The sequence below is a fragment of the Caulobacter sp. Root1472 genome, from assembly GCF_001426985.1.
In the GTDB taxonomy this organism is placed as follows: Bacteria; Pseudomonadota; Alphaproteobacteria; order Caulobacterales; family Caulobacteraceae; genus Caulobacter; species Caulobacter rhizosphaerae.
This window is the reverse complement of the sequence record NZ_LMFX01000018.1, coordinates 1-55,239: the sequence shown is the minus strand read 5'-3', so window position 1 is coordinate 55,239 and position 55,239 is coordinate 1. Positions and strand designations below refer to the sequence as shown.

Here is a 55,239-nt window from a genome sequence, read left to right as displayed (position 1 = left end):
AGGGCGCCAGCGGCGTCGGCCCGTAACGGGCCATCAGGTATTCCATGATCGCGATCGACTCGACCATGACGACGTCCCCGTCCTGGATCGCCGGGATGTAGTCGGCGGGGTTGACCGCCAGGAACGCGGGGTCCTGCTCGGCGGCCAGCATGTCCACCTGTCGCACGCGATAGGGAAGGCCCATCTCCTCCAGCACCCATACGACCCGGATCGAGCGCGAGGTCTGTCCGCCCCAAACGGTGATCATGCGCCGGGCCTTTCCGGGTGTGACTGAGGATCGGCCGTAGCGGACCTCATATGGCCGTCGCGTTCAAGGCCTACGCGAAGCCCGGCTTCAGCGAGGTCTCTTCACTTTTCGGATTCTCGGAACGTCCGCCTTGCTCAAGCCCCATCCGCCCCGGATGGGGCCGCGCCCGACGGCGCGGTCCGGCCGGGCAAGGGGGCGGTTGACGATCGCGGCGGTCTATGCTCGGCGCTCAGCGGGCAAAGCTTCAGGATTTCAAAGTCTTGAACTTTCTCGACCCGATTTGGTCCCCACCCCTTCAGACCGCCCGTATCCTGACCTCACCTGAAGGCATGGGGAGGGCGCACGTACGGCGACCGAAGCGGTCCGTAGGGGGCAAGGGCTCGCCGCCGAAAATCCTCCGGAAATCCTTCCCCGGCCGTCGCCGAACCGGGCCAAGCTCAGCCCGCCGCCAAGGCCTCGCTTGACGGCCCCCCGCCCAGGACGCAGAAGCCCCTCGTGACCGACATCGCGCCCCCCGAAAAGCCCGCCCAGACACCCGACCAGCCCAAGAAGGCCGGCGGCCTGCTGAAATCGTCGGCGATCTATTCCGGCCTGACCCTGGTCAGCCGGTTCATGGGCTTCGCCCGCGACCTGGCGGTCTCGTACCGGATGGGGGCCAGCGCCACCCCGGCCGCCGACGCCTACAACGCCGCCCTGGCCTTCCCCAACCTGTTCCGGCGGTTCTTCGCCGAGGGGGCCTTCGCCGCCGCCTTCGTGCCGGCCTACGCCAAGTCGCTGCAGCGCGACGGCGAGGAGACGGCCGACATCCTGGCCGCCGACGCCATGGCCACCCTGGCCGCCTCGACCATCGTCATCACCATCGTCTGCCAACTGGCCATGCCCTGGCTGATGATGCTGATCAGCCCCGGCTTCGGCTGGGGCACCGAGAAGTACAAGCTGGCGGTTCTGCTGACCCAGATCACCATGCCCTACCTGCCGTGCATGGCGATCGTCGCCCACCTGTCGGGGGTGCTGAACGCCCGCGACCGCTTCGTGCTGTCGGCCGGGGCGCCGATCCTGCTGAACATCGCCACCCTGGTCTTCATCCTGCCCCAGACCACCGCCGTCGGCGCCGCCACCTGGGGCTCGGTCGGGGTGATCGTCGCCGGGGTGGCCCAGGCGGCCCTGCTGACCTGGGGCGTCAACAAGTCCGGCGCCAAGGTCCACTGGCGGCTGCCGCGCCTGACGCCGGAGGTGCGCGAACTGATCGGCAAGGCCATCCCGGGGGCCCTGGCGGCCAGCGCCACCCAGGTCAACATCTTCATCTCCGGCAACCTGGCCAGCCACGTGCCCGGCGGCCGTTCCTGGTTGGCCACCGCCGACCGGCTGTACCAGCTGCCGCTGGGCCTGGTGGGCGTGGCCATCGGCGTGGCCCTGCTGCCGCGGCTGTCGCGGGCCGTCAACACCGGCGACGGCGACGACGCCCAGACCGCCATGGACCAGGCCATCACCCTGGCCATGGCCCTGACCATCCCGGCCGCCGCGGCCCTGGTGGCCATGCCCGGCTTCCTGTCGGACGCCCTCTACACCCGCGGCCAGTTCACCAGCTTCGACGCCAGCCAGACGGCCTCGGCCCTGCTGTTCTACGGCCTGGGCACCCCGGCCTTCGTGCTGCAGCAGCTGTACTCCCGAGCCTTCTTCGCCCGCGGCGACACCAAGAGCCCGATGCGCTTCGCCCTGGTCTCGGTGGCCATGAACATCGGCCTGGGCATCCTGCTGTTCAACCTGGTCGGGGTGAAGGGCATCGCCGCCGCCACGGCCGTGGCCTCGTGGATCAATGTCGGCCAGATGGCCTTGGGCCTGTCGCGCAAGGGCCACTACAGCCCCTCGCTGCAGACCTGGTCGCGAGTCAGCCGGATCCTGGCCGCCAGCGTCGCCATGGGCGGCGCGCTGGCCGCCGCCTCGCACTGGCGGCCGCTGATCGAGGCGCCGCTGCGCGAGCTTGGCCTGCGCGGCCACACCCTGGGCGCCAAGGAATTCGCCCTGCTGCTGACCGTGCTGGTCGGCGCGGCGCTGTACCCGCCCCTGGTCTTCCTGTTCGGCGGCGTGACCCCGTCGGAACTGAAGGGCGTGCTGAGGCGCGGCAAGTGATGGTCGGGGACACGCCCTCGCGGCGTGTCCCCAAATTCAAGCGCCGCGCCCGCCGGCGGGGACACGCCGCGAGCGCATGTCCCCGGCTGGGGCCTTGCCCTCCACGCCTCGGCCCGGTAACCAGCGTCCATGGCTTCGATCGGTTCTTCCGCGCCGCGATGGCGCAGCTTTCTCTGATCCGTTCCACCGCGCTTACGGCGCGGTTCGCGTTCTCACGCGCCCGCCATGCCCGTTTCAAGTTCCAAGGCTGAAGCCATGACCGACCACACCCCCGTCCCCTATGCGGGCCCGACCCGCGTGCTCTCCGGCGTCCAGCCGTCCGGCGCCCTGCACCTGGGCAACTACCTCGGCGCCCTGGTGAAGTTCGCCCGACTGCAGCACGAGATGGACACCTTCATCTTCGTGGCCGACCTGCACGCCATCACCGTCTGGCAGGACCCGGCCCTGCTGGCCCAGCAGACCCGCGAGATCGCCGCCGCCTACCTGGCCGCGGGCCTCGACCCGGCCAAGGCCACGATCTTCCCGCAGTCGGCGGTGCGCGAGCATTCCGAACTGGCCTGGATCTTCCAGTGCGTGGCCCGCCTGGGCTGGCTGGACCGCATGACCCAGTTCAAGGAGAAGAGCGGCAAGCACAAGGAGCGCTCCAGCGTCGGCCTCTACACCTATCCGGTGCTGCAGGCCGCCGACATCCTGGTCTACAAGGCCACCCACGTGCCGGTGGGCGAGGACCAGAAGCAGCACCTGGAGCTGACCCGCGATATCGCCGGCAAGTTCAACCACGACTTCGGCGTCCAGGGCTTCTTCCCCCAGCCCGAGCCGCTGATCCAGGGGCCGGGCGCGCGGATCATGAGCCTGCGCGACGGCTCGGCCAAGATGAGCAAGTCCGACCCGTCGGACTACAGCCGCATCAACCTGACCGACGACGCCGACGCCATCGCCACCAAGGTCAAGAAGGCCCGCACCGACCCGGAACCGCTGCCCGAGACCCTGGACGAGCTGGCCGCCCGTCCCGAGGCCGACAACCTGGTCGGCATCTTCGCGGCCCTGGCGGGGCGCACCAAGGCGGACGTGCTGGCCGAGTACGCCGGCAAGGGCTTCGGGACCTTCAAGCCGGCCCTGGCCGAGCTGGCGGTCGAGAAGCTGGCCCCGGTCGGCGAGACCATGCGCCGTTTCCTGGCCGACCCGACCGAGATCGACCGGATACTCAAGGCCGGGGCCGAGCGGGCGTCCGAGGTCGCCGCGCCGACGGTGGCGGAGGTGAAGAAGCTGGTGGGGTTCTGGGGGGCCTGAACGCCCTGCGTCCTTCGAGGCTCGCCTGCGGCTCGCACCTCAGGATGAGGATTTCAGCGACAGACTTCCTCATCCTGAGGCGCCCACGAAGTGGGCCTCGAAGGACGCACCGCGCCTAGAGCCGCCCCGGAATCCGCACCGGCAGGCTCTCATACCCCTTCACGAAGCTGGAATAGACCCGCTTGGGTTCGCCCATCACCTCGATCTTGGGGAAGCGCTTGAGGATCTCTTCCCAGATGATCTTCAGCTGCAGCTCGGCCAGGCGGTTGCCGACGCAGCGGTGGATGCCGAAGCCGAACGACAGATGCTGACGGGCGCGAGGCCGGTCGATCAGGAAGGCGTTCGGGTTGTCGATCACCGTCTCGTCGCGGTTGCCCGAGACGTACCACATCACGACCTTGTCGCCCTTGCGGATGGTCTTGCCCGACAGCTCGAAGTCCTCGATCGCCGTGCGGCGCATATAGGCCAGCGGGGTCTGCCAGCGGATGATCTCCGAGACCATGTTGGGGATCAGCGACGGGTCGGCGCGCAGCTTGGCCTCTTCCGCCGGGTTCTGGCTCAGGGCCAGCAGGCCGCCGGTGATCGAGTTGCGGGTGGTGTCATTGCCGCCGACGATCAGCAGCAGGATGTTCCCCAGATATTCGAACGGCGGCATGTTCCGTGTCGCCTCGCCGTGGGCCAGCATCGAGATCAGGTCGTTGCCGGGCTCGGTCGAATTGACCCGCTGATTCCACAGCTCGGTGAAATAGGCCAGGCACTCCAGCAGCTCGGCCCGGCGCTGGTCCTCGCTGTCGACGATGCCGGCCCCCGGCACGGCGGTGGTGACGTCGGACCAGCGGGTCAGCTTGCGGCGCTCCTCCCAGGGAAAGTCGAACAGGGTGGCCAGCATCTGGGTGGTCAGCTCGATCGACACCTTGTCGACCCAGTCGAAGGTCTCGCCGATCGGCAGGTCGTCGAGGATCCCGCCGACCCGCTCGCGGATCGTCCCCTCCAGCAGCGCCAGATTCACCGGCGAGACGATCGGGCTGACCGTCTTGCGCTGGATGTCGTGCTTGGGCGGGTCCATGGCGATGAACATCGGCAGGACGAAGTCCTCGTCGAAGTTGCGGATCGTGATGCCGCCGAAGCTGCTGTCCGACGAGAACACCTGGTGGGTGGTGTCGACGGTCATGATGTCGTTATAGCGGGTGATCGACCAGTAGGGGCCGTGCTCGCTGTTGGCGCAGTAGTGGACAGGGTCCTCGGCCCGCAGCCGCTCGAAATAGGGCCAGTGGGCGTCGGCCTGGAACAGGGCGGGATCGGCGACGTCGATCAGTTCCAGGGGCATGGCGTAGGCCTTGGCCCTGGCCGCGTCCCTCTGGGCGTCGCTCGACAGGTCGATGGCTCCGTCGCTCATGGCGACCTCCCTGAAACATCTGTTTTGACGATGGAGCCACAAGCCCGTGGGTTTGTCACGATGACGTAAGCGGCACCCCGCCGCAGGTCCGGCCTCTTGTCTTGCGGGGCTGCCGGGTCCATCTCTCCGCCATGTTCATCCAGACCGAAACCACGCCCAATCCCGAGGTCCTGAAGTTCCTGCCCGGCCGCGAAGTGCTGGGAGAGGGCGCGCGGGAGTTCAAGACGATGGAGGAGGGCGACGCCTCGCCCCTGGCCGAGGCCCTGTTCCGTCTGGGTGACGTCAACCGCGTGTTCTTCGGCCCGGATTTCCTCACGGTGACCAAGGCCGAAGGCGCCGAATGGCCGCACCTGAAGGCGCCGATCCTGGCCGCCATCATGGACCACTTCACCAGCGGCCGACCCCTGCTGCTGGATCAGGTCGAGAGCGGCCACGACGAGGACGGCGTCTACGACGACGAAACCGCCCAGATCGTCGCCGAGATCAAGGACCTGCTCGACACCCGCATCCGCCCGGCCGTGGCCCAGGACGGCGGCGACATCGTGTTCAGCAAGTTCGAGCCCGCCACCGGCGTGGTCTGGCTGCACATGCGCGGCGCCTGTTCGGGCTGCCCGTCGTCGTCGGCCACGCTGAAGGCCGGGGTCGAGAACATGCTCAAGCACTACGTGCCGGAAGTGACCCGCGTCGAGCAGACGCTTTAGGCCCGAACCGGCCTGCGCGCGTGCGCGTAGGGGCAAGGGAATACACCTGCGGCGCCTTGCCAGCGCCCTTTTGCGACCTTATCGTAACTGTATAAGTTGCAGTTATATCGCTGATAAGGATCGCTGATGGCCAAGCTCGCCGACACGGCTCTCGACCAACTGTTCACCAAGGCCCGCACGCGCAACGGCTGGAGCGACCAGCCCATCCCCGAACCGGTGCTGCGCGAGCTGTACGACCTGGTGAAGTTCGGCCCCACCGCGGCCAACACCACCCCGGCGCGCTTCGTGTTCCTGCAAAGCCCTGAAGCCAAGGCCAGGCTGGCGGCGCTGTCGTCGGGTTCGAACGGCCCGAAGATCCTCCAGGCGCCGGTGACCGTCATCATCGGCTACGACCTGGACTTCCCCGAGACCCTGGACCGCCTGTTCCCCAACGCCCCGGGCGCCAAGCACTGGTTCGGCGACCCCGTGGCCAAGGAGGTCGCGGCCCTGCGCAACAGCTCGTTGCAAGGCGGCTATTTCATCCTGGCGGCGCGGGCGCTGGGCCTGGACGTCGGCCCGATGTCGGGCTTCGACAACGCCGCCGTCGACAAGGAGTTCTTCGCCGGGACCAACATCAAGTCGAACTTCATCGCCTCGATCGGCTACGGCACCGAAGAAAACCTGTTCCCGCGCAATCCGCGCCTGGCCTTCGAGGAAGCCACGAAGATCCTCTGATCGGGTCCCGAAATCCCAAAAAGGTCGTCATCCCGGTCTTGGCGCCGCCAAGGCCGGGATGACGACGGTTTGTGCTGGTGGCGAACATCATAAGGCCGGTGCTAGAACCGCCCCCATGACCCAGCGCCTCGCCCTGATCGCCGCTCCGCTGCTGCTGCTCGCCGCCTGCGGCCCCGCCAAGCAAGCCGACACCGCCGCGCCGCCGGCCGCCGCCGGTGCGGAGGTCCCCAAGTCCGGACCCGTCGCCATCGCGGTCACGCCCTATGTCGGCGGGCCGCTGCATGTGCGCGCCGACGGCGTAGGCCCGATCACCGGCGAGACGGCCTTCGACCTGGCGACCATCAAGGCCCTGTTCCCCAAGGCGGTGGTCAAGAGCGCCTTCATCCACACCGGCGAGGGCCCGCCCGGACCGATCATCACCGTCGAGCAGGACAATGTCCCGCTGCTGGAGATCGGCAAGGGCTCCGAAGGCGGCATTGGCGAGATTCGCCTGGCCGGCGGGCCGGTCCAGGGTCCCAAGGGCGAAGCCCTGCTCGCAAGGTGGGCCGACCTGTCGTTCGACATCGCCCAGTGCCGGGCCGGCGAGGGCCGCACCGTCAACCAGGCCGTCTGCGTGCGACCCGAGGCCCCGACCGTGTCCTACGTGTTCGGCGTCCCCGGCTGGGCCAAGGGCGGCCTGCCGCCGGTCGAGGTCCTGAAGGCCAAGGGCCAGCTGAACGAGTTCGTCTGGCGCCCGGCCGAGAAGGCCGCCGTCGGCGCGGCCTGATCCGATGTTCCGACGCCTGATCCTCGCAGCGCCCCTGCTGATCCTGGCCGCCTGCGGGCCGGCCGGCTCCAAAACCGCCGCGCCTGCGACCGCCCCGGCTCCCGCCATGGCGACGCGGAAGGACGCGTCCGGCGCCGTCGACCGCTTCACGCCCTATGTCGGCGGCCCGCTGATGCTGGACGAGTTCTCGGTCGGCCCGGTCATGGCCCAGACCGACTTCTCGCTCGACGCCATCAAGCCCCGCTTTCCGAAAGCGGTGGTGAAGTCCGCCTTCCTGCATCAGGGCTCGGGCGAAGCGACGCCGATCATCACCGTCGAGCAAGGTGGCGGCCTGGTCGAGATCCAGGGCAATCCCGGCACGACCAAGGTCGGCGACATCCGCGTCAGCGGCGGCGCTCCCAAGGGGCCACGCGGCGAGACGCTAGGCATGAAGTGGGCCGACGCCGGCATGGACTATCCGCGCTGCTGGGCGGGCAAGGACCGCGACGTCCATGCGGTAATCTGCACCCAGCCCGGCGAGCCGGTGCTGCGCTACGTGTTCGGCGTGCCCGGCTGGACGCAGGAGGCGATGCCGCCTGAGGCGACGCTGCGGGACAAGGCTGTCCTGCGGGAGTTCCTGTGGCGCGGCGGAGCGCCGGTCCAATGATCCTCGCCCTCGACACCTGCCTCGCCGCCAGCTCCGTCGCCATCCTGGACGGCGACACGGTCCTCGCCGCCCGCAGCGAACCGATGACCCGCGGCCACCAGGAGCGCATCGCCGTCCTGGCCCGGGAGGTCGCCGCCGAGGCCGGGGTGAGGTTCGCCGCGCTGACCCGCATCGCCGTCACGGTCGGCCCAGGCTCGTTCACTGGCCTGCGGGTCGGCCTGTCGTTCGCCAAGGGCCTGGCCACGGCCCTGTCGATCCCCTGCGTCGGCGTCAATACGCTGGAGGCCCTGGCCGCCTCGGCGAACGCGACGGGGCTGGTGGCTGGGGTGCTCGACGCCAAGATGGGCCAAGTCTATCTGCAGGTGTTCGACGGCGGCAAGGCGCTGATGGCCCCCGACGCCCTGGAGGTCGGGGTCGCCGCCGCGCGCCTGGCCGAGCTCTGTTCGGGCGGGCCGGCCACCCTGGTCGGTTCAGGCGCGCCGCTGGTCGCCGACGTCCTGCCCGAAGCGACCGTGCTGACGCCGGCCTATGCCGATCCGGTCGCCATCGCCCGCCTGGCCGCCGTCAGGCCCGCGCCCAGCCATTCGCCCCGGCCGCTTTACCTGCGCGCGCCCTACGCCGTGGCGCCGGCCGCATGATCCTGCGTCCCGTCGGGCTGGAAGCCTGCTTCACCCTGGCCGACCTGCATGACCGCGCCTTCGACCGGCCCTGGACGGCGGAAACGTTCGAGACCCTGCTCAAGGGCCCCGGCGTCTTCGCCGTGCTGGGCGAGGCGGGCGATTCGCAAGAGGCCAAGGGCTTCATCCTGTGCCGGGCGATCGCCGGCGAGGCCGAGATCCTGACCGTGGCCGTCGAGCCCGCCGCCCGTCGCCGCGGCTGGGGCGCGGCCCTGGTGGAGATGGCGGCCGGCGTCGCCAAGGAAGCCGCCGCCTTCGAGATGTTCCTCGAGGTCGCGGCCGACAACGTCGCGGCGATCAGGCTCTACGAGACCGCCGGCTTCGCCCGCGTCGGCCTGAGAAAAGGCTATTATCCCCATGCGGATGGGGCCAAGGACGCGGTGGTAATGCGTCGGGTGCTTAACAGCTAGCGGCCAAGCCCCTATCTTGCCCGCGAATCTGGCTTGGATTCATCTTTCCGGAGACGTCGCCGTGGACCGCCTCGAAAAGCTTTGCATCGATAAAGGCATGCGCATGACCGACCAGCGTCGGGTCATCGCTCGCGTGCTGTCGGCGGCCACCGACCATCCGGACGTCGAGGAGCTGCACCGCCGCGCCCACGCCGTGGACCCGCACATCTCGATCGCCACCGTCTATCGGACCGTCCGGTTGTTCGAGGAAAGCGGCATCATCGAGCGCCACGACTTCCGCGACGGCCGTTCGCGCTACGAAGAGACCCCCGACCATCACCACGACCACCTGATCGACATGAAGACCGGCAAGGTCGTCGAGTTCGTGGACGAGGAGATCGAGGCCCTGCAGAACGCCATCGCGCGGAAGCTGGGCTACAAGCTGGTGGACCACCGGCTGGAGCTGTACGGGGTTCCGATCGAGGAATAGGGGCCTTCCTTATCGTTCTCCCCTTGCGGGAGAAGGAGATTGGGTGTGACCTCCACGTCCTTGCAGGATCGCCCCCTCGCGCTCATAACGCCCCGATGAGCGAGACCCCGCAAAAGCGCCTCTATATCAAGACCTACGGCTGTCAGATGAACGTCTATGACAGCGAGCGCATGGCCGATGTCCTGCGTCCGCTGGGCTATGGCGTGGTCGACGATCCCGAAGGGGCCGATCTGGTGGTGCTCAACACCTGCCACATCCGCGAGAAGGCCACCGAGAAGGTCTATTCGGAACTGGGCTACATCAAGCAGATGAAGGGCCGCAAGGCCGAGGCCGGCGGCCGGATGACCATCGCCGTGGCCGGCTGCGTGGCCCAGGCCGAGGGCAAGGAGATCATGCATCGCCAGCCGGCGGTCGATCTCGTCGTCGGGCCTCAGGCCTATCACCAGCTGCCCGAGCTGATCGCCCGGGCCCACCGGGCCACCGGCGAGCGCCTGAGCGCCGATTTCGCCGCCGACGAGAAGTTCGACGCCCTGCCGGCCGAGCGCCAAGTCAACGGCGTCACCGCCTTCCTGACCGTGCAGGAGGGCTGCGACAAGTTCTGCACCTTCTGCGTGGTGCCCTATACCCGCGGCGGGGAATGGTCGCGACCGCCGGAAGCCATCGAGGACGAGGCCAGGCGCCTGGCCGACCAGGGCGTGCGCGAGGTCACCCTGCTGGGCCAGAACGTCAACGCCTATGACGGCGGCGGCTATACCCTGGCCCGGCTGGTGCGCCGGCTGGCCAAGATCCCGGGCCTGGACCGCATCCGCTACACCACCAGCCATCCGCGCGACATGGGCGACGACCTGATCGCCGCCCATGGCGAGCTGCCGCAGCTGATGCCCTATCTGCACCTGCCGGTGCAGGCCGGGTCGGACAAGATCCTCAAGGCCATGAACCGCGACCACACGGCCGAAAGCTATGTGCGGCTGATCGAGAAGATCCGCGCCGCGCGGCCTGACATCGCCATGAGCGGCGACTTCATCGTCGGCTTCCCCGGCGAGCGCGACGGCGATTTCGACAAGACGCTGGAGCTGGTTCGCGAGGTCGGCTTCGCCAGCGCCTTCTCGTTCAAATATTCGCGCCGCCCCGGCACCCCGGCCTCGGCGATGCCGGGCCAGGTGGACGAAGCGGTCAAGGCCGAGCGCCTGGATCGCCTCAACGCCCTGCTCGACCAGCAGCAGAAGGCGTTCAACGCCCTGCAGGTCGGCAAGGTCATGCCGGTGCTGTTCGAGAAAAAAGGCCGCAATCCCGGTCAAATCGTCGGCCGCAGTCCCTATCTGCAAGCCGTGCACGCGGTGGGCCCCGACAGCCTGCTGGGCCAGATCGTTCCTGTCCGCATCGAGTCGTCCGCCAAGATGAGCCTGGGCGGGGTGCTCGAGACCCAACATCTCCCGGAGCCCGCTTGAGCCGTACGCCTGAGTTCCTGCCCCTGTCCGACACCGCCGTGCGCGCCGTTTCCGGCCCGAACGGCCGTCACGCCGCCCTGATCGAGGACGCCTTCAAGGTGCTGATCGAGACCCCGGGCGGCGGGGTGACGATCACCGGCGACGTCAAGGGCCGCTCCAGCGCCAAGCGGGCGATCGTCGCCCTGGCCGACCGGGCCGACGCCGACGACGAGGTGGTCGAGGCCGACGTGCGGGTGGCGGTGGGCGAGGCCCACAGCGCCGGCGGCCAGGCCTCGCCCCGCGCCGTGCGCAAGGGCAACGTCTCGCCCAAGACCAAGGGCCAGGCCCGCTACATGGAGGCCATGGCCAGCCACCCGCTGTGCTTTGGCCTGGGTCCGGCCGGCACCGGCAAGACCTTCCTGGCCGTGGCCCAGGGCGCGGGCATGCTGCTGCGCGGCGAGGTCGATCGCCTGATCGTCACCCGCCCCGCGGTCGAGGCCGGCGAGAAGCTGGGTTTCCTGCCAGGCGACCTGAACGAGAAGGTCGACCCCTACATGGCGCCGGTCTGGGAGGCCCTGACCGACATCATGGGCGCCGACCAGCTGCGCCGCCGCCGCGAGAAGCTGGAGATCGAGGTCGCCCCGATCGCCTTCATGCGCGGCCGCACCCTGGCTCATGCGTTCGTCATCGTCGACGAGGCCCAGAACTGCTCGCGCCTGCAGATGAAGATGGTCCTGACCCGGCTGGGCGAAGGCGCGCGGATGGTGGTGACGGGCGACCCGACCCAGGTCGACCTGCTGAACCCCCGCGACTCCGGCCTGGCCCACGCGGTGTCGATCCTGGAAGGCGTCGAGGGCGTGGCGGTGTCGCGCTTCACCTCGGCCGACGTGGTCCGCCACCCGCTGGTCGAGCGCATCGTCAAGGCCTACGACGCCGACGCCCTGCAGACCACGACCCGCTAGATGACCATCACGGTCGACATCGAGATCGAGGACGAGGCCTGGACCAAGGCCGAGCCCGAGGTCGAGGCCCTGGTCTGGCGCGCCGCCCAGGCGGTGCTGGACGCCCACGAAGACGTCGAGGGCGGGGGCATCGTCATTCTGCTGGCCGACGACGACAGCGTCCAGGCGCTGAACCGCGACTTTCGCCAGAAGGACTACGCGACCAACGTGCTGTCCTTCCCCTCGCCCCCCAATCCGGAGGGCCAGATCGGCGACATCGCCCTGGCGTTCGGGGTGTGCCAGCGCGAAGCGGTCGAGCAAGGCAAGCCCCTCGCGCACCACTTGCAACATCTGGTGGCGCACGGGGTGCTTCATCTCTTAGGATACGACCATCAGGACGACGCCGAGGCCGAGGCGATGGAAGCGTTCGAGCGCGAGATCCTCGCGGGCTTGGACATTCCCGACCCCTATGCCGAACCCGCGTCCCCAGAGGGATAACCAAGCCAGGGCATGCCCAGCGACGACCAGAGTTCCACGCCCGCCGGCCCGGCTCGCCTGAGTCGGGGCCTGCGGGCGTTCTTCCGCAAGATGCGCAAGGACCTGGCGGGCCGCGGCGTGCCGGGCCTGGCCGAGGCCTCGCGTCCGGCCGATCCGTCCATGGTCCACGAGGTCGACATGGTCGACCAGGCCGAGGCCTTCCAGAGCCTGCGGGTGGCCGACGTGATGACCCCGCGCGCCGACATCGTGGCGGTCGAGGTGTCGACGGCGTTCGAGGCGCTGGTGGCCCAGTTCACCGAGGCCGAGCACTCGCGGATGCCGATCTATCGCGAGACCCTGGACGATCCGGTCGGGGTGGTTCACGTCAAGGACGTGTTCCGCCTGCTGGCCGATGACGACAAGCGCCCGGGCCCCACCGACCAGATCCTGCACCGGCTGCGGCGCGAGGCGCTGTACGTGCCGGCCTCGATGCGGGCCGCCGACCTGTTGCTGCGCATGCGCACCAGCCGCATCCACATGGCCCTGGTCATCGACGAATTCGGCGGCACCGACGGCCTGGTGACCATGGAGGATCTGATCGAGGCGGTGGTCGGCGAGATCGACGACGAGCACGACGACGCCCAGGTGTCCAATATCGTCGCCCGTCCCGGCGGCCTGTTCGAGGTCGACGCCCGCGCGCCGTTGGAGGACCTGGAGGCCGCCCTCGACCGCGACCTGGCCCCGCCCGACATGGAAGAGGACATAGACACCGTCGCTGGTCTGGTGGTGGCCCTGGCCGGCCGCGTGCCGCAACGCGGCGAGGTGATCGCCCATCCGGCCGGCTTTGATCTGGAAGTGGTCGAGGCCGATCCGCGTCGCGTGCGCCGGGTGCGGGTGCGCCCCGTCGTCGCCCCGGAGGCCGAGGCGACCGACCCGCCCGGACGCGTGGCCGCTTCGTGACCCTGCCGGCCTTGCCGAAGTTGACGCCGTGGCGCGCTCGGGGCCTGGCCCTGCTGGCGGGCCTGGCCGCCGCCCTGGCCCATCCGCCGTTCGGGATCCTGCCGGGCCTGCTGGGCTATGCCGCGCTTCTCTGGCTGCTGGATGCGATCGACGGTCCACGGCCCCTGCGCTCGGCCTTCTTTCGCGGCTGGCTGGCGGGGCTCGCCTATTTCGGTCTCGGCACCTGGTGGATCGCTGAGGCCTTCATGGTCGACGCCGCCAACCAGGGCTGGATGGCGCCGTTCGCCGTCGCCGCCATGGCCGCCGGGATGGCGCTGTTCTGGGGTTTGGCGGCGATGCTCTATCGCCTGGTCCGCCCCCCTGGCGTGCGCCGAGTGCTGGTGTTCGCCGGAGCCTATGCGGCCCTGGAATGGACGCGCGGCCATGTCCTGACCGGCTTTCCCTGGAACCTGCCGGGCGAAACCTGGAAGGCAGGCTCGGCCGTGTCGCAGATCGCGGCCCTGGTCGGCGCCTACGGCCTGACCTGGATCACCCTGGCCATCGCCGCGGCTCCGGCCGTCTGGCGTGACGGGCGACGCGGCCGGATCGCGGTCGGGGCGGCCCTCGCCGGCCTGATCGTGCTCTTCGCCGGCGGGTGGCTGCTGCGCGCCGCGCCGCCGCCGGCCGCCGGTCAATCGCTCACCACCGTCCGCATCGTCCAGGCCGACATCCCGCAGGAATCCAAGTGGGACGAGCGGCGGTTCGCCCAGATCGTCCAGGCCTATGTCTCGCTGACCGCCAAGCCGTACGCTGGCAAGCCCGCCGACCTCGTGGTCTGGCCCGAGGGCGCCCTGCCGCTGGCGATCAACGACTACATGGTCCCCGGCAGCTGGGTGCGGCAGGCGATCGTCGACGCCCTCAAGCCCGGCCAGCTGATGCTGCTGGGCGGCTATCGCTACGAGGGGACGCCCGACAAGCCGGTCTATTACAACAGCCTGGTCGCCCTGCGCCGCACGGCGAGCGACGTCGAGGTGGTCGGGATCTACGACAAGCACCGCCTGGTGCCGTTCGGCGAATACCTGCCAGCCGACGCCCTGATGACGAAGCTGGGCGTCAAGAGCATGGCTCACCTGGGCGACGGCTTCGCCACCGGGCCGGCGCCCCGGCCGTTGCGGATCGCCCCGAACCTGCTGGTCCAGCCGCTGATCTGCTACGAAAGCCTGTTCCCGCGCCTGGCCGAGCCGGCGCCGGGCGTACGGGCCATCGTCAATGTCTCCAATGACGCCTGGTTCGGCGTGACGTCCGGGCCGCTGCAGCACCTGAACCTGGCCAGCTACCGCGCCATCGAGACGGGCCTGCCCCTGATCCGCGCGACCCCGACCGGCGTCTCCGCCCTGATCGACGCCCAGGGGCGGATCCTGCCCGGCGCCCGCCTGGATCTTGGCGAATCAGGCGTGATCGACGGTAATGCGCCCTATGTCGGCTCGCCGACTCTGTTTTCTAAGCTCGGGCACTGGCCGTTCGGAGTGCTGCTTTTGGTTTCATTCGCCGCCGCGATTCGCTTTCCAGGGGGTCGGCGCTTGGAAAAAGTCCCGAACTGAAACAGACAGGCTTCCAGATATCCGTGGCTTTTTCCCCCAAGTGATTGAACGGCATGAACACGACCTCTGACCAAGACCGCTCGCCCAACCCGATCGACCTGCACGTCGGCGCCCGCATCCGCATGCGGCGCAAGATACTCGGCGTCAGCCAGGAGCGTTTGGCCGATGACCTGGGCCTGACCTTCCAGCAGGTGCAGAAGTACGAGCGCGGCGCCAACCGCGTCAGCGCTTCCAAGCTGTACGAGATCGCCAAGAGCCTGCAGTCGTCGGTGTCCTACTTCTTCGAAGGCCTGGCCGACCCGACCGACGTCGACGGTTTCGAGGAAAACGGCTCCGAGCAGTTCGTGCACGATTTCCTGATGACTCCGGAAGGCCTTGAGCTGGCCGCGCTATTCCCGCGCATCGGCAAATCCCGCGTCCGCCGGCGCATCCTCGACCTTGTCCGGTCGATGGCGGATGAGCTGATCGAGGAAGAGCCGGAAGCCTGATCGGCGAAAGCCGGCCAGGGCGGCTTGCGGACATAAACATATCTTTATATGTTCGTGGCTAGTTCCTTCGGGCAGACCGTCCGAACGGGCGTCGTCATGTCCGGAGCTGACCCTTGAGCCGTTCTTCCTACATCTTCACCAGCGAAAGCGTTTCCGAAGGCCATCCGGACAAGGTCGCCGATCGGATCAGCGACACCGTGGTCGACGCCTTCCTGAGCGTCGACCCGGAGGCGCGCGTCGCCTGCGAGACCCTGGTGACCACCAACCGCATCGTCCTGGCGGGCGAAGTGCGGGCCGGCAAGCCGGGCGGCGACAAGGCCGCCAACAAGCAGCTGACCAAGGACATCCTCAAGTCGCTGGAGCCCAAGGTCCGGGCGGCGATCAAGGACATCGGCTACGAGCAGAAGGGCTTCCACTGGGAGAAGGCCAAGTACGCCAACTATCTGCATGGCCAGTCGGCGCACATCGCCCAGGGCGTCGACGCCTCGGACAAGAAGGACGAAGGCGCCGGCGATCAGGGCATCATGTTCGGTTACGCCAGCACCGAGACCCCTGAGCTGATGCCGGCCACGCTGCAATACAGCCACAACATCCTCAGCCGCCTGGCCCAGCTGCGCCACTCGGGCGAGCTGTCGGAGCTGGAACCCGACGCCAAGAGCCAGGTGACCCTGGAATATGACGGCGCCGGCAAGCCGGTCCGCGTGGTCTCGATCGTGGTCTCGCACCAGCACAAGAAGAAGATCGGCGGCAAGACCCCGACCTCCAAGCGCGTGCTGGACCTGATCAAGCCGCACATCCTGCCGATCTTCCCGGACGGCCTGATCACCAAGAAGACCCAGTGGCTGGTCAACCCGACCGGCCGCTTCGAGATCGGCGGCCCGGACGGCGACGCCGGCGTCACCGGTCGCAAGATCATCGTCGACACCTACGGCGGCGCGGCCCCGCACGGCGGCGGCGCCTTCTCGGGCAAGGATCCGACCAAGGTCGACCGTTCGGCCGCCTATGCCTGCCGTTACTTGGCCAAGAACGTCGTGGCCGCGGGCCTGGCCGACCGCTGCACCATCCAGATCGCCTACGCGATTGGTGTGGCCCAGCCCGTGTCGTTCCACGTCGACCTGCACGGCACCGGCAAGGTCGATCCGGCCCAGCTGGAAAAGCTGCTGCCGCAACTGATCGGCGGCGCCACCCCGCGTTCGATCCGCGAGCACCTGCAGCTGAACAAGCCGATCTACGCCCGCACCGCCGCCTACGGCCACTTCGGCCGCACGCCGGACAACGAGGGCGGCTTCTCGTGGGAGAAGACCGACCTGGTGTCGGAGCTGAAGGGCCTGGCCTAGGCCTGAAGCCATCCGGGGACAGGCGCATGCGCCTGTCCCCGACCGTTCAACGGGCCTCGATCATGCGATCGGGGCCCGTTTTCATTGAGGCCCTGCGTCCTTCGAGGCCCGCTGCGCGGGCGCCTCAGGATGAGGAGCGCTTTGCTGAATGCCTCATCCTGAGGTGAGAGGCGCAGCCGAGCCTCGAAGGGCGCAGGGCCGCTGGCCTCCCGCGACGATGACCGCTAAGACGCCGCCCATGACCCATCCCCAACAGCCCCATGGGCCGCTGCGCTCGTTCGGCCGCCTGAAGTCGCGCCCCGTCAAGCCCCGCCAGCAGGCCCTGCTCGACAGCCTGCTGCCGACGATCGCCGTGCCGACCATGCCGTTCCAGCCCCGCGACCTGATGCCGGACGCCACGGAAGTCTGGCTCGAGATCGGCTTCGGCGGCGGCGAGCACATGGCCGCCCAGGCCGGCAAGCGCCCCGACGTGCTGCTGATCGGGGCCGAGCCCTTCGTCAACGGCGTGGCCAGCGCCGTCCGCCATGTCGAGGAGCAAGGGCTGAAGAACGTCCGCATCCACGAGGGCGACGCCCGCGACGTGGTTGGCTGGCTGCCGGACGCCAGTATCGACCGGCTGTTCATCATGTTCCCCGACCCATGGCACAAGGCCCGGCACAACAAGCGCCGCCTGGTCCAGCCGGCCTTCGTGGCCGAACTGGCGCGGGTGCTGAAGCCGGGGGCCGCCTTCCGCTTCGCCACCGACTGGGCCGACTACGCCGAATGGACCATCGAGCGGGTGCTGGCCGATCCGGCCTTCCGCTTCGCCGACGAGGCCGCCGATCGCAACGCCGCGCCCGCCGACCACGTCACCACGCGCTATGAGGAAAAGAAGCTGGGCGACTGCGCGCCGGTGTTCCTGGATTTCGTCAGGAAATAGCGGCGGGGACTTGCCCCCACCTGACCGCTTCGCGGCCTGTCCGCCCCCAGAGGGGGCGGAGCCGGATGCGCGAGGCTCTTCCCCCTCTGGGGGAGCGCCGAAGGCGCGGAGGGGGCAAGTTTCCCTGCTCCCTCCGGAAGAATTTCAGTAGTTCTCGTCGTGGCGCTTGATCGCGGCGCGGATGATCTCGGCGGTTTCCTCCGGATCGGCCCAGCCGGTGATCTTGGTCGACTTGCCCTTTTCCAGGTCCTTGTAGTGCTGGAAGAAGTGGGCGATCTGCTCGGTCAGGATCACCGGCAGGTCGCGCCAGCTGGACACGCCCGTATAGAACGGGTGCAGCTTGTCGACCGGCACGGCCAGGATCTTTTCGTCCGAACCGGCTTCGTCGACCATCATCAGGGCGCCGATCGGGCGGCAGCGGATAATCGCGCCGGGCACCACCGGGGTCGGACCCACCACCATGATGTCGGCCGGATCGCCGTCGTCGGCCAGGGTGTGCGGGATGAAGCCGTAATTGGCCGGGTAGAACATCGCCGTGTGCAGGAAGCGGTCGACCATCAGCGCGCCGCTGGCCTTGTCGATCTCGTACTTCACCGGCTCGCCGCCTTGCGGGATCTCGATGACGGCGTTCAGGTCGTACGGCGGGTTGACGCCGACGGCGATCTTGGAGAGGTCCATTGTGACTCTTCGTTTGGGGATAGGTCCCGCGGGGAGGCGAGCCTGCGCGGGGGCGCTTATAGGCCGGAAATGCTGCGGCGCGGAAGCCCGTTACGGCGATGGATGCGGCCAAGCTTCTGATCTAGGCTGAATTCATGACCTGGAACCGCCTCTCGCTGACCTTGCTGATCACTGTCCTGGCGCCGACCCTGGCCTGGTCGCAGGTCGAGGATTGGCACGTGAAGGTCCGAGCCCGGGCAGGCCTGCCGGCAAGCAGCGCGGAGGGCCAGGTTCGGATCTTCAGCGAGGGATGGCTCACGGGCGGCGGCGAGACGAGCCTGGTGGCGCGCCGCGACGGCAAGGGCCGCTGGAGAGTGTCTCGCGTGACGGGTTTCAGGAAGACCAGCGAGCGACATTGGCGTCTCAACGCGCAGGAGGGCGCGGCGCTGGAGGCCCTGCTCGACGATCCCGCCGCGCTGGTCGAGACGCCGCCGCCGCCGGAGCAGGATCATTGCCTGGACCCGCCCTCGGCCGATCTGGAAGTTCGTTGGCGCGGTCGGGCGGAGCGGATCTCTCAGACGTGCGGGCCCTGGGGCGCGGTGGCGCGCGTCGAAACGCTTCTGACGGCGGGTCGCGACTAGGGTCTTCCAACCGTCCGAACATCGCGCTATATAGGTCCTACATCGTCCGTCAGCGCTGATAGCGCTTTCGAGCGGCGGCCCGAAAGGCTGCCGCTTTTTCTTTGGCCGCTCGCCAGCTTGGCTTTTAGCCGGCGCCCGGACGGCCCAGTGAGTTGAGAGACCCTTTGCGCGGCAAGACGCAGGAAGATATCGGTCTGGTCGAATTGCTCGATCCCGTCGCCGAGTCCGTCGGCTACGAGATCGTCCGCCTGCGCCTGATGGGCGGGGCCGAGCAGCGTCGCCTCCAGATCATGGCTGAACGTCCGGATGGCGACATGAACGTCGAGGATTGCGCCCGTCTGTCGCGCGCCATTTCCGAGATCATGGACGCCGCAGACCCGATCAGCGGCGAATACACCCTGGAAGTCTCCAGCCCGGGCGTCGACCGCCCCCTGACCCGGCTGAAGGACTTCGACACCTATGCCGGCCTGGAGATCCGCATCGAGCTGGACCGGGTCGCCGAGGGCCGCAAGCGCTTCAAGGGCGAGCTGGCCGGCGTCGAGGACGGCCAGGTGGGCCTGAACCTCGAGGGCGAGGACGACACCACCGTCTATTTCCCGTTCGAATGGATCGTCGACGCCAAGCTGGTGTTGAACGACGAGCTGATGAAGCGCGGCGCCCAGCAGCGCGCCGCCCGCGTGGGCGCCGAAGGCGAAGACGCGGACTCCGAAGATCTCGGCGACGACGCCGAAGACGATATTGACCTGTCCGAAAGTGAAGAGGACTGACCATGGCTATCGGCATCTCCGCCAACCGCCTCGAGCTGCTGCAGATCGCCGACGCGGTCGCGCGTGAAAAGGGCATCGAGAAGGAAGTCGTCATCGAGGCGATCGAGGACGCCCTGCAGAAGGCCGCCCGGGCCCGCTACGGCGCCGAGCACGACATCCGCGTCAAGATCGATCCGCGCACCGGCGAGACCACCCAGAAGCGGGTGATCGAGGTCGTGTCGGACGACTTCGAGCTGGAAGGCGAGATCGGCAAGGTCCAGCTGTCGTCGGCCAAGCGCACCTGGCGTGACGCCGAGATCGGCAAGATCTACGAGGAAACCCTGCCGCCGTTCGAGATCGGCCGCGTGCAGACCCAGATGGCTCGCCAGGTCGTCATGCACAAGGTTCGCGAAGCCGAGCGCGAGCGCCAGTACGACGAGTACAAGGATCGCGCCGGCGAGATCGTCAACGGCAGCGTCAAGCGTGTCGAATACGGCAACGTGATCGTCGACCTGGGCCGCGGCGAAGGCATCATGCGCCGCGACCAGTCGATCCCGCGCGAGAACTTCAACGTCGGCGACCGCATCCGCGCCTACATCTACGACGTCCGCCGCGAGACCAAGGGTCCGCAGATCATGCTGAGCCGCGCCCACGGCGGCTTCATGGCCAAGCTGTTCGCGCAGGAAGTGCCGGAAGTCTACGACGGCGTCATCGAGATCCGCGCCGTGGCCCGCGACCCGGGCTCGCGCGCCAAGATGGCGGTGATCTCCAACGACAGCAGCATCGACCCGGTCGGCGCCTGCGTCGGCATGCGCGGTTCGCGCGTCCAGGCCGTGGTCGCCGAGCTGCAGGGCGAGAAGATCGACATCATCCAGTGGTCGGAAGACGAGGCCACCTTCATCGTCAACGCCCTGGCCCCCGCCGAGGTGTCCAAGGTCGTCATGGACGAGGAGGACGAGCGCGTCGAAGTGGTGGTGCCCGACGAGCAGCTGTCGCTGGCCATCGGCCGTCGCGGCCAGAACGTCCGCCTGGCCAGCCAGCTGACCAGCTGGCAGATCGACATCATGACCGAAAGCCAGGAAAGCGAGCGCCGCCAGCGCGAGTTCTCCGAGCGCACGGCCCTGTTCCAGGAAGCCCTGGACGTCGACGAGGTCATCGCCCAGCTGCTGGTCACCGAAGGCTTCGCGGCCGTCGAGGACGTCGCCTATGTCGAGCCGCACGAGATCGCGGCTATCGAAGGCTTCGACGACGAGACCGCCGACGAACTGCAGACCCGCGCGCGCGAATTCCTGGAGAAGGAGGCCGCCGCCCTGGACGCCAAGCGCCTGGAGCTCGGCGTCGAGGACGGCCTGCTGGAGATCGAGGGCGTCACCCTGCCGGTGGCCGTGGCCCTGGGCGAGGGCGACGTGAAGTCGGTCGAGGACCTGGCCGGCCTGATCCCCGACGACCTGCGCGGTTGGTTCGAGACCAAGGACGGCGAGCGCACCCGCGAAGCCGGCATCCTGGACAGCTTCAACCTGTCGCCGGAAGACGCCGAGGCGCTGATCATGCGCGCCCGGATCGTCATGGGCTGGGTCGAGGCCCCGCCCGAGCCGGAATATGTCGAGGAAGAGGGCGAGTTCGAGGAAGAGGCGGGTGAAGCGCCGGCCGAAGCTTCGGACGAGGCCGTCGAAGAGACCGAAGAAACCAAGGAAGACTGATCCAGGAACCGGGCCTCCCACGAAAGTGCGAGGCCCGGTGTTTTCTAGAGCCGCATGACCGAAGCCGACACGCCCTTTACCCCGGTGGCCAAGACCCACGCCGAAGCCAACCGCCAGCGCAAGGACATCGTCCTGGGCGAGGCGACGGACGAGGCGCGCCTGGTGCGGTTCGTGGCCGGGCCGGATGGGGCGGTGGTTCCGGACGTGGCGCGCAAGCTGCCTGGCCGCGGCATGTGGGTGGAGGCGACCCGCGAAGCGGTGACGACCGCCGCCAAGAAGGGCCTGTTCTCGCGCTCGACCAAGACCAAGCTGACCGCGCCGGCCGACCTGGCCGATCACGTGGAACGCCTGTTGGCCCGGCGAGTTCTGGACGGACTGGGTCTTGCGCGGCGCGGCGGAACGATTATCTCAGGCTTCGAAAAGGTCTCCGCGGCCCTGGCTTCGGGAAAGACCGCCTGGTTGATCGAGGCGTCCGACGGCGCCGACGACGGTCGCCGAAAGATTCTCACCGCGGTCCACAAGGCCCCGAACAGCCCCAAAGTCTGCGGGATGTTCACGTCCGATGAATTGGGTTTGGCCTTGGGCGGGGAGAATGTGATACACACGGCGCTCCTTGCCGGGCGCGGCACTGATCGCTGGACTTTGGACGTCGAGCGGTTATCAGGCTTTCGCCCACTCCTTCCCTCGAGTTGGTCGGCGAGTTGGCGCGAGGAGCCCTAGGCCCTGGCCTCGACGAATGGCTTTCATTCGTCGGCGACAGCGGTCTGGAACTTGAAATGAGGAGCGTGATCCGCTCCTGAGTGAAGGGTCGGGAAACGCGCTTCCTTCGGGAAGTACGTCCAGGCCCCTTTCTCGTATGGATCAAACGGTTTTTGGCCGGCTCCCGCCGGCGGAAGTACAAGCGAGCGCATGAGCGACGAGAACGAAAACGGTCGGCCTGGTTCCAACCCCGGCGGGCGAGCGCCCATCACGCTGAAGCCCCGTCAGGGGTCGGTCAGCGCCGGCGTCGTGAAGCAGAGCTTCAGCCACGGCCGCACCAAGACGGTGGTGGTTGAAACCAAGCGCGTGCGCCCGCACGCGCCGCCGGCCGGCAATCTAGCCGCGCCGTCATCGGCCGAGCGCCGTCAGGGCGAGGCCCCACGTCCGCAGTCCCAAGGCGGCGGCCAGGGCGGATCCGCCGGCGGCTTGTCGCAAAGCGAGATGGTGGCCCGCCAGCGCGCCATCGAGGCGGCCCGCGAGCAGCAGGAACGCCAGGCGGCTGAACGTCGCGCCGCCGAGGCCCGCGCCGCGGCCGCCGAAGCTGCGGCCCGCGAAGCCGCCGCCAAGGCTGCTGCAGCCGCCAAGGTCGCCGCCGCGTCGCCAGCGGCGCCCACGCCGACCGCCCAGGCGCCCGCCGCGCCGGTGGCTCAGGCGCCGGCCGCTCCCACGCCTCAGGCGTCCACTCCCGCGCCTCAGGCGCCCACGCCCCAGGCTCCGACGCCGGCTCCCGCCGCGCCGCCGGTCCGCGCCGAGGCTCCGCGCCCGACGCCGACCCCGGCCGCCGGCCAGACCCGCACCTACGAGCCCAGCCGCGACCGGCGCGACGATCGCTCGTCGACCACCACCTACCGCCCGGGTCCGGGCTCGCAGGGTGATCGCCCGCAAGGCGACCGTCCCCAGGGCGATCGTCCCAACTTCGCGGACCGGCCGTTCAACCAGCGCGCCCCGCGCCAGGACGGCCCGTACAACCAGCGCACCCCGCGTCCCGACGCCGGCGGCCCGCCGCGCGGTCCCCGTCCCGAGGGCGGCTTCCGCAACGACCGTCCGCAGGGCGACCGGCCGCAAGGCGATCGTCCCCAAGGCGACCGTCCGACCCAGACCGTCCGCTATTCGGCCCTGGCCCCGCGCCCGGCGCCCGGCGCCCGTCCGGGTCCTGGTGGTCCGCGCGGCGCCCGTCCGGGCGTCCCGGCCCAGGCTCCGGCCACGCCCGAGATCCAGCGCGCCACGCGCTCGGCCCCCCGCCCCGGCGGCGACGTCAGCCGTCGCCCGGACGAGGAGGACGATCGTCGCAAGGCCGCCGCCCCCGGCAAGGCGGTCAGCCGCGCCAAGGGCGCTCCGGTTCGCCGCGAAGGGCGCCTGACCATCCAGACCGTGGCCGGCGACGGAGATTCCGCCGACCGTATGCGCTCGCTGGCCTCGGTTCGCCGGGCCCGTGAACGCGAAAAGGAAAAGCGCCGCGGCGGTCCCGCCGACGTGGTCAAGGTCAGCCGCGAAGTGGTCATTCCCGACGTCATCACCGTGCAGGAACTGTCCAACCGGATGGCCGTGCGCGGCGTCGAGATCATCAAGTTCCTGATGCGTCAGGGCGTGATGCTGAAGATCAACGACGTCATCGACAACGACACCGCCGAACTGGTGGCGACCGAGTTCGGTCACACCGTGCGCCGCGTGTCGGAAGCCGACGTCGAGGAAGGCTTCATCGGCGCCGAGGACATCGACGATCACCTGGAGCCCCGGCCCCCGGTCGTCACCGTCATGGGTCACGTCGACCACGGCAAGACCAGCCTGCTGGACGCGCTGCGCAAGGCCGACGTGGCCGGCGGCGAGCACGGCGGCATCACTCAGCACATCGGTGCCTACCAGGTGCGTCTGGAAAATGGCCAGAAGGTCACGTTCCTCGACACCCCGGGCCACGCGGCCTTCTCGCAGATGCGGGCCCGCGGCGCCAACATCACCGATATCGTCATCCTGGTGGTGGCCGGTGACGACGGCGTCATGCCGCAGACGGTCGAGGCGATCAAACACGCCCGCGCCGCCGAGGTGCCGATTATCGTGGCCGTCAACAAGATGGACAAGCCGGGCTCGGATTCGACCCGGGTGACCAACGAGCTGCTGCAACACGAGATCGTGGTCGAAAGCCTGGGCGGCGACACCCAGATCGTCGAGGTCTCGGCCAAGACCGGCCAGGGCCTGGACGAGCTGATCGAACGCATCCTGCTGCAGGCCGAGGTCCTGGACCTGAAAGCCAATCCCGACCGCACCGCCGACGGCGTGGTGATCGAGGCCAAGCTGGACAAGGGGCGCGGCGCGGTTTCGACCGTGCTGGTCAATCGCGGCACGCTGAAGCGCGGCGACATCGTCGTGGCCGGCAGCCAGTTCGGCCGGGTTCGCGCCCTGCTGAACGAGCGCAACGAGCAACTGACCGAAGCCGGTCCCGCCACCCCGGTCGAGATCCTCGGCCTGGACGGCGTGCCCTCGCCCGGCGACAGCTTCGCCGTGGTCGAGAACGAGGCCCGGGCTCGCGAGCTGACCGAGTACCGCATCCGTCTCAAGCGCGAGAAGTCGATGCACCCGGTCGGCGCGGGCGCCACCAGCATGGCCGACATGATGGCCAAGCTGCAGGACAAGAAGTACCGCGAACTGCCGCTGGTCATCAAAGCCGACGTGCAGGGCTCGGCCGAGGCGATCATCGGTTCGCTGGACGCTATGTCGACCGACGAGGTCCGCGCGCGGATCATCCTGTCGGGCGCCGGGGCGATCAGCGAAAGCGACGTGATGCTGGCCAAGGGCGCCGGCGCGCCGCTGATCGGCTTCAACGTCCGGGCCTCGGCCCAGGCGCGGGCGCTGGCCGAGCGCGAAGGGGTCGAGATCCGCTACTACGCGATCATCTACGACCTGCTGGACGACATCAAAGGCGTGCTCTCGGGCATGCTGGCCCCGATCCAGCGCGAAACCTTCCTCGGCAACGCCGAAGTCCTGCAGGCCTTCGACATCTCCAAGGTCGGCAAGATCGCCGGCTGTAAGGTCACCGAGGGCGTGGTCCGCAAGGGCGCCAAGGTCCGGATCATCCGCAACGACATCGTCGTTCTGGAACTGGGCACCCTGGCGACGCTCAAGCGCTTCAAGGACGAGGTCAACGAGGTCCCGTCCGGCCAGGAGTGCGGCATGATGTTCGCGGGCTTCCAGGACATCAAGGTTGGCGACACCATCGAGTGCTTCACCGTCGAGGAGATCAAGCGCCAGCTCGACTAGGCGTTCGATCAAGCTTCAGCTTAAAGAGAAAGGCGCGGACGAAAGTCCGCGCCTTTCTTGCGTTCGGGGCGTGCATGGAAATCGCGGGCGAAATCGGAATCTTCGAAAATCAGAAGGCCTGCGGGCCGTTGCGCAAGCACCTGTTCGGCGCCAAGCGGTACGCCCAATGGTGGTTCGTCGGCGCCATGCTGGCGGGCGATATCCTGGTCTCCACGCTGATGGACATGGCGGTTCCGGGCTACGGCTGGTTCGCGATGATGCTGTTCACGGCCGTCGCCCTGTTCTTCTGGATCCGGTATGCGCGCACCCTGGGTCCCAAGGCCTGGATGGCGCGTGGCGTGCCGGCGGTTTCGCCGATCACCTACAGGATCGAGGAGGTGGGTCTTGTTCTGGACAGCCAGACGTCGATGACCCGCGTCGCATGGTCTGGCATGTCGCAGATCGCGCCCGGTCATGAAGCCTGGCTGTTCATCGGCCCGGGGCAGGCCTGGTTTCTGCCGACCCGGTTCTTTGCGGATCGCCAACAGGAGCGCGCCTTCCTGGCCGCCTGTTTCGACAAGCTTGGGCCGGAAGCCAAGGCCCGCAGCGCCGAAGTCGCGGCCCTGGTCGCCACGGAAGCGGGACCGTGGGGCGTCGCACGTCCCTGAAACGTCCCGGACTGGAAATCGCCCGATTTCAGGCTTAACCCTAGAGCCATGCGTATCCGGACCCTCCTGACTGTCAGCCTCGCCGCCGTCTCGTTGTCGGCCTGCGCCACGGCCACCCGCTACGACGCGGCCGGCGACGTCCACGCCCTGCTGGTGGCGATCCGCAACAACGACCACGCCGCCTTCGACGCCCGCGTGGACCGCCCGGCCCTGAAGGCCGAAATCGAGAGCGAACTGGTGCGCAAGGCGCGCGGTTCAGCCATGAGCGGCGGCTGGCAGGCGGCGGCCGTCGCCCTGGCCGGTCCGGCCGCCGACATCGCCGGCGAGGCCCTGGTCCAGCCCGAGACCTTCCGCTATGCCGCCAACTACTACGGCTACACCCCCGACGAGCCGATACCCGACCGTCTGACCATCGCCGCCGGCCTGCGCTATATCGGCTCCGACCAGGTCTGCGCGGCCAAGACCAAAAACGGCCCCTGCCTGCTGACCTTCACGCTGGAAGGCGGCACATGGCGCCTGTCAGGCTTCGATCCCGAAACGGCGAAGCTGCGTCTGAAGCTGTGAGGGCAGGGGTGTCGGGGGCCGCTCGCCGGACGAGCCTGAAGGCCGCGCTGGGCCTGGTCCTGGCCTGCCTGGCGACGGCGGCGGCCGGCGCGGCCCATGCCGAGCGCAAGATGTACTCCTACGACCCGATCTCGCCGGACGCCAAGCGGCTGACCGGCGCGGGCCTGACCGTGCTGTTCGACAAGAAGCTGACCAGTACGCGGGTCATGAAGGTCCTGGCCACCGGCGTGCCGGTGCAGGGGCGTCTGATCGACGGCCGCGAAAAGGACCTGGGCCCCGGCGGGCTGAAGGGGATCAACGGCGTCGACGCCGATGCGGCGCTGTACGAAATCGATCCCAAGTTCGAGCAGGGCAAGATCTACATCCGCGCCTTCTGCCCGGGAGCCAAGCGCCTGTGGCTGAGCTTCAGCCGGCTGGCGGTGCATCGCGACCTGCGCGTCCAGGCGTTCGGCGACGACCCCAAAGGCGGCCAGACCCGGCTGTGCGGCACGCTGGACTTCTCCTTCCGGGGGGAATGGAAGCTGCCGAGCGGCAATCTACCCGATCCGATGGAGGACTGGACCGGCGGCAACGGGCCGGGCTAGGCCGGCAGCAGGCCGCGCACCAGCATGACGGCCGCCAGCAGCATCATCGGCGCCGACCACACCTCCAGCGGCAAGCCCATGAAGCGATTGGGCGGACGGTAGGAGAGGCGGCTTTTCCAGAGCGCCAGGCGCGGAACCTTCAGGGGCTTGCGGTTGACCCGGCAGCCGACCACCCAGTTGACGACCGCCGCGATCACCGCGCCGACCGCCCACAGCCAGGGCGCGGTGTCGAAGATCTGCTCGCCGAACGCCAGGGTCAGCAGCGCCCCGAACAGGCCGAACACGCCGATCAGGCTCAACAGGGCCAGATAGCCCCGACCGGTCCACCAGAAGATCATTCGCCGCTTCCCAAGCTCAAGCTTGAAGGGATAGGCCGCGCCCCTCGCCGGCGCAACTGGGCGTTTCCAGGGGTGACGTCGAACGGTCGTTTCATGCCATGCTCCCGCGAAAGACGGGGCGGACAGACATGGTCGACGTGCTGGCGGGCTTCACCAGGTTCGAGTTCGATGACGGCCGTTGGAGGCGGCCGGTCTATCGCATCGGCTCCGGCCCGGCCGTGATCGTCATCCACGAGATGCCGGGCCTGCATCCTCCGGTGCTGGAATTCGCCCGGGACGTGGCGGCCGAGGGCATGACGGCGTTCTGCCCCAGCCTGTTCGGCCAGCCGGGCCGACCGATCTCGACGGGCTACATGCTCGGGACGATCGTCAAGACCCTGTGCATCCGGCGCGAATTCACGGTCTGGGCGGCCGGCCGGTCCAGCCCGATCGTCGATTGGCTGCGCGCCCTGGCCCGCCAGGCCCACGCCGAATGCGGCGGCAAGGGGGTGGGGGCCGTGGGCATGTGCTTCACCGGCGGCTTCGCCCTGGCGATGATGACCGAGCCGTCGGTGGTGGCCCCGGTCCTGGCCCAGCCGTCCCTGCCCCTCGGCCGCAGGCAGGGCGCCGCCCTGGATTGCTCGCCGGCCGAACTGGCGGTCGCCAGGGCGCGGATGGAGGCCGAGGATCTGTCGCTGATCGCCCTGCGGTTCGCCGGCGACAAGCTGTCGCCCTGCGCCCGCTTCCAGACCTTGGAACGTGAGCTGGGCGGTCGGGCCGAACTGCATACCCTGGCCGACGCCTCGGCGCGGAAAGGGACAGGCCGCGCGCCCCATTCGGTGCTGACGATCCACCTCGACCGAGACGATCCCGACGGCGAGACCCTGAAGGTTCACCGACGGGTGCTGGACTTCTTCAAGGAACGAACGGGAGCCTGAGGAACCCGCCGCGCTGGACTTTTCATCCCCACGCGCCTAGACACCCCGCCTCCCATTTCTCCCCGCGACCCGGCGTTCGATCCGCCGGCCGGGCATCGAGGCGACCGCGCCATGAAGCGCCATTCCGAAAACAAGAAGGCCGGACCCGTGGGTCCGTCGCAACGCCAGCTGCGGGCCGGCGAGCTGATCCGTCACGCCCTGGTCGACGTCCTGCGCGAGGAGGAACTGGCCGATCCCGCCCTGCAGGGCGTCTCCGTCACGGTTTCCGAAGTGCGCATGAGCCCCGACCTCAAGCACGCCGTCTGTTTCGTCGAGCCTCTGGGGGCCGGCGTCACCGAGGGCGCGGCCGAGCACATCGGCGAGATCATCGCGGCCCTCAACCGCGTGTCCAGGTTCCTGCGCGGACGCCTGGGCAAGTCGATCGACATGAAGTTCACCCCGGACCTGAAGTTCATCCACGACGAAAGCTTCAGCTCGGCCGCCTACATGGACCGCCTGTTCCTGGATCCGCGCGTCCAGCAGGACACCCGTCGCCTGTCCGACCTGACGGACGACGAGGAAGGCTGAGCATGGCCCGCCGCAAGAAGGGCGACGCCGTCTCCGGCTGGGTCTGCCTGGACAAGCCCTACGACCTGACCTCGACCAGCGCCGTCAGCCGCGTGCGCCGGGCCTTCAACGCCCAGAAGGCCGGCCATGCGGGTACGCTCGACCCCCTGGCCACCGGCATCCTGCCGTTGGCCCTGGGCGAGGCGACCAAGACCGTCCCGTTCCTGATGGACGCCGACAAGGCCTATCGCTTCATGATCCAGTGGGGGCGCTCGACCACCACCCTGGACCGCGAGGGCGAGACCACGGCCAGCAGCGACGTGCGCCCGACCCGGGATCAGGTCGAGGCGGCGCTGCCGGCCTTTGTCGGCGAGATCGACCAGGTCCCGCCGAACTATTCGGCCATCAAGGTCGATGGCGAGCGGGCCTACGACCTGGCCCGCGAAGGCGTCGAGTTCGAGCTGAAGACCCGCAAGGTCACGGTCCACGCCCTGCGCGTCAGCGCCGCGCCGGACGCCGATCACATCGAGCTGGAGATGGAATGCGGCAAGGGCACCTACGTCCGCGCCGTGGTCCGCGACCTGGCCGCCGCGCTCGGCGCCTGCGGTCACGTAGACCAGCTTCGCCGGACGCGAGTCGGCCGGTTCAGCGAGGATTCGGCGATAGGTCTGGAAACTCTGGAGAATTTGAGCTATGAGGCGCGCCTGTCGGAGGCATTGCTTCCGGTCGAGACCGCGCTGGACGACATCCCGGCGCTGGCCGTGACCGATGAAGACGCCTTCCGGCTTGCGCAAGGACGCGCCATCGTTCTGCTCCCAAGGCAGGTGGAATCGCTGAAAGCCGAGCTCACGCCCGGTGATCGCACCGTTTCCGCCATGTCAGGAGAGAGGCTGGTGGCCTTGTGCGAGATGCGCGCCGGAAAGCTCAATCCGGTGCGGGTCTTCCAACTCACCTGAGCGGAGACAACCCGATGTCGATCACTGCCGAGCGCAAGACCGCTCTCATCGCCGAACACGCCCGCTCCGAGGGCGACACCGGCAGCGCCGAAGTCCAGGTCGCGATCCTCTCCGAGCGCATCGCCAACCTGACCGAGCACTTCAAGACCCACAAGAAGGACAACCACAGCCGTCGTGGTCTGTTGATGATGGTTTCCCAGCGTCGCAGCCTCCTCGACCACCTGAAGAAGTCCGACGCCGCCCGCTACGCGGCTCTCATCGAGAAGCTGGGTCTGCGCCGCTAAGACGCAATTCCGCCGCCCTACTCGCGTAGGGCGGCGGAACGCTTTTCAGGATCATGGCAGCCGAAGGCGGAGACGGCTCCGGCGCCCGTCATGATCCAGGCCTAGAACAGGCTTCGCGTTTCGAGACAGGCCGAAACGTGCAGTCGATCCGGATCGCTTCCGCCAAAGGATAAGCATCCGAATGTCCGTCCGAGGGTTTCCATCCTCAAACCCGCCTGTCGAACTGGATGAGGATCATCGGGCCGCCCATCGCTCATGAAGGCAGGCCGTCCGCCCCCTGTCCGCCCCCGACGGGAATCCGCCCGCGGGAACCGAAAGAAGAAAAATGTTCGATATCAAGCGCAAGACGATCGAGTGGGGCGGCAAGACGCTGGTCCTCGAAACCGGTCGCATCGCCCGTCAAGCCGACGGCGCCGTCCTGGCCACCATGGGCGAAACCGTCGTCCTGGCCACCGCCGTGTTCGCCAAGACGCAAAAGCCGGGCCAGGACTTCTTCCCCCTGACCGTCAACTACCAGGAAAAGACCTTCGCGGCCGGCAAGATCCCCGGCGGCTTCTTCAAGCGCGAAGGCCGTCCGTCGGAAAAGGAAACCCTGGTTTCCCGCCTGATCGACCGTCCGATCCGCCCGCTGTTCGTCAAGGGCTTCAAGAACGAAGTCCAGGTCGTCGTCACCGTGCTGCAGCACGATCTCGAGAACGATCCCGACATCCTGGGCATGGTGGCCGCCTCGGCCGCCCTGGTCCTGTCGGGCGCCCCGTTCATGGGCCCGATCGGCGCCGCGCGCGTCGGCTACATTGACGGCGGCTACGTGCTGAACCCGACGCTCGACGAGCTGAAGGAAAGCAAGATGGACCTGGTCGTGGCCGGCACCGCCGACGCCGTGATGATGGTCGAAAGCGAAATCCAGGAGCTCTCGGAAGAGATCGTGCTGGGCGGCGTCAACTTCGCCCACAAGGAAATGCAGACGGTGATCGACGCGATCATCGAGCTGGCCGAGCACGCCGCCAAGGAGCCCTTCGAGTTCGAGCCCGAAGACACCGACGCGATCAAGGCCCAGATGAAGGACCTGGTCGGCGCCGACATCATCGCCGGCTACAAGATCCAGAAGAAGCAGGACCGCTACGAAGCGATCGGCGCGGCCAAGAAGAAGGCCATCGCCGCCCTGGGCAAGTCGGACGAGCATCCGGCCGGCTACGACCCGCTGAAGCTGGGCGCGGTGTTCAAGGAACTGGAAGCCGACGTCGTGCGTCGCGCGATCCTCGACACCGGCCTGCGCATCGACGGCCGCACCGTCGACAAGGTCCGTCCGATCCTCGGCGAAGTCGGCATCCTGCCGCGCACCCACGGCTCGGCCCTGTTCACCCGCGGCGAGACCCAGGCGATCGTGGTCGCCACCCTGGGCACCGGCGACGACGAGCAGTTCATCGACGCCCTGGAAGGCACCTACAAGGAATCCTTCCTGCTGCACTACAACTTCCCTCCCTACAGCGTCGGTGAAACCGGCCGTATGGGCAGCCCGGGCCGCCGCGAAATCGGCCACGGCAAGCTGGCCTGGCGCGCCCTGCGCCCGATGCTGCCGAGCAAGGAAGACTTCCCCTACACCATCCGCCTGGTCTCCGAGATCACCGAGTCGAACGGCTCGTCCTCGATGGCCACGGTCTGCGGCAGCTCGCTGGCCATGATGGACGCGGGCGTTCCGCTGATCCGTCCGGTCTCGGGCATCGCCATGGGCCTGATCCTGGAAAAGGACGGCTTCGCGGTTCTGTCGGACATCCTGGGCGACGAAGATCACCTGGGCGACATGGACTTCAAGGTGGCCGGCACCAGCGAGGGCCTGACCTCGCTGCAGATGGACATCAAGATCGCCGGCATCACGCCGGAAATCATGAAGCAGGCCCTGGCCCAGGCTCACGAAGGTCGCGCCCACATCCTGGGCGAGATGAACAAGGCCATGGACGCGCCGCGTGAAGACGTCGGCGACTACGCGCCGAAGATCGAGACCATCACCATCCCGACCGACAAGATCCGGGAAGTGATCGGCACCGGCGGCAAGGTGATCCGCGAGATCGTCGCCACCACCGGCGCCAAGGTCGACATCAACGACGAAGGCACGGTCAAGGTCTCGGCCTCGGACGGCGCCAAGATCAAGGCGGCGATCGACTGGATCAAGTCGATCACCCAGGAAGCGGAAGTCGGCGCGATCTACGACGGCAAGGTTGTCAAGGTCGTCGACTTCGGCGCCTTCGTGAACTTCTTCGGCGCCAAGGACGGCCTGGTCCACGTCAGCCAGATCAGCAACGAGCGGGTGGCCAAGCCCTCGGACGTGCTGAAGGAAGGCCAGATCGTGAAGGTCAAGCTGCTGGGCTTCGACGATCGCGGCAAGACCAAGCTGTCGATGAAGGTCGTCGACCAGGAAACTGGCGAAGACCTGTCCAAGAAGGAAGCCGTGACCCCGGAAGAAGCCGTCACCACCTGAGGGTGATGGCGTCTTCCCGGTGAAGCGTCAGCAGGCGGGCGGCTCCGAAAGGTGCCGCCCGTTTTGCGTTTGGGACTAGACGCGGTGGAATCGTTTCCAAAAGCGCGAGAACCAACCCATTGGGCTGCCATCCTGGCTTTGCCAGCTAAAGTCGTTTTCGCCCGGAAACCGAACCGGACCTCCGGGCAGGACGAAGTCCGATGAACTTGCGCGATTACCCAGGCGGCGAATGATGTTGGGATCGGTCCCGCCGTAGCGAAGGGCGTCCATGCAACAGCTCAAAATCGCATTGCAAGCTTGCTCAACCTCGGATGGAGAGATGGGTTGCCTGATGAAGTAGGTGTCGCTGTTCTCGGGGTTCAGTTCCGCCAGGAGATCAGGGGCCGCCTCTTCCGGCACGTTGCACTGCAGGCAATCGCCGGTGGTGTAAAAGTCCCCCGCGACATTCTTCTCAAAACGGGGATGCCGTTCGGCGACCGCGATCAGGACATCATGCGTCATTGTTGGTCTCTCCTGAAGCACCCATCCGCGGATGCGACCCCGCCTTAATTCCTTGGTGGATCGGAGCTCTGGGGTCAGGCCGTGTCAAGGACCGGCCTCCGGCCGGCCGCGCCGCGGCGGCGCCTGGCGCCGTCCTTGACACGGCCTGACCCCAGAGCATGCTCGCCTCCAAGGACTTAAGGCGGGGCCTGTCCGCCGAGGGCGGATCAGGATGGACGGCCAGTACAACCTTTTCTCACCGTCATCCCGGGCCTTGTGCCCGGGACCCCTGGTTCAGCCCACGGTGAAGCGCCATGGCGCGCTGGCGCGCCACCCCTCCGCACCTGCGGCGGACGGAGGGGTCCCGGGCACAAGGCCCGGGATGACGATGGTGAAGGGGAACGATCGCGCTCCTCCGCACACCCATGAGACAAACCACCGGGATACCCGCCCATCCCCCACGCGTTCCCCAACCGAAGGAGCGCGCCCATGACCATCAAGGACCAGGCCGACCAGGAGATCGAGGCCAGCCGGGACGGCGACGTCGACATCGCCTTCCTGCTGCCCGAGGAGCGCTGGGACGAGTTCCTGTCGCTGACCGGCGCGCGGCCCGAGGGCGACCCGCCGGAGGCCACCTATCGCGGCGTCCGCTTCAAGCGCGCCCCGGTGACGCAGATCATCCACGAAGAAGGCTTCTAACGCGCGGCCCTACCGCCTCGGCGTCACCCGGATCGTCACGGGGTCCGGCGTGCCGTTGCCGCCCCGGCAGGCCGCCAGCTTGAAGTCCAGGTCCATGCAGACCCAGACCTCGGTCAGGCGGTTGTCCTTGTTGACGCGCACGTTCAGCCCGTCGGCCGTCATGCCGCGATTGCGCTTGAGGAAGGCGGCCCGCACCTGGCCCGCGGTCATGGTTCCATTCGGGCCGGGCTTGAGGTCCGGCACGTTCAGGCGCTCGCGCACCTGGCGGGCCTTCTTGAAATAGGCCTCGGGGGTGTCCCACTGGCAGGTGCCATGCGCCTGCCACTCGTGCTGCAACAGCCAGGGCGAGGGAGTCATGCACAGGTTGGCCAGCACCGTCGCGGCGCTGATCGGTGGGCTGGGCTTGCAATAGCGCGGGTGGACCTTGTCCGGCCCGTTGGGCCACAGACCGTGCACCGTGAAGCCGAAATCGTTGTTCCGGCACTGGATCGTCTTGTCCGACTCCGGGATGCCGGCGCGGCAGGACTCCGGCGACCAGAACAGCGCCAGCAGGTAGGCGGCGGTGGGCACGTCGGTGTGGACCTGGTCGGCCGGCGGGACCTCGGCCGGGGCGGGGATCACGCTGGGCGGGACCGCGCAGGCCTTGAGGCTGGACGCCTGGGCGGCGCCGGTGAGGGCCAGGGCGGCGAAAAGACCGATCACGGCCTGGGCGATCTTCGACGACATGCGGGCTCCGGAACTGGCTTGAGCCTTCTCTAGCACGGCTTGGCCCGCCCAGAAGCCGCTGGGATGCGCGGATTACTTCCGCGCCTCGGTCGCCATCCGCACGGCCAGGCCGCCCAGCACCGAGGCCATCAGCCAGCGCTGGACCAGGGCGAAGCTGGGGCGCGTGGCCAGGAAGCTCGCGATCGTGCCGGCCGCCAGGCAGATGCAGCCGTTCACGGTCAGGCTGATGACGATCTGGCTGCCGCCCAGGGCCAGGGACTGGCCGAGCACCGCGCCCCGGTGCGGATCGATGAACTGCGGCAGCAGGGACAGGTACAGCATCGCGGCCTTGGGGTTCAGCAGGTTGGTCAGGAAGCCCATGCTGATCAGCCTGGCCGGGCTGTCCTTGGGCAGGTCGCGCACCTGGAACGGCGAGGCGCCGCCGGGCCGGATCGCCTGCCAGGCCAGCCAGGCCAGGTACAGCGCTCCGCCGAACCGCAGGATGTCGTAGGCGATCGGGGCCGCCATCAGCAGGGCGGTGATGCCCAGGGCCGCGCAGACAAGATAGACCACGAAGCCGGCGGCGGTGCCCGCCAGCGACACGATCCCGGCCCAGCGCCCCTGGCTGATCGAACGGCTGACCAGATAGAGCATGTTCGGCCCCGGGGTCAGGGCCATGCCCAGGCAGACGAGGCAGAAGGCGATCCAGGTCTTGGCTTCGGGCATCGGCGAACTCCTTGGCGAAGCGACCTGTACATCGGTTCGCGGCCAAGGCTGAAGTCAGCTTTCCTGAAGGCCCTGGCAGGGCTGGGAACAGGTCCGCGGCCCGCCCCGAGCGCGTCGCGGGCCTCCATGTTATTTCTGAGAATGATTATCATTGCACGCCAGCAACGCTCCAGCTAAGAACGCGTCGCAATTACGACAAAGGGCCGCGCTCCCCCGACGGCCTTGCTGGGGTTTTTCGATGCACAAGTCCTCCAAGCCCGCCGTCGCCGGCGTCCGCAGCCAAGCCCGCAGCGCGCTGGGCGTCGCGGCCGTCGCAGGTCTGGCCGGCCTGGTCCTGGCGCCCGCCGCCTTCGCCGGAGCGCCTGACGCCGATGCGGCCGTCGCCACGGCGAGCGGCGCCGCGGCCGGTCCCGCCGACAGCGCCACCGAGGTCTCGGGGGTCAAGGTCGACGGCAAGCGCGCGGTCGCCGAGGTCCAGTCGCCCAAGCTGACCGCCGCGCTGGTCGACACCCCCAAGGCCATCACCGTGATCCCCGAGCGGATCATCCGGCAGACTGCCGCCACCTCGCTGCAGGACATCCTGCGCACCTCGCCGGGCATCACCTTCGGGGCGGGCGAGGGCGGCCAGCCCCTGGCCGACCGCCCGTTCATCCGCGGCCAGGCCTCGGGCAACAACGTCTTCGTCGACGGCGTCCGCGACAGCGGCGGCCAGACCCGCGAGGTGTTCAACCTCGAACAGGTCGAGGTCGTGAAGGGCCCCGACAGCGCCTATAGCGGCCGTGGCTCGGGCGGCGGCAGCATCAACCTGACCTCCAAGACCCCCAAGGCCGACGACTTCGCCACCGGCTCGCTGGGCGTCGGAACGGACGAGTATGTCCGCGCCACGATCGACCTGAACCACAAGATCAACGACAGCGTCGCGGTGCGCCTGAACCTGCTGGGTACGCAGGGCAACACCCCGGGCCGCAAGGCCGTGGACTTCGACCGCTGGGGGATCGCGCCGTCGATCGCCTTCGGCCTGAACGGCCCGACCCAGCTGGTGGCCAGCTACTATCACCTCGACGGGAACAACATGCCCGACTACGGCCTGCCGCTGTTCACCAAGGTGACGGGCGTGGCGCGCGACGCCTCGGGCATCCTGCCGGTCGACCGCGACAGCTTCTACGGCCTGAAGGCCCGCGACTACCAGAAGACCAAGGCCGACATCGGCACAGTCTCGTTCGACCACCAGATCAACGAGAATCTCGGCGTCCGCCAGGTGCTGCGCTACTCCAAGACGCTGAACGACTACATCCTGACCAACCCCGGCGACGCGGGCGCGGCCCAATTCATCGACGGCGTCTGGTGGATGAAGCGGGGCACCAAGACCCGCTGGAACCCGACCACGACGATCGCGGCGGTCACCGACCTGCACGGCAAGGCCGTGACCGGCGGCGTCGAGCACAGCTTCGACATCGGTCTGGAGCTGAGCCGCGAGAAGAACCTCAACGCGGCCTACACCACCTTCACCACCTCGGGCTCGGCCTGTCCCGCGGACTACAAGTACGCCGTCAGCGGGGCGGTCACGACGCGCGAGGTCCTGGGGGTCGGCGACTGCACCAACGTCTTCGCTCCCAATGCCGACGACCCGTGGACCGGGATCACCAATCGCGGTCCGGCCAACTACAACCTCGCCAAGACGGCCGCCGTCTACGCCCTCGACACCTTGAAGTTCGGCGACAAGTGGCTGCTGAACCTCGGCGTTCGCCACGACAACTATCAGAGCCTCGGCCACGACTACACCACGACCAACGCCGGCGGCGTGTTCACTGTCACGGCGATCACCTACCGCAAGGCCGAGTGGAGCTTCACCAACTACCAGGCCGGCCTGGTCTACAAGCCGACCGAGAACTCCAGCCTCTACGTTTCCTACGGCACCGCCTCGACGCCGCCGGGCGTGGCGGGCGGCGACCAGAACAGCAACGGCACGAACGGCACGGGCAACCTGGCCAACCAGACGCTCGAGCCGGAAGACAGCGAAAGCTTCGAAGCCGGCGCCAAGGTCAATGTCTTCAACGACGCCCTGGCCCTGTCGGCGGCGCTGTTCAAGACCACCCGCAAGAACGCCCAGATCCAGGTCGACGCGGGCGTTTACCAGCAGGTCGGCGAGACCCAGGTCAAGGGCGTCGAATTGGGCGTGTCGGGCAACATCACGCCCAAGTGGCAGGCCTTCGGCGGCTACACCTACATGGACAGCGAGCTGGTCCGCGGCGCCTATAACGGCGTCAACCAGGGCGACACCCTGGCCAACACGCCCAAGAACACCTTCAGCCTGTTCACGACCTATCGTGTGACGCGGCCGCTGTCGCTGGGCGGCGGCGCCTACTACGTCTCCAAGACCTTCGGCGGCAACCAGGGCGGGGCCGGCGGCGGCGCCAACGGCGTCTACCTGCCGTCCTACTGGCGCTACGACGCCTTCGCCAGCTACCGGGTCAACGACCGGGTCGACGTGCAGCTCAACGTCCAGAACCTGACGGACGAGCGCTACTTCACCAAGACCAACGGCGTCCACCATGCCGACCCCGCCCCGGGCCGGCAGGCGATCCTGACCTTGAACGTCAAGTACTGAGCCTTCTCCTCCCCGAAAGCGCTCGTTCCTGACGTCCAAGCCTCGCCCGGGAGCGGCCCCTCCCGGGCGAGGGCATTTCTGATAGGAGTGGGGCCATGATGATCCAGATCCCCGACGTCCTGACGCCCGACGAGGTCGCCCATTGCCGGGCCGTGCTGGATGCGGCCGAGTGGATCGACGGCAACGCCACCTCGGGCTTCCAGGCGGCGGCGGCCAAGACCAACCAGCAGCTGCCGCAGGACGGCGCGGCGGCCCGCGAGGTCGGGGCGATCATCATCCAGGCCCTGCAGGCCAACCCGCTGTTCGTCTCCGCCGCCCTGCCGCGCACGATCCTGCCGCCGCTGTTCAACCGCTACGGCGTCGGCATGGGCTTCGCTGACCATGTCGACAACGCCATCCGCCGCGACCCCTCGACCGGCCAGCCGCTGCGCACGGACCTGTCGATCACCGTCTTCCTGAGCCAGCCCGAGGACTATGACGGCGGCGAGCTGGTGGTCGAGGACGCCTATGGCAGCCACCTGGTCAAGCTGGAGGCCGGCGCGGCGATCCTCTATCCGGCCTCCAGCCTGCACCATGTGACGCCGGTGACCCGCGGCGTGCGCACGGCCAGCTTCTTCTGGATCCAGAGCCTGGTGCGCGACGACGCCAGGCGCGCCCTGCTGCTGGACATGGACGTGGCGATCCAGCGCCTGTCGAGCGCGGTGGGGGTCGCCGACCCGTCCGTGCTGTCCCTGACCGGCACCTATCACAATCTTTTGCGCATGTGGGCCGAGGTCTGACACGCGGCCAGCGAACAATGATCGCTGGCGCCAACCATAAGTTTACCCTTCAGCTTCAGCATCGGGCTTCCAATCCCTGGAGCCGCGATGCCCTCGCCCCCGAAGTCCGCACGGTTGAGCGACGCCGAGAGCGCGCGATGGTTCTTCGACCACTCGCATGACCTGTTCGCCGTGGTGTCCCGCGGCCGGTTCGCCACGGTCAACGCGGCCTGGACCCGGGTGACCGGCTGGACCCACCAGGAGCTGATCGGCCAGCCCGCCTTGCGCTTCGTCCATCCGGAGTCGCGCGCCGACTTCATCGAGACCGCCTCGCTGATCCGCGCCACGGGCGAGGCCGTCAACCACCTGAAGGTGACTTGCAAGGCCGGGGGCTGGGTCTGGCTGGAGGGCCAGTCGCGCCTGGGGCCGAACGGCGAGATGGTCGGGACCTTCCGGGACGTCACCGCCGACATGGCCCGCCGCGCCGAGATCGCCGCCGCCCACCACACCCGTGAGCTGCTGGCCTCCTCGGCCGGCATCGGCCTTTGGAGCTACGAGCCGCACGAGCAGTCGATCGAGTGGTCGCGCGATCTTCTGGAGACCACGGGCCTGGGGGCCGAGACCATCGCCCGGCCCGAGTCGTTCTACGCCCGGCTGGACCCGGCCGAGCGCGAAGGCCTGGTCGAGGCGTTCGAACGTGCGGTGCGCACGGGCGAGGGTGGGACGATCGAGCACCGCCTGCGCGGGGCCGGCGCCCAGTGGTTCACCTACCGCGCCACCTTCCGCACCGAGCCGCGGGCCGACGGCCTGTTCGCCCTGAAGGGGATCTCGCAGAACGTCACCGAGGTGGCCCGCACCCGCGACGCGGCCGTCTGGGGCGAGCGTCAGGCTCGACGGCTGGTCGAGGAGGCCCCGTTCGCCGTGGCGCTCTATGACCGCGACCTGCGCCTGCAGGTGGTCAGCCCGCGCTTCCTGGAGATCTTCCAGGCGGACGAGGCGCGGGTCATCGGCCGCAGCCTGCACGAGCTGACCTCCGGATCGCGCAAGCGCTTCGTCCGGGCCGTCGAACGGGCCCTGACCGGCCAGACGGTGGTGCGACGCGAGGACCAGTTGCACGACGGCCTGGGGCGCAGCCACACCCTGCGCTGGGAGGCCCGACCCTGGCGCGACGCCGACGGGGCGATCGCCGGCGTCATCACCTACATGGACGACGTCACGGCCCTGTCGCAGGCCCGGCGCGAGGCCCGGGCCAACGCTCGCCGACTGCGCGTGGCGCTGGGCGCGGCCCAGGCCGGCGTCTACGAGATCGACCACGTGGAAAAGGCCTTCTGGGGATCGCCCGAATTCCATCGCATCCTGGGTCGCAAGGTCACCTATGATGACGTGCGCAGCGCCGTCTGGCCGATGATCCATCCCGAGGACGTCGCGGCGGTCTACGCCGCCGCCGAGGCCCGCCGCCGCGCCGACAACGGTGATCGCGAGTCCGGGGAGCGGTCCTTTGACGTGCGGGTGATGACGCCGGACGGCGACGGCAAGTGGATCCGCATCTTCCACGAGGTGCGCTCCGACGCCAGCGGTCGCATTCGCAAGGCTTTCGGCCTGATCCTCGACATTGACGACAAGAAGCGGGCCGAGCTGGCTCTGGTCGAGGCCGAGCGCGCCGCCCAAGCCGCCAACGAGGCCAAGGCCCAGTTCCTGGCCAATATGAGCCACGAGATCCGCACGCCGATGAACGGGGTGCTGGGCGTCATGCACCTGCTCAAGCGCGAGAAGCTGCCGGGCGAGGCCGACCACCTGCTGGGCGAGGCCTTGGCCTGCGGCCGCATGCTGTCGACCCTGCTGGACGACGTGATCGACTTCTCGCGGATCGAGGCCGGGCGGCTGGACGTCACCCAGGAAGCGGTCGATCCCTGCGAGCTGGCGATGGGCGTGGCGCGGCTGCTGCGGGCCCAGGCCGAGCACAAGGGTCTGCAGCTGCACGTCGACGCGCCGGACATCGGCCTTGTCCTCACCGACCCCAGCCGGCTGCGCCAGGCGCTGTTCAACCTCGTGGGCAACGCCGTGAAGTTCACCCTGGCCGGTTCGGTGACCCTGAAGGTGCGTCGCCCGGACGGCGGCGAGCCGCGGGTGGTCTTCGAGGTGACCGACACTGGCGTGGGCATCGCCGCCGAGGCCCAGGCCCGATTGTTCGAGCGGTTCCAGCAGGCCGACGCCAGCACCACCCGCCGGTTCGGCGGCTCCGGCCTCGGCCTGGCCATCACCCGGCGGCTGGCGCAGATGATGGGCGGCGAGGTGGTGTTCACGTCGCGCGAGGGCGTCGGCTCGACCTTCCTGCTGACCATCGCCGCCCCGCCGGCCCAGGCCCGCGCGGCCGAGGCCGAGATGGCCGACGGCCTGCTGGAGGGGCTGAGAATTCTGGTGGTCGAGGACAACGCCACCAACCGTCTGGTCGCCCGCCGCATCCTCGAACAGCTGGGCGCCAGCGTCGAGACGGCCGAAGACGGGCTGGACGGAGTGACGACCGCGGCGCGGGGCTTCGACCTGATCCTGATGGACGTGCAGATGCCCGGCATCGACGGGCTGGAGGCCGCTCGGCGCATCCGCAACCTGCCCGGTCCCGCCGCCAGGACGCCGATCATCGCCCTGACCGCCAACGTCCTGTCGCACCAGCGGGCCGCCTATCTGGCCGCCGGCATGGACGGCGTCGCCGCCAAGCCGATCTCGCCTACCGCCCTGATCGGCGAGATCGTCCGCCTGGCGGGCGGCGAGGTGCAGGCCGAGGCGGCGGTGGCCTAATCCTCCCCCTGTGGGGGAGGTGTCGGCGAAGCCGACGGAGGGGGGAGTGATCGGCGGGCGACATCCTGCAGGATTTATCTTCCTAAAACTCCCCCCACCGATCGCTACGCGATCGCCTCCCCCACAGGGGGAGGACCTTCCCTCGTCGGCGAAAACCGCTAATGCTCCCCCCAAGAACACCGGGGGAAACCACGCATGACGGCCAAGGCTCAGGGTGAGGACCGCGCCTCGATGCGCACCGTGGTGGCGGCCTCGTCCGCGGGCACGGCCTTCGAATGGTACGACTTCTTCATCTTCGGCAGCCTGGCCCAGGTGATCTCCAAGACCTTTTTCACCGGCCTGTCGGAGACGGCCGGCTACATCGCGGCCCTGGCCCTGTTCGGGGTGGGCTTCGCCTTCCGGCCGCTGGGCGCGCTGGTGTTCGGCAAGATCGGCGACCAGGCCGGCCGCAAGGGGGCGTTCCTGGCCACGGTGCTGCTGATGGGCGGGGCGACCTTCGCCATCGCCCTGCTGCCCACCTACCAGCAGGCGGGGATCGTCTCGCCGATCCTGCTGATCCTGCTGCGCTGCGTGCAGGGCTTCGCCCTGGGCGGCGAATACGGCGGGGCGGCGATCTACGTGGCCGAACATTCGCCGCCGAACCAGCGCGGCCGCTCGACCGCCTGGGTGCAGAGCTCGGCGTCCCTGGGCTTGTTCGCGGCGCTGCTGGTCATCCTGGCGACCCGCTGGCTGCTGGGCGGCCTTGCCGGGCCGGCCGCCTTCGACGCCTGGGGCTGGCGCATCCCGTTCGCCGTATCGATCGGCCTGCTGGCGGTCTCGGTCTGGATGCGGCTGAAGCTCAGCGAAAGCCCGACCTTCGCCCGGATGAAGGAGGAGGGCGCGGGGTCCAAGGCGCCCTACGCCGAGGCTTTCGGCCAGTGGAAAAACCTCAGGCTGGTGCTGCTGGCCTTCTTCGCCGTCATGTCGGCCCAGGGCGCGGTCTGGTACACGACGTTCTTCTACATTCAGACCTTCATGGAGAAGTTCCTGAAGGTCTCCCCGGGCACGATCAACGGCCTGATGATGGCCGCCGCGGCGGTCAGCGCGGTGCTTTATGTGGTGTTCGGCTGGCTGTCGGACAGGATCGGCCGCAAGCCGGTGATGCTGGGCGGCATGGTCGTCGCCCTGGTCTTCTACTTCCCCGGCTTCCACCTGCTGGAGCGCGCCGCCAATCCGGCCCTGGCCGAGGCTTCGGCCCGGGCTCCGGTGACCGTCACCGCCGATCCCAAGGACTGCGCCCTGCAGTTCGACCCCATCGGCAAGGCCGCCTTCGTCTCGTCCTGCGACATCGCCAAGAGCGCCCTGGCCAACGCCGGGATCTCCTACGCCAACCAGGCCGGCCCGGCTGGTTCGGCGGCCGTCGTCCAGATCGGCCAGACCCGCATCGTCTCGCACAGCGCCGAGGGTCTGGCGGCCAAGGACAGCAAGGCCGTGAAGACCGCCGGCGAGGCTGCGATCAAGGCCGCCCTGGTCAGGGCCGGCTATCCGGCCAAGGCCGATCCGGCGCGGATGAACTGGTGGGGCGTGTTCGGCGTGCTGCTGGTGTTCGTGGTCGGCGCCACCGCCCTGTACGGGCCGTTGGCGGCGGCGCTCGTCGAGCTGTTCCCGACAAGGGTGCGCTACACCGCCCTGTCGCTGCCCTACCACATCGGCACGGGCTGGATCGGCGGCTTCGTGCCGTTCAGCGCCTTCGCCATCGTCGCGGCGGTGGGCAACATCTATGCCGGGCTGTGGTACCCGGTGATCTTCACCCTGATCAGCGTGCTGACGACCCTGTTTCTGCTGCCCGAGACCAAGGACCGCAGCCTGGACAGCTAGATCACCTCGACCGCCACCGAGGCGGCCGCAAGCGCCTGGACGATCGTCGGATCGACCGGGGCCACGATCAGCCGCACGATCTGCTTGCCCTCCTGGGCCAGCGCCACCAGCGTCTCGGCGGCGACCTGCGCCGGCTCCAGCCGCTGGGCGTCGCGGCGGGCCAGGGTCACGATCTCCGGGTCGGCGCCCTCGTCGGCGACCAGCACGTCGGCCGCGCCCAGGGCCCGCAGGGCCCTCAGCGTCAGAAGGTCGGACGGCCCCTTGCCGGCGATGAACCGCACCTTGCCCTCGCGGCCGACGCCCTTGGCCAGGGCGTCGCGGAGCAGCTGGCCGGCCTTGTCCATGTCGCCGGCCATGGCGGCCTGGGCGGCCTCGCCGGTCACGGCGTCGCGCAGGAAGGCCCGGCGCTCGTGCAGGACGGGCAGGGCGGCGCGCACCTCGTCCTGGAACTTGCGTAGCAAGGCGGCCACCCGGCCCGCGCCCTCGGGGACCTGGGCCTCGATGTCGTTGCGCAGCTTGGTGGCCAGGGTCGGCGAGCCGCCGCCGGTGCCCACCGCCGCCACCACCTCGCCTCGGTCGATCACCGCCGGGGTGTTGAAGTCGCTCATGGCCGGCTTGTCGACGACGTTGACCAGGACCCGCGCCGCGCGCGCCGCGCTGGCCGCCGCCTGCAGGAACACCTCGTCGTCGCCGGCCACGAAGGCCAGCACCGCCCCGGCGTAGGTTCCCGGCAGGAAGGCGGCGTGGCCGTCCACCCGCACCACCGTCGCGGGCGAGCCGTCGAACAGCCGCGCCTTGTTGTCGGCGGCTTCGCCGCTGCCGGCGATCACGACCCTGCGGCCGGCCAGGGGGAAATAGGCGGGAAAGGAATCCAAGGGCGCGGGTCCTGAAGGCGGAAGCGGGTGAAGATCCCGGTCAGGCTAGCCTGCCTGACGCAAGATTTCACTGGCGGGATTGGGTCTGAGCAGTGTTAGGTTCGCGCAAACCGGGTCGTCAGGCCCCACTTTTCGCGCGGGAGGCGAAAGCATGGCGTCGATGTTGGACATCAACGGCAAGACGGTCAGCGTGAAAGCGGCGCCGGAGACGCCCCTGCTGTGGGTCTTGCGCGACGAGCTGGGCCTGACCGGCACGAAGTTCGGCTGCGGCATGGCCCAGTGCGGGGCCTGCACGGTCCACGTCAACGGCGACCCGGTGCGTTCGTGCGTGACGCCCATCGCGGCCCTGGCCGGCGCCAAGATCGCCACGATCGAGAGCCTGGGCGGAACCCACCCGGTGCAGCAGGCCTGGGTCAAGCACGACGTCCCGCAGTGCGGCTACTGCCAGTCGGGCCAGATCATGTCGGCCGCCGCTCTACTGGCCCAGACCAAGGCGCCGAGCGACGAGGACATCGACAACGCCATGAGCGGCAACATCTGCCGCTGCGGGACCTACCAGCGCATCCGCGCCGCCATCAAGGACGCCGCCGGCCTGACCGGGGCCCCGGTGGTCGCCGCACCCGCCGCCAAGCCGCTGGCCTCGAATGACGTCGACGACGAGATCGCCGCGGCCTCGGGCTCGACCGGCCGGGGAGTGGGCCAATGAACGGGCCTTTCGAGAAGCTGCGGCGCCAGGACGGGGTCAGCCGTCGCGACCTGGTGGTCGGCGCCGCCCTGGTCGGCGGCGCCCTGCTGGTCGGCTGTTCGCCGGCCGACCTGATGAGCGCGGGCTCCAAGGTCGAGCCCGGCGCCTTCGGGCCGTTCATCCAGTTCGATCCGGACGGGGCGGTGACGGTGCTGTCCAAGCACATCGAGTTCGGCCAGGGCAATCATGCGGGCCTGGCGGCCATCGTCGCCGAGGAGCTGGACGCCGACTGGAGCCGGGTGAAGGTCATCCACGCGCCCGCCAACGCCAAGCTCTACGGCAACAGCACGGCCGGCATCCAGCTGACCGGCGGCTCGTCGGCGATCTCCAACTCCTGGGAGCAGCTGCGCAAGGCCGGCGCCGGGGCGCGGGCGATGTTCGTGCAGGCGGCGGCGACGCGATGGAACGTCCCGGCCGGCGAGATCACCGTCAAGGACGGGATGGTCGGCCACGCCAGCGGCAAAAGCGCGGGCTTTGGCGAGCTGATCGCCGACGCCGCCAAGGTCGCGCCGCCCGAAAACCCGACCCTGAAGGACCCCAAGACCTTCACCCTGATCGGCACGGACCGGGTGCGCCGCAAGGACAGCCTGGTCAAGAGCACCGGCGCGGCCCGCTACACTCAGGACGTCCAGCTGCCGAACATGATGGTGGCGGTGGTCGCCCACGCGCCGCGCTTCGGCGCGACGGTGAAGAGCTTCAACGCCGACGAGGCCCGGAAGGTGGCCGGAGTGGCCGACGTCTTCCAGATCCCGACCGGGGTGGCGGTGGTCGCCGACACCACCTACGCCGCCCGCATGGGCCGCGAGGCGCTCAAGGTCGAGTGGGACGAGGGCAAGGTCGAGACCCGGAGTTCGGCGACGATCGCTCAGCAATGGCGCGACATCGCCGCCGGCAAGGGACCCGCCGACCTGAAGTGGGAGGCGTTCGACTCCAAGGGCGACGCGGCCGCGGCTTCGGCGGGCAAGGGCCCGGCGGTGTTCGAGACCACCTACGACTTCCCCTACCTGGCCCATGCGACCATGGAGCCGATGAACTGCGTGGCGATCGTCGACGGGAGCAAGGTCAAGCTGATCCACGGCTCCCAGGCCCAGACCCTGGACCAGATGAACGCGGCCAAGATCGTCAAGACCCTGCCCGGCTCGGTCGAGATCGAGACCCTGTTCGCCGGCGGCTCGTTCGGCCGGCGGGCCAACTTCCCGTCCGACTACGTGGCCGAGTGCGTGGCCATCGCCCACAAGGTCAGCGGCGGCCGGCCGGTGAAGCTGGTCTGGACCCGCGAGGATGACATGCAGGCCGGCTTCTTCCGGCCGCTGGTCCATCACGCCGTGCGGGTGACGCTGGACAAGGACGGCTATCCGGCGACCTGGCGCCACCGGATCGTCACCCAGTCGATCATGAAGGGCTCGCCCATGCCCATGAAGGGGCCGGACCAGACCGCGATCGAGGGCACGGCCGGCTCGCCCTATCTGAAGGCGACGCCGGTCGTCGACGCCCAACTGGCCCTGCCCGAGGGCGGCGTGCCGGTCCTGTGGTGGCGGTCGGTTGGCGCGACCCACACCGCCTTCGTCATGGAGCACACGATCGACCAGCTGGCGCTCAAGGCCGGCAAGGATCCTGTCGACTACCGCCGGGCGCTCTACGCCAAGGCCGGCGCCCAGCGGCACCTGGCGGCCCTGAACCTGGCGGTCGAGAAGGCCGGCCCGGCGCCGGCCGCGGGCTTCACGCGCGGCGTGGCCGTGCACGAGAGCTTCGGCTCGGTGGTCGCCCAGGTGGCCGAGGTCAGGGTGGTCGACGGCCATCCCCGGGTCGGCCGGGTGGTCACGGCCATCGACTGCGGCGTGGCGGTCTCGCCCGACCAGGTCGCGGCCCAGATGGAGGGCGGAACCTGCTTTGGCCTGTCGGCGGCGCTGTACGGCGAGATCACCCTCACGGACGGCAAGGTCGACCAGAGCAATTTCGACACCTACCGCGTGCTGCGGATCAACGAGGCGCCGACCGTCGAGACCTACATCGTGCCTTCGGGCAATCCGCCCAGCGGCGTGGGCGAGCCGGGCACGCCGGTCATCGCTCCGGCGGTGGCCAACGCGCTCCTGGCCCTGTCCAGGACGCCCACCACCCGCCTGCCGTTCGTCCAGGCGGGGACTTGAACCTCGGGGCGGGCGATGGTGAAACACCTGCCGCTTAGCGAAATTCGATACGGTTTTGCCGAGACGCGCCCTCTGGTGGCGTCATCAGTCAAGTCTTGCTGGACGTGAGGCGAGCCGCGAACCATTTTAGCGGCATGGTGGACTCCGGCGACAACCTGGGCTTCGAGCGGCTGACTCCCCGCGAGCGGGAGATCCTGCGGCTGATCGCCCAGCATCGCCAGTCCAAGGAAATCGCCCGCCTGCTGAGCCTGTCGCCGAAGACGGTCGAGATGCATGTGCTCAGCGCCCGCCGCCGCTTGGCGGGCCTGGGCCGCCGCGACGCCGCCCTGGCGTTCATCGCCTGGGAAACCGACCCCGGTAATGACTACCGTAAGCAATCGGCTGAGCTAGCCACGGCCCAGTTTGAGGGCTCTTCTCGTTTCAACAGCGAGAGCAGCCATGACCAAGCCTTCCACGAACAAGCCTTCCACGAACAGCCCGAACCCGGCCTCGGCCTTCTTCATCGCGAGCTGGCAGTCCCTCGAAGAGGGCCTGACCTTGATGGCGGGAACGCCCGAGCGCGGCCGGCTGGTGGCGGAGACGGTCTCGGCCCTGCGCAAGGCGCAGGCGGCGGGCGATCCTCCGGGCAAGCTGCTTCTGAGGGTCCTGGCCGCGACGGCCTTCCTGGCGGACGACACGCCGCTCCGTATGGAAGGAGCTGGCGCGATGACCTGACTCCCTTGCAATGGCTGGGCCTGATCCTCGCGGTCGCCACCCTGGGCGGAATCCTGCTCGGGACGGTCACGATGGGTGCCCATGAATTCCTCTACGCCCTCCAGCGGTTCCGCGAGGGCTGGAGCCCGCCCCCGGCGCCCTGAGCGCCGAGCTTCCAGAAACATTTTCATCGACTTGAACGTGCGGGGGGCACCCGTGCGACCGGGAGAGTCATGCCATGAAACGCACTGAAGCCGCCCGAGCCGGCGCCGAGAAGTTGATGCGCGCCGAGGCCGCGATCGACGCCGCTCTGCGCGAAACCGCCGAGCTGATGGGCCTGCTGCCCACGCTGCGGCTGGAAACCAAGCTGTCGGCCGTGCTCGGCCAGCAAGCCGTCGCCAACCTCGGCGAGACCCTGGCTCATATCGTATCCGCACGCCGGACGATCATCGAAACCCACAGCGCCCTGGCTGTCGTCCGCACCCAGATCGGCTGCGGGTCCTTGGCCAGCGGCGACATGGACAAGCCGGGCGATCCTCCGCGCACCGGCGGCCTGCACGCCGTCCCCGGCGGCCTGGCCGCCTGATCCCGGGCTGCTGTCCGTTCACGGCGCAAGCCGCCCTTCGACCCCTAAGAGGTGTGCAAATGAGCACCGCCCAAATCGTCCAGCTGCAGCAGGGCGCCACGTCCGATGAAGTGAATGAATTCCGTCGCCACCTGCGGACGCTCGGTCCGGTGCAGCGCCGCATCCTGTCGGTGCTGATGCCCCAGCTGGTCGCGCTGGAACAGGCCGGCGACTCCGATGGCGCGCTGAGCATCATCGAGGAAGTGAAGACGATCCTGTGGGAAGGCCGCCGTACGCGGCACTAGCCGACCTCTGGTTGCTTCTCTGGCTTCCGCGCCTGGGGCATGGTGGCGCCCGATTCTAACCGGGCGTCACCCTCTTGCAGCTCCACACGCTCATCTCCCTGATCCTCGCCATCCTGGTCTGCGGACTGGCCATGTGGCGCGGCGACCGCGCGGCCCGCTGGGTCGGCGCGGCGTTCCTGGCCTCCTGGCTGGGATCGATGCTGGTCTACCGGCGAGACCCCTACCACGCCGACTATGGCATCCTGGCGATCGACGCGGTGACCCTGATGGTCTTCGCCTGGATCTCGATGCGGACCCGGCGGATCTGGACGATCATCGCCTCGGCCTTCATGGCCATCATCGTCGCCTCGCACGTAGCGGTGATGATCGACCTTCGGGTCACCCTCGGCACCCTGTTCATCGGCATGGCCATGTGGAGCTACGGTGTTCTGGCCTGCATCGCTTTCGGCACCTGGGCGTCGCGCCGCGGCCACGCGCGGTCCTGATTCACCCGGCCTGAGCGGTCAGGCCAGGTCCTCGGGCCGGTCAACATCGAACAGAACGCCGGGTTCGGCGCTGTCGACCAGCGCCAGGCGATCGCCCAGCGCGGCCAGCACCTCGCGCGCGCCGACGTCGCCGCCCAGGGCCTGCAAGGCGGGAAAACAGGCCCGACCGAACAGCACCGGATGGCCGCGTCGCTCCATGAAGCGCGGCGCGACGGCGTCGACGTCGGGGGCCAGAGCACGAACCAGCGCCTGGGAGAGGCCACTGGGGATGCGCGGCATATCGCCCAGGAACACGAAGACGCCGTCGGGATCGGATCGCAAGGCCTCGACCCCCGCCCGCAGCGAGGCCCCCATGCCCTCGGCGGCGTGGGCGGTCACGACGATCTCAAGATCAGCCTCCCGGCCCAGCGCCTGGGCATGGTCGCGGGCGAAGGCGGCCAGGTCGCCGTCGCCGTCGGTGACCAACAGGACCCGCTCGACCGGAGCCGAGAACGCCGCGTCCAGGGCCCCCGCCGCCAGCGGACGGCCCTCGAAAGACGCGAGCAGCTTGCGCCCGCCGAACCGGCGCCCGGCCCCGGCCGCCAGGACCACGGCGTCGCACCGCGCGCTTTTTCTTTCCGCCATGCCGTCTCGCGCCTATCTTACAAACCGACATGACGCCCTATGACGCCAGCCCCGCGCAAGCGGCAACCCGTTCCGCGCACCCGCCCAGCCGGCTGCCCAGCCGATTGATCGACGGCTTCGGTCGCGCGGTGACCTATCTGCGCGTCTCGGTCACGGACCGCTGCGACCTGCGCTGCACCTACTGCATGGCCGAGCACATGACCTTCCTGCCCAAGGCGGAGGTGCTGTCGCTGGAGGAGCTGGATCGCCTGGCCTCGACCTTCGTGGGTCTGGGCGTGCGCAAGCTGCGGCTGACCGGCGGCGAGCCCCTGGTCCGCAAGGGGATCATGACCCTGGTCGAGGGCCTGTCCCGCCACCTGCGGTCCGGGGCCCTGGACGAGCTGACGATGACCACCAACGGCACCCAGCTGGCCGGCCACGCGGCCGACCTGGCTCGCCTGGGCGTGCGGCGGATCAACGTCTCGCTCGACACGCTCAAGCCCGACCTGTTCCGCAAGCTGACCCGGGGCGGGGACCTGTCCAAGGTGCTGGCCGGGATCGACGCGGCCCTGGCGGCCGGGATCCAGGTCAAGATCAACGCCGTGGCGCTGAAGCACGACAACGCCGGGGAACTGCCGGCCCTGATCCAGTGGGCCCACGGTCTGGGCGCCGACATGACCCTGATCGAGACCATGCCGCTGGGCGAGATCGACGAGGACCGCACCGACCAGTACCTGTCGCTGAAGGACGTCCGCCGCGACCTCGCCTCGTTCTGGACCCTGACGGACCTGGCCTACGCCACCGGCGGCCCGGCCCGCTACGTGCGCGTCGAGGAGACCGGCGGGCGGCTGGGCCTGATCACCCCGCTGAGCCACAATTTCTGCGAGGCCTGCAACCGGGTGCGCCTGACCTGCACCGGCACCCTGCACACCTGCCTGGGCCGCGACGACGCCAGCGACCTGCGGGCGGTGATCCGCGGCGGCGCCGACGAGGCGGAGCTGGAGCGGGCGATCTTCGCGGCCATCGGCGCCAAGCCGCAGGGCCACGACTTCCAGATCGACGGCGCGCGGCCGGCCGTGGCCCGTCACATGTCGACGACCGGGGGCTGACATGGCCCGCGTGCTGCTGTTCGGACGCCTGGCCGACCAGGCCGGCTGGCGCGACCGGGCCGTCGAGGCCGGCTCCCTGGCCGCCCTGCGCGAGGCCCTGGCCGCCGACGATCCGGGCCTGGCCGAGGCGCTGTCCGGGCCCGGCGTCCAGGTGGCGGTCGACAAGGTCCTGGTCCGCGGCGAGGCCAGCCTGGCGGCGGCGACCGAAGTCGCCTTCCTGCCGCCGATGAGCGGCGGATGACGACCCTGCCGTCCATCAGCCTGACCGCCCAGGCGTTCGAGCCGGGCGCCCTGCTGACGACCTTCTGCGCCGGCCGCGACGAGACCGGGGCGGTGGCCAGCTTCGTCGGCCTGGCGCGGGCCGAGCGAGGCCAGGCCACGACCCTGGAGCTGGAGGCCTATCCCGGCTTCACCGACGCGGCGATCGCCGCCTTCGCCGAGGACGCCAAGGCCCGGTTCGACCTTCACGACTACCGCATCGTCCATCGCATCGGCCGCATCGCGCCGGGCGAGGCGATCGTCTTCGTGGCCACGGCGGCCAGCCATCGCCGCGCCGCCTTCGAGGCCTGCGACTTCCTGATGGACTATCTCAAGAGCCGCGCGCCCTTCTGGAAGAAGGAGCACGGCCCGGACGGCGAGCGCTGGATCGAGCCGACGGCTCGCGATAGGACCGACGCGGAACGCTGGGACTAGGAGAACGATCGATGTCGGCAGGCAGCCTCATCCCGGGCGGCGGGATCAAGCCGGAGCTTCCGTTCAAGCCGGTGCGAGTGGCGGTCCTGACCGTCTCGGACACCCGCGACGAATCCACCGACACCTCCGGCCAGCTGCTGGTCGACCGGATCAAGGCCGCGGGCCATGACCTGGCGGGCCGCCTGGTCGTCCGCGACGACGTCGACAAGATCCGCCAGACCGTGCGCGACTGGATCGCCGGCGGCCAAGTCGACGCCGTCGTCACCACCGGCGGCACCGGCCTGACCGGCCGCGACGTCACGGTCGAGGCCCTCGAGCCGCTGTTCGACAAGAAGATCGACGGCTTCTCGGTGGTGTTCCACCTGGTCAGCTACGCCACGGTGGGCCTGTCCACCCTGCAGAGCCGCGCCACGGCCGGCCTGATCGGCGGGGTGTTCGTGTTCTGCCTGCCGGGGAGCAACGGGGCGGTCAAGGACGGCTGGGACAAGGTCATCTCGGCCCAGCTCGACAGCCGCCACAAGCCCTGCAACATGGTCGAACTGATGCCCCGACTCCTAGAGCAATAGGATTGCTGGAACAGTGACCCGCCTGACCCACATCGACGACCAGGGCCGCGCCCGCATGGTCGACGTCTCGGACAAGGCCGAGACGGTCCGCGAGGCGATCGCCGTCGGCTTCGTGCGGATGCGACCCTCGACCCGCGAGCTGGCTGTCTCCGGAACCGGCCGCAAGGGCGACGTTCGCGCCGTGGCCGAGATCGCCGGGGTGATGGCGGCCAAGAAGACCGCCGACCTGATCCCGCTGTGCCACCCCCTGGCCCTGTCCAAGGTCGAGGTCTCGGTCGAGCCGGCCGAGGGCGGGCTGGCGGTGATGGCCCGCGTCAAGCTGAAGGGCCAGACCGGGGTGGAGATGGAAGCCCTGACCGCCGTCTCGGTGGCCTGCCTGACGATCTACGACATGCTGAAGGCCGCCGAGAAGGGCATGGTCATCGAGGCCGTGCGCCTGGTCGAGAAGACCGGCGGCAAGTCGGGCGACTGGCGAGCGGAGTAGATCCGCAAGGGTGGGCTTCTGGCCCCCAGCGGACGTTTGGCCCAGCGCCGCAGCCATGCCAGAACGCAAGTCATGGTGGATACTGAAGCACTGTTTCGGATTGGTGACGCTGCCGAGGAAGCTGGCGATTTCGGCTTGGCGTTACGCTCGTTCGAACGCGGCTCGGCGCTTGGTTCGCCTGAATGTCTGACGCGACTGGCCTATTTATACGATGTAGGCGTCGGCGTTCAGGTCGATAAAGACTTGGCGATGAAACTGTATCAGCGCGCTTGGCGTCGAAATGGTTCGACGGTGGCGGCTGAGAATATCGCGATATTGTATCAAGAGGTTGGTCGCTACCGGGAAATGTTCCGGTGGCATCAACGGGCCGCCAGGAATGGCGACGGAAGCGCGCAGCTCAATTTGGCGAAATGTTATCTCGACGGCCTAGGTGTACGGAAAGACCCTCGGTTGGCTATGCGCGCCCTCGCGATCGCTGAAGGCTCCATCTACATAACTGACGATGAGCGCGAAGAGGCGCGCGCCCTGATCGAAATGCTGAAGCCTCGTCTCGTCTAAAAGGTCGGGCATCCAAACCTGGCCGGCCTTCCTGACATCCGCTCAAGGCGCCTGGTCCCAAAGTTCGCTTTCAGCGTTGGCGCGAATTTCCGATTACGACCCAAGTCGGGCCTTAGGTCTGAGCGCCCGCCCAAAAAATACATCCGTCATTCCGGGCCGTGCGGCTACTCAAACCGACATGTGCTCCGGGTGGCAATCTAAGGGTCCCCGAAACACGTCCTGAGATCGAGGGCTCGGCGGCGACTGCAAGGCCTCGGCTCAAGGACCTGCTCGCCTCAAGCCGACACCAGCTCTGCATTGCGGTATAGACGTCCGCTACGAGCCGATGCCAATAGCCGCTCTCCCGACGGGGAGATCATGGAGCAGACCCGCTATCGGAGCCTGGCGACGATGCAAGGCTACATGCGGTGGGCAAAGCTCCGAGCGGCGGGCAGGCGGCAAGGTGGGGCCGTGAGCAAATACCTAGGGGGCGACCTTTGACTGCTGAAGCGACAGGCTCGGGTGTGAACCACCAGGCCGCCGAGTTCCTCGACTACTACTGCGATGACAAGACGCGCGCCGACTACGCTGTGCTGATCGAGGGCGCTTGCCCGCCTGCATGGAATGCGCATCGCGGTAGAGCCTGTCCCAGGCCGCGCTGGCATCCCGCGACCCAGCACAGGCGGCTGCTAGATGGGCGCGTCGTGGCCGCTTTGAGCGGTGAGAGCTAGGCCGGCTTGTTGTTCTCAAAAACCAGCGATCGGCCGTTTTCACGCCACCGGACGCAACGTCCCTGATCAATTGATAGGGGCTATATAGATCACATTTACATGGATTTTGATCGATATATCGATTAGATATCGATCATGGTTTGGAATTGGCAGCAGGAAGGTTGGCCCGAGTTTACTTGGGAACAGCGCAAATTGGTGCGCGCCGAAGCGCTCTTCATCGAGAACGCGGGCGTGCTCATTGGCGTGTCCAAGCATCTGGACGCCGACGACCAATATGCCCTGCGCATCGAATTGATGAGCCATGAGGCCGTCGATACCTCCGCCATTGAGGGCGAACCGCTCGACCGCGATAGTGTCCAGTCGTCCATCCGCAGACACCTAGGCTTGGCCAGCGACCGTCGCCGCGCGTCGCCCGCCGAGGCCGGCATCGCGGAAATGATGGTCGATCTTTATGAGCATGCCGCCAGGCTGCTGACCGAAGAGGTCCTGTTCCGCTGGCATCGCTGGATCACCAATGGGCGCACCGATCTCGTCGATATCGGGCGCTATCGCACCCACGCAGATCCGATGCAGATCGTCTCGGGCGCGCTGCATGCCCCGAAGGTGCATTTCGAGGCTCCGCCCTCGTCGGACCTCCCCACGGAGATGCAACGCTTCTGGGACTGGCTGGAGCGCACAGCGCCGGGCGGTAGCACGCCCTTACCCGCCGTCACCCGCGCCGGCATCGCCCACCTCTGGTTTGAAAGCATCCACCCGTTCGAGGACGGCAACGGCCGGGTCGGTCGCGCGATCAGCGAGAAGATCTTGGCGCAGGGATTGGCGAATCCAGTTGTGACTGGCATGGCCAGCACCTTGTTGCAGCATCGTAAGGCCTACTACGCCGAGCTTGAGCGCGCACACCGAGATCTCGAAATCACCGACTGGCTGTTGTGGTTCGCCGCCAAGACACTGGAGGCGCAGCAACGAACTCTGCGCCAGATCGAATTCGTGCTGGATAAGGCTCGCCTCATGGGCAGTTTGCGTGGCGTGCTGAACGAGCGCCAGGAAAAGGCGCTTATTCGGTTATTTGCCGCTGGGCCGGAAGGCTTCAAGGGCGGGCTCAGCGCCGCCAACTACATGACCATCACGGGCACGACATCGGCGACCACCACCCGAGACCTCGCCGCGCTGGTCGACACCGGCGCGCTGACTCGCACCGGTGCGAACAAGGCCACGCGCTATCATCTGAACATCGCCACCACGCCACTTTCGTCGCTCGACGAGCACGACATCGCCTAAGCTCTACCGTCGGGCCACGTTCGCGAGCCTCACAAAACGCGCCTCTTACTAAAGGTCCGTGTGTGGACGCCCCAGTCGAGGCAAGAGGTTTTTCGAGATTTCTGACGCAGTCGGTACAGGTGCTTCCGTGTGTCCGGCCTGTTGATGCGGCT

General features: G+C 68.5%; 57 protein-coding genes and 2 pseudogenes (1 of these 59 only partly in view). 49 read left to right on the top strand and 10 right to left on the bottom strand.

Annotation, left to right across the window (positions count from 1 at the left end):
- Positions 1–247, bottom strand: partial view of a glutathione S-transferase family protein gene (locus ASD47_RS13685; RefSeq protein ID WP_056757373.1) — the 5' end (the start) only. It extends 380 nt beyond the left edge of the window; 247 of the gene's 627 nt are visible here — the first part of the coding sequence; its start codon is at positions 245–247; its stop codon lies off the left edge, out of view.
- 495 nt (positions 248–742) lie between these two features.
- Between ASD47_RS13685 and murJ the strand changes: the two genes are divergently transcribed.
- The 3 genes and pseudogenes from murJ to ASD47_RS26665 form a co-directional block, all read left to right on the top strand.
- Positions 743–2,377 (top strand): murein biosynthesis integral membrane protein MurJ, encoded by a 1,635-nt coding sequence (gene murJ / locus ASD47_RS13680; RefSeq protein ID WP_056757368.1) that lies wholly within the window; start codon positions 743–745, stop codon positions 2,375–2,377.
- Positions 2,378–2,632: 255 nt separating this feature from the next.
- Positions 2,633–3,667 (top strand): tryptophan--tRNA ligase, encoded by a 1,035-nt coding sequence (gene trpS / locus ASD47_RS13675; RefSeq protein WP_056757365.1) that lies wholly within the window; start codon positions 2,633–2,635, stop codon positions 3,665–3,667.
- A gap of 25 nt (positions 3,668–3,692) precedes the next feature.
- A pseudogene (locus tag ASD47_RS26665) lies at positions 3,693–3,785 on the top strand (hypothetical protein); the annotation flags it as partial.
- On the opposite strand, the gene ASD47_RS13670 reads toward ASD47_RS26665, so the two are convergent.
- Positions 3,783–5,063 carry a cytochrome P450 gene (locus ASD47_RS13670; protein WP_056757362.1) on the bottom strand — a complete coding sequence of 427 codons (1,281 nt, stop codon included), beginning with the start codon at positions 5,061–5,063 and terminating at the stop codon, positions 3,783–3,785. The pseudogene ASD47_RS26665 and the gene ASD47_RS13670 overlap by 3 nt on opposite strands.
- A gap of 131 nt (positions 5,064–5,194) precedes the next feature.
- Between ASD47_RS13670 and ASD47_RS13665 the strand changes: the two genes are divergently transcribed.
- From ASD47_RS13665 to metK, 14 genes are all read left to right on the top strand, one after another.
- Positions 5,195–5,764, top strand: a complete 570-nt coding sequence (locus ASD47_RS13665; RefSeq protein ID WP_056757358.1) for a NifU family protein — start codon at positions 5,195–5,197, stop codon at positions 5,762–5,764.
- A gap of 126 nt (positions 5,765–5,890) precedes the next feature.
- A complete protein-coding gene (locus ASD47_RS13660) occupies positions 5,891–6,478 on the top strand; it encodes a malonic semialdehyde reductase (protein ID WP_056757355.1) in 588 nt (195 codons plus the stop codon).
- A 115-nt stretch (positions 6,479–6,593) separates the two neighbouring features.
- A complete protein-coding gene (locus tag ASD47_RS13655) occupies positions 6,594–7,244 on the top strand; it encodes a DUF1131 family protein (protein ID WP_056757352.1) in 651 nt (216 codons plus the stop codon).
- A gap of 4 nt (positions 7,245–7,248) precedes the next feature.
- Positions 7,249–7,890, top strand: a complete 642-nt coding sequence (locus ASD47_RS13650; protein WP_056757348.1) for a DUF1131 family protein — start codon at positions 7,249–7,251, stop codon at positions 7,888–7,890.
- Positions 7,887–8,528 (top strand): tRNA (adenosine(37)-N6)-threonylcarbamoyltransferase complex dimerization subunit type 1 TsaB, encoded by a 642-nt coding sequence (tsaB, locus tag ASD47_RS13645; protein WP_056757346.1) that lies wholly within the window; start codon positions 7,887–7,889, stop codon positions 8,526–8,528. Before ASD47_RS13650 ends, tsaB begins: the two co-directional genes overlap by 4 nt.
- Positions 8,525–8,977 (top strand): ribosomal protein S18-alanine N-acetyltransferase, encoded by a 453-nt coding sequence (rimI, locus tag ASD47_RS13640; protein WP_056757343.1) that lies wholly within the window; start codon positions 8,525–8,527, stop codon positions 8,975–8,977. Before tsaB ends, rimI begins: the two co-directional genes overlap by 4 nt.
- Positions 8,978–9,038: 61 nt before the next feature.
- The gene (locus ASD47_RS13635) at positions 9,039–9,446 is read left to right on the top strand and encodes a Fur family transcriptional regulator (RefSeq protein WP_029589386.1); all 408 of its coding nucleotides are present in this window, start codon (positions 9,039–9,041) and stop codon (positions 9,444–9,446) included.
- Positions 9,447–9,541: 95 nt separating this feature from the next.
- On the top strand, positions 9,542–10,894 hold the full coding sequence (gene miaB / locus ASD47_RS13630; RefSeq protein WP_056757340.1) for a tRNA (N6-isopentenyl adenosine(37)-C2)-methylthiotransferase MiaB: 1,353 nt from the start codon (positions 9,542–9,544) through the stop codon (positions 10,892–10,894).
- The gene (locus tag ASD47_RS13625) at positions 10,891–11,835 is read left to right on the top strand and encodes a PhoH family protein (protein WP_056757337.1); all 945 of its coding nucleotides are present in this window, start codon (positions 10,891–10,893) and stop codon (positions 11,833–11,835) included. The genes miaB and ASD47_RS13625 overlap by 4 nt, the downstream gene beginning before the upstream one ends.
- 18 nt (positions 11,836–11,853) lie before the next feature.
- Positions 11,854–12,312, top strand: a complete 459-nt coding sequence (ybeY, locus tag ASD47_RS13620; RefSeq protein WP_162251644.1) for an rRNA maturation RNase YbeY — start codon at positions 11,854–11,856, stop codon at positions 12,310–12,312.
- Positions 12,313–12,324: 12 nt separating this feature from the next.
- Positions 12,325–13,251, top strand: a complete 927-nt coding sequence (locus ASD47_RS13615) for a hemolysin family protein (protein ID WP_056757330.1) — start codon at positions 12,325–12,327, stop codon at positions 13,249–13,251.
- Positions 13,248–14,831 carry an apolipoprotein N-acyltransferase gene (gene lnt, locus ASD47_RS13610; protein WP_056757327.1) on the top strand — a complete coding sequence of 528 codons (1,584 nt, stop codon included), beginning with the start codon at positions 13,248–13,250 and terminating at the stop codon, positions 14,829–14,831. The genes ASD47_RS13615 and lnt overlap by 4 nt, the downstream gene beginning before the upstream one ends.
- Positions 14,832–14,884: 53 nt before the next feature.
- Entirely contained in the window at positions 14,885–15,319 is a 435-nt protein-coding gene (locus tag ASD47_RS13605) for a helix-turn-helix domain-containing protein (RefSeq protein ID WP_019848689.1), read from the top strand.
- 113 nt (positions 15,320–15,432) lie between these two features.
- Positions 15,433–16,656, top strand: a complete 1,224-nt coding sequence (gene metK, locus ASD47_RS13600; RefSeq protein ID WP_056757324.1) for a methionine adenosyltransferase — start codon at positions 15,433–15,435, stop codon at positions 16,654–16,656.
- 81 nt (positions 16,657–16,737) lie between these two features.
- Here metK and ASD47_RS27625 read toward each other — a convergent pair.
- Positions 16,738–16,832 (bottom strand): annotated as a pseudogene (locus ASD47_RS27625) (hypothetical protein).
- A gap of 62 nt (positions 16,833–16,894) precedes the next feature.
- Between ASD47_RS27625 and trmB the strand changes: the two are divergent.
- Positions 16,895–17,575, top strand: coding sequence for a tRNA (guanosine(46)-N7)-methyltransferase TrmB (gene trmB, locus ASD47_RS13595; protein ID WP_056757414.1), 681 nt, complete (start codon positions 16,895–16,897; stop codon positions 17,573–17,575).
- Between the two features lie 144 nt (positions 17,576–17,719).
- Here trmB and ppa read toward each other — a convergent pair whose 3' ends face one another.
- Positions 17,720–18,253: an inorganic diphosphatase gene (gene ppa, locus ASD47_RS13590; RefSeq protein ID WP_019848686.1), complete on the bottom strand. Its 534-nt coding sequence runs from the start codon at positions 18,251–18,253 to the stop codon at positions 17,720–17,722.
- Between the two features lie 134 nt (positions 18,254–18,387).
- Here ppa and ASD47_RS13585 point away from each other — a divergent pair, with 134 nt between their 5' ends.
- The 8 genes from ASD47_RS13585 (at position 18,388) to ASD47_RS13550 (ending at position 27,125) form a co-directional block, all read left to right on the top strand.
- Positions 18,388–18,873 carry a hypothetical protein gene (locus ASD47_RS13585; RefSeq protein ID WP_056757321.1) on the top strand — a complete coding sequence of 162 codons (486 nt, stop codon included), beginning with the start codon at positions 18,388–18,390 and terminating at the stop codon, positions 18,871–18,873.
- Positions 18,874–19,037: 164 nt separating this feature from the next.
- Positions 19,038–19,640, top strand: coding sequence for a ribosome maturation factor RimP (gene rimP, locus ASD47_RS13580; RefSeq protein ID WP_056757318.1), 603 nt, complete (start codon positions 19,038–19,040; stop codon positions 19,638–19,640).
- A gap of 2 nt (positions 19,641–19,642) precedes the next feature.
- Positions 19,643–21,319, top strand: a complete 1,677-nt coding sequence (gene nusA, locus ASD47_RS13575) for a transcription termination factor NusA (RefSeq protein WP_056757315.1) — start codon at positions 19,643–19,645, stop codon at positions 21,317–21,319.
- Positions 21,320–21,373: 54 nt separating this feature from the next.
- On the top strand, positions 21,374–22,039 hold the full coding sequence (locus tag ASD47_RS13570) for an RNA-binding protein (protein ID WP_056757312.1): 666 nt from the start codon (positions 21,374–21,376) through the stop codon (positions 22,037–22,039).
- A gap of 189 nt (positions 22,040–22,228) precedes the next feature.
- The gene (gene infB, locus ASD47_RS13565) at positions 22,229–25,330 is read left to right on the top strand and encodes a translation initiation factor IF-2 (RefSeq protein WP_056757308.1); all 3,102 of its coding nucleotides are present in this window, start codon (positions 22,229–22,231) and stop codon (positions 25,328–25,330) included.
- 74 nt (positions 25,331–25,404) lie between these two features.
- On the top strand, positions 25,405–25,977 hold the full coding sequence (locus ASD47_RS13560) for a YcxB family protein (RefSeq protein WP_056757305.1): 573 nt from the start codon (positions 25,405–25,407) through the stop codon (positions 25,975–25,977).
- Between the two features lie 48 nt (positions 25,978–26,025).
- Entirely contained in the window at positions 26,026–26,541 is a 516-nt protein-coding gene (locus tag ASD47_RS13555; protein WP_056757303.1) for a DUF2939 domain-containing protein, read from the top strand.
- Between the two features lie 110 nt (positions 26,542–26,651).
- Positions 26,652–27,125, top strand: a complete 474-nt coding sequence (locus ASD47_RS13550; protein ID WP_369800304.1) for a hypothetical protein — start codon at positions 26,652–26,654, stop codon at positions 27,123–27,125.
- On the opposite strand, the gene ASD47_RS13545 is transcribed toward ASD47_RS13550, so the two are convergent.
- Positions 27,122–27,463 carry a hypothetical protein gene (locus ASD47_RS13545; RefSeq protein WP_056757297.1) on the bottom strand — a complete coding sequence of 114 codons (342 nt, stop codon included), beginning with the start codon at positions 27,461–27,463 and terminating at the stop codon, positions 27,122–27,124. The genes ASD47_RS13550 and ASD47_RS13545 overlap by 4 nt on opposite strands.
- Before the next feature lie 128 nt (positions 27,464–27,591).
- On the opposite strand from ASD47_RS13545, the gene ASD47_RS13540 reads away from it, so the two are divergent.
- The 5 genes from ASD47_RS13540 (at position 27,592) to pnp (ending at position 32,642) form a co-directional block, all read left to right on the top strand.
- A complete protein-coding gene (locus tag ASD47_RS13540) occupies positions 27,592–28,380 on the top strand; it encodes a dienelactone hydrolase family protein (protein WP_056757294.1) in 789 nt (262 codons plus the stop codon).
- A 111-nt stretch (positions 28,381–28,491) separates the two neighbouring features.
- The gene (gene rbfA / locus ASD47_RS13535) at positions 28,492–28,947 is read left to right on the top strand and encodes a 30S ribosome-binding factor RbfA (protein ID WP_056757291.1); all 456 of its coding nucleotides are present in this window, start codon (positions 28,492–28,494) and stop codon (positions 28,945–28,947) included.
- A 2-nt stretch (positions 28,948–28,949) separates the two neighbouring features.
- On the top strand, positions 28,950–29,882 hold the full coding sequence (gene truB / locus ASD47_RS13530) for a tRNA pseudouridine(55) synthase TruB (protein WP_056757288.1): 933 nt from the start codon (positions 28,950–28,952) through the stop codon (positions 29,880–29,882).
- Between the two features lie 14 nt (positions 29,883–29,896).
- Positions 29,897–30,166, top strand: coding sequence for a 30S ribosomal protein S15 (gene rpsO / locus ASD47_RS13525; protein ID WP_035081309.1), 270 nt, complete (start codon positions 29,897–29,899; stop codon positions 30,164–30,166).
- A gap of 325 nt (positions 30,167–30,491) precedes the next feature.
- The gene (gene pnp / locus ASD47_RS13520; protein ID WP_056757285.1) at positions 30,492–32,642 is read left to right on the top strand and encodes a polyribonucleotide nucleotidyltransferase; all 2,151 of its coding nucleotides are present in this window, start codon (positions 30,492–30,494) and stop codon (positions 32,640–32,642) included.
- Positions 32,643–32,717: 75 nt separating this feature from the next.
- Here the strand turns inward: pnp and ASD47_RS13515 are convergent, their stop codons facing one another.
- Positions 32,718–33,143 carry a ferredoxin gene (locus tag ASD47_RS13515; RefSeq protein WP_056757282.1) on the bottom strand — a complete coding sequence of 142 codons (426 nt, stop codon included), beginning with the start codon at positions 33,141–33,143 and terminating at the stop codon, positions 32,718–32,720.
- 468 nt (positions 33,144–33,611) lie between these two features.
- Here ASD47_RS13515 and ASD47_RS13510 point away from each other — a divergent pair, with 468 nt between their 5' ends.
- Positions 33,612–33,821, top strand: a complete 210-nt coding sequence (locus ASD47_RS13510) for a hypothetical protein (protein ID WP_056757279.1) — start codon at positions 33,612–33,614, stop codon at positions 33,819–33,821.
- A gap of 9 nt (positions 33,822–33,830) precedes the next feature.
- Here ASD47_RS13510 and ASD47_RS13505 read toward each other — a convergent pair whose 3' ends face one another.
- Complete coding sequence (locus ASD47_RS13505; RefSeq protein WP_056757276.1) at positions 33,831–34,547, bottom strand: ribonuclease T2; 717 nt, start codon at positions 34,545–34,547, stop codon at positions 33,831–33,833.
- A 72-nt stretch (positions 34,548–34,619) separates the two neighbouring features.
- Entirely contained in the window at positions 34,620–35,252 is a 633-nt protein-coding gene (locus ASD47_RS13500) for a LysE family translocator (protein WP_056757273.1), read from the bottom strand.
- A gap of 238 nt (positions 35,253–35,490) precedes the next feature.
- Between ASD47_RS13500 and ASD47_RS13495 the strand changes: the two genes are divergently transcribed.
- From ASD47_RS13495 to ASD47_RS13480, 4 genes are all read left to right on the top strand, one after another.
- On the top strand, positions 35,491–37,860 hold the full coding sequence (locus tag ASD47_RS13495) for a TonB-dependent siderophore receptor (RefSeq protein ID WP_056757270.1): 2,370 nt from the start codon (positions 35,491–35,493) through the stop codon (positions 37,858–37,860).
- 95 nt (positions 37,861–37,955) lie between these two features.
- Positions 37,956–38,639 (top strand): Fe2+-dependent dioxygenase, encoded by a 684-nt coding sequence (locus ASD47_RS13490; protein ID WP_056757267.1) that lies wholly within the window; start codon positions 37,956–37,958, stop codon positions 38,637–38,639.
- An 87-nt stretch (positions 38,640–38,726) separates the two neighbouring features.
- Positions 38,727–41,414: a PAS domain S-box protein gene (locus ASD47_RS13485; RefSeq protein WP_056757264.1), complete on the top strand. Its 2,688-nt coding sequence runs from the start codon at positions 38,727–38,729 to the stop codon at positions 41,412–41,414.
- Positions 41,415–41,609: 195 nt separating this feature from the next.
- Positions 41,610–43,271, top strand: coding sequence for an MFS transporter (locus ASD47_RS13480; protein WP_056757261.1), 1,662 nt, complete (start codon positions 41,610–41,612; stop codon positions 43,269–43,271).
- Here ASD47_RS13480 and ASD47_RS13475 read toward each other — a convergent pair.
- Positions 43,268–44,146 (bottom strand): NAD(P)-dependent oxidoreductase, encoded by an 879-nt coding sequence (locus ASD47_RS13475; protein ID WP_056757258.1) that lies wholly within the window; start codon positions 44,144–44,146, stop codon positions 43,268–43,270. The genes ASD47_RS13480 and ASD47_RS13475 overlap by 4 nt on opposite strands.
- 151 nt (positions 44,147–44,297) lie before the next feature.
- Between ASD47_RS13475 and ASD47_RS13470 the strand changes: the two genes are divergently transcribed.
- From ASD47_RS13470 to ASD47_RS13445, 6 genes are all read left to right on the top strand, one after another.
- Entirely contained in the window at positions 44,298–44,852 is a 555-nt protein-coding gene (locus ASD47_RS13470; RefSeq protein ID WP_056757255.1) for a (2Fe-2S)-binding protein, read from the top strand.
- Positions 44,849–47,038 carry a xanthine dehydrogenase family protein molybdopterin-binding subunit gene (locus ASD47_RS13465; protein WP_056757251.1) on the top strand — a complete coding sequence of 730 codons (2,190 nt, stop codon included), beginning with the start codon at positions 44,849–44,851 and terminating at the stop codon, positions 47,036–47,038. Before ASD47_RS13470 ends, ASD47_RS13465 begins: the two co-directional genes overlap by 4 nt.
- Positions 47,039–47,172: 134 nt before the next feature.
- On the top strand, positions 47,173–47,895 hold the full coding sequence (locus ASD47_RS27620; RefSeq protein ID WP_156402241.1) for a LuxR C-terminal-related transcriptional regulator: 723 nt from the start codon (positions 47,173–47,175) through the stop codon (positions 47,893–47,895).
- A gap of 74 nt (positions 47,896–47,969) precedes the next feature.
- A complete protein-coding gene (locus tag ASD47_RS13455) occupies positions 47,970–48,317 on the top strand; it encodes a hypothetical protein (RefSeq protein ID WP_056757245.1) in 348 nt (115 codons plus the stop codon).
- A gap of 59 nt (positions 48,318–48,376) precedes the next feature.
- Complete coding sequence (locus ASD47_RS13450; RefSeq protein WP_056757242.1) at positions 48,377–48,601, top strand: hypothetical protein; 225 nt, start codon at positions 48,377–48,379, stop codon at positions 48,599–48,601.
- Between the two features lie 74 nt (positions 48,602–48,675).
- Positions 48,676–49,086: a hypothetical protein gene (locus tag ASD47_RS13445; RefSeq protein WP_056757239.1), complete on the top strand. Its 411-nt coding sequence runs from the start codon at positions 48,676–48,678 to the stop codon at positions 49,084–49,086.
- 18 nt (positions 49,087–49,104) lie between these two features.
- Here ASD47_RS13445 and ASD47_RS13440 read toward each other — a convergent pair whose 3' ends face one another.
- Entirely contained in the window at positions 49,105–49,710 is a 606-nt protein-coding gene (locus tag ASD47_RS13440) for an NTP transferase domain-containing protein (protein WP_056757236.1), read from the bottom strand.
- A gap of 29 nt (positions 49,711–49,739) precedes the next feature.
- On the opposite strand from ASD47_RS13440, the gene moaA reads away from it, so the two are divergent.
- From moaA to ASD47_RS13410, 7 genes are all read left to right on the top strand, one after another.
- The gene (gene moaA / locus ASD47_RS13435; RefSeq protein WP_056757233.1) at positions 49,740–50,798 is read left to right on the top strand and encodes a GTP 3',8-cyclase MoaA; all 1,059 of its coding nucleotides are present in this window, start codon (positions 49,740–49,742) and stop codon (positions 50,796–50,798) included.
- A 1-nt stretch (position 50,799) separates the two neighbouring features.
- Entirely contained in the window at positions 50,800–51,039 is a 240-nt protein-coding gene (locus ASD47_RS13430; protein ID WP_056757229.1) for a MoaD/ThiS family protein, read from the top strand.
- Positions 51,036–51,491 (top strand): molybdenum cofactor biosynthesis protein MoaE, encoded by a 456-nt coding sequence (locus ASD47_RS13425; RefSeq protein WP_056757226.1) that lies wholly within the window; start codon positions 51,036–51,038, stop codon positions 51,489–51,491. Before ASD47_RS13430 ends, ASD47_RS13425 begins: the two co-directional genes overlap by 4 nt.
- 11 nt (positions 51,492–51,502) lie before the next feature.
- Positions 51,503–52,057: a molybdenum cofactor biosynthesis protein B gene (gene moaB, locus ASD47_RS13420; RefSeq protein ID WP_056757222.1), complete on the top strand. Its 555-nt coding sequence runs from the start codon at positions 51,503–51,505 to the stop codon at positions 52,055–52,057.
- 13 nt (positions 52,058–52,070) lie between these two features.
- On the top strand, positions 52,071–52,541 hold the full coding sequence (moaC, locus tag ASD47_RS13415) for a cyclic pyranopterin monophosphate synthase MoaC (protein WP_056757219.1): 471 nt from the start codon (positions 52,071–52,073) through the stop codon (positions 52,539–52,541).
- A gap of 72 nt (positions 52,542–52,613) precedes the next feature.
- The gene (locus ASD47_RS26140; RefSeq protein WP_082564609.1) at positions 52,614–53,099 is read left to right on the top strand and encodes a tetratricopeptide repeat protein; all 486 of its coding nucleotides are present in this window, start codon (positions 52,614–52,616) and stop codon (positions 53,097–53,099) included.
- 845 nt (positions 53,100–53,944) lie between these two features.
- Positions 53,945–55,087 (top strand): Fic family protein, encoded by a 1,143-nt coding sequence (locus ASD47_RS13410; protein ID WP_056757216.1) that lies wholly within the window; start codon positions 53,945–53,947, stop codon positions 55,085–55,087.
- Positions 55,088–55,239 lie beyond the last annotated feature (152 nt).

What these genes read in the sequence shown, in the direction of transcription:
- trpS (WP_056757365.1), top strand. Translation starts at nt 2,633, where the DNA reads ATGACCGACCACACCCCCGTCCCCTATGCGGGCCCGACCCGCGTGCTC.
- ASD47_RS13670 (WP_056757362.1), bottom strand. Translation starts at nt 5,063, where the DNA reads ATGAGCGACGGAGCCATCGACCTGTCGAGCGACGCCCAGAGGGACGCG.
- ASD47_RS13665 (WP_056757358.1), top strand. Translation starts at nt 5,195, where the DNA reads ATGTTCATCCAGACCGAAACCACGCCCAATCCCGAGGTCCTGAAGTTC.
- ASD47_RS13660 (WP_056757355.1), top strand. Translation starts at nt 5,891, where the DNA reads ATGGCCAAGCTCGCCGACACGGCTCTCGACCAACTGTTCACCAAGGCC.
- ASD47_RS13655 (WP_056757352.1), top strand. Translation starts at nt 6,594, where the DNA reads ATGACCCAGCGCCTCGCCCTGATCGCCGCTCCGCTGCTGCTGCTCGCC.
- ASD47_RS13650 (WP_056757348.1), top strand. Translation starts at nt 7,249, where the DNA reads ATGTTCCGACGCCTGATCCTCGCAGCGCCCCTGCTGATCCTGGCCGCC.
- tsaB (WP_056757346.1), top strand. Translation starts at nt 7,887, where the DNA reads ATGATCCTCGCCCTCGACACCTGCCTCGCCGCCAGCTCCGTCGCCATC.
- rimI (WP_056757343.1), top strand. Translation starts at nt 8,525, where the DNA reads ATGATCCTGCGTCCCGTCGGGCTGGAAGCCTGCTTCACCCTGGCCGAC.
- miaB (WP_056757340.1), top strand. Translation starts at nt 9,542, where the DNA reads ATGAGCGAGACCCCGCAAAAGCGCCTCTATATCAAGACCTACGGCTGT.
- ASD47_RS13615 (WP_056757330.1), top strand. Translation starts at nt 12,325, where the DNA reads ATGCCCAGCGACGACCAGAGTTCCACGCCCGCCGGCCCGGCTCGCCTG.
- ASD47_RS13605 (WP_019848689.1), top strand. Translation starts at nt 14,885, where the DNA reads ATGAACACGACCTCTGACCAAGACCGCTCGCCCAACCCGATCGACCTG.
- trmB (WP_056757414.1), top strand. Translation starts at nt 16,895, where the DNA reads ATGACCCATCCCCAACAGCCCCATGGGCCGCTGCGCTCGTTCGGCCGC.
- ppa (WP_019848686.1), bottom strand. Translation starts at nt 18,253, where the DNA reads ATGGACCTCTCCAAGATCGCCGTCGGCGTCAACCCGCCGTACGACCTG.
- ASD47_RS13585 (WP_056757321.1), top strand. Translation starts at nt 18,388, where the DNA reads ATGACCTGGAACCGCCTCTCGCTGACCTTGCTGATCACTGTCCTGGCG.
- nusA (WP_056757315.1), top strand. Translation starts at nt 19,643, where the DNA reads ATGGCTATCGGCATCTCCGCCAACCGCCTCGAGCTGCTGCAGATCGCC.
- ASD47_RS13570 (WP_056757312.1), top strand. Translation starts at nt 21,374, where the DNA reads ATGACCGAAGCCGACACGCCCTTTACCCCGGTGGCCAAGACCCACGCC.
- infB (WP_056757308.1), top strand. Translation starts at nt 22,229, where the DNA reads ATGAGCGACGAGAACGAAAACGGTCGGCCTGGTTCCAACCCCGGCGGG.
- ASD47_RS13560 (WP_056757305.1), top strand. Translation starts at nt 25,405, where the DNA reads ATGGAAATCGCGGGCGAAATCGGAATCTTCGAAAATCAGAAGGCCTGC.
- ASD47_RS13555 (WP_056757303.1), top strand. Translation starts at nt 26,026, where the DNA reads ATGCGTATCCGGACCCTCCTGACTGTCAGCCTCGCCGCCGTCTCGTTG.
- ASD47_RS13550 (WP_369800304.1), top strand. Translation starts at nt 26,652, where the DNA reads ATGTACTCCTACGACCCGATCTCGCCGGACGCCAAGCGGCTGACCGGC.
- ASD47_RS13545 (WP_056757297.1), bottom strand. Translation starts at nt 27,463, where the DNA reads ATGATCTTCTGGTGGACCGGTCGGGGCTATCTGGCCCTGTTGAGCCTG.
- ASD47_RS13540 (WP_056757294.1), top strand. Translation starts at nt 27,592, where the DNA reads ATGGTCGACGTGCTGGCGGGCTTCACCAGGTTCGAGTTCGATGACGGC.
- rbfA (WP_056757291.1), top strand. Translation starts at nt 28,492, where the DNA reads ATGAAGCGCCATTCCGAAAACAAGAAGGCCGGACCCGTGGGTCCGTCG.
- truB (WP_056757288.1), top strand. Translation starts at nt 28,950, where the DNA reads ATGGCCCGCCGCAAGAAGGGCGACGCCGTCTCCGGCTGGGTCTGCCTG.
- rpsO (WP_035081309.1), top strand. Translation starts at nt 29,897, where the DNA reads ATGTCGATCACTGCCGAGCGCAAGACCGCTCTCATCGCCGAACACGCC.
- pnp (WP_056757285.1), top strand. Translation starts at nt 30,492, where the DNA reads ATGTTCGATATCAAGCGCAAGACGATCGAGTGGGGCGGCAAGACGCTG.
- ASD47_RS13515 (WP_056757282.1), bottom strand. Translation starts at nt 33,143, where the DNA reads ATGACGCATGATGTCCTGATCGCGGTCGCCGAACGGCATCCCCGTTTT.
- ASD47_RS13510 (WP_056757279.1), top strand. Translation starts at nt 33,612, where the DNA reads ATGACCATCAAGGACCAGGCCGACCAGGAGATCGAGGCCAGCCGGGAC.
- ASD47_RS13505 (WP_056757276.1), bottom strand. Translation starts at nt 34,547, where the DNA reads ATGTCGTCGAAGATCGCCCAGGCCGTGATCGGTCTTTTCGCCGCCCTG.
- ASD47_RS13500 (WP_056757273.1), bottom strand. Translation starts at nt 35,252, where the DNA reads ATGCCCGAAGCCAAGACCTGGATCGCCTTCTGCCTCGTCTGCCTGGGC.
- ASD47_RS13495 (WP_056757270.1), top strand. Translation starts at nt 35,491, where the DNA reads ATGCACAAGTCCTCCAAGCCCGCCGTCGCCGGCGTCCGCAGCCAAGCC.
- ASD47_RS13490 (WP_056757267.1), top strand. Translation starts at nt 37,956, where the DNA reads ATGATGATCCAGATCCCCGACGTCCTGACGCCCGACGAGGTCGCCCAT.
- ASD47_RS13485 (WP_056757264.1), top strand. Translation starts at nt 38,727, where the DNA reads ATGCCCTCGCCCCCGAAGTCCGCACGGTTGAGCGACGCCGAGAGCGCG.
- ASD47_RS13480 (WP_056757261.1), top strand. Translation starts at nt 41,610, where the DNA reads ATGACGGCCAAGGCTCAGGGTGAGGACCGCGCCTCGATGCGCACCGTG.
- ASD47_RS13470 (WP_056757255.1), top strand. Translation starts at nt 44,298, where the DNA reads ATGGCGTCGATGTTGGACATCAACGGCAAGACGGTCAGCGTGAAAGCG.
- ASD47_RS13465 (WP_056757251.1), top strand. Translation starts at nt 44,849, where the DNA reads ATGAACGGGCCTTTCGAGAAGCTGCGGCGCCAGGACGGGGTCAGCCGT.
- ASD47_RS27620 (WP_156402241.1), top strand. Translation starts at nt 47,173, where the DNA reads ATGGTGGACTCCGGCGACAACCTGGGCTTCGAGCGGCTGACTCCCCGC.
- ASD47_RS13455 (WP_056757245.1), top strand. Translation starts at nt 47,970, where the DNA reads ATGAAACGCACTGAAGCCGCCCGAGCCGGCGCCGAGAAGTTGATGCGC.
- ASD47_RS13450 (WP_056757242.1), top strand. Translation starts at nt 48,377, where the DNA reads ATGAGCACCGCCCAAATCGTCCAGCTGCAGCAGGGCGCCACGTCCGAT.
- ASD47_RS13440 (WP_056757236.1), bottom strand. Translation starts at nt 49,710, where the DNA reads ATGGCGGAAAGAAAAAGCGCGCGGTGCGACGCCGTGGTCCTGGCGGCC.
- moaA (WP_056757233.1), top strand. Translation starts at nt 49,740, where the DNA reads ATGACGCCCTATGACGCCAGCCCCGCGCAAGCGGCAACCCGTTCCGCG.
- ASD47_RS13430 (WP_056757229.1), top strand. Translation starts at nt 50,800, where the DNA reads ATGGCCCGCGTGCTGCTGTTCGGACGCCTGGCCGACCAGGCCGGCTGG.
- ASD47_RS13425 (WP_056757226.1), top strand. Translation starts at nt 51,036, where the DNA reads ATGACGACCCTGCCGTCCATCAGCCTGACCGCCCAGGCGTTCGAGCCG.
- moaB (WP_056757222.1), top strand. Translation starts at nt 51,503, where the DNA reads ATGTCGGCAGGCAGCCTCATCCCGGGCGGCGGGATCAAGCCGGAGCTT.
- ASD47_RS26140 (WP_082564609.1), top strand. Translation starts at nt 52,614, where the DNA reads ATGGTGGATACTGAAGCACTGTTTCGGATTGGTGACGCTGCCGAGGAA.
- ASD47_RS13410 (WP_056757216.1), top strand. Translation starts at nt 53,945, where the DNA reads ATGGTTTGGAATTGGCAGCAGGAAGGTTGGCCCGAGTTTACTTGGGAA.